At 31.3% G+C, this 57,671-nt stretch carries 39 protein-coding genes and 2 pseudogenes (2 of these 41 only partly in view); 11 read left to right on the top strand and 30 right to left on the bottom strand.

Annotated features, from left to right (window positions below; genetic code table 11):
- The 4 genes and pseudogenes from Q0820_RS06420 to Q0820_RS16970 form a co-directional block, all read right to left on the bottom strand.
- A protein-coding gene (locus Q0820_RS06420) for a hybrid sensor histidine kinase/response regulator transcription factor (protein WP_298486197.1) crosses the window boundary here: on the bottom strand, nucleotides 1-2,441 show its 5' portion. It extends 1,627 nt beyond the left edge of the window; the window shows 2,441 of its 4,068 coding nt (coding positions 1-2,441); it begins with the start codon at nucleotides 2,439-2,441; its stop codon lies off the left edge, out of view.
- Nucleotides 2,442-2,813: 372 nt separating this feature from the next.
- Nucleotides 2,814-4,700: a glycosyl hydrolase 53 family protein gene (locus tag Q0820_RS06425; protein WP_298486199.1), complete on the bottom strand. Its 1,887-nt coding sequence runs from the start codon at nucleotides 4,698-4,700 to the stop codon at nucleotides 2,814-2,816.
- Between the two features lie 404 nt (nucleotides 4,701-5,104).
- Entirely contained in the window at nucleotides 5,105-5,491 is a 387-nt protein-coding gene (locus tag Q0820_RS06430) for a glycosyl hydrolase 53 family protein (RefSeq protein ID WP_366941650.1), read from the bottom strand.
- A 113-nt stretch (nucleotides 5,492-5,604) separates the two neighbouring features.
- Nucleotides 5,605-5,832, bottom strand: a pseudogene (locus Q0820_RS16970) (glycosyl hydrolase 53 family protein); the annotation flags it as partial.
- 1,028 nt (nucleotides 5,833-6,860) lie between these two features.
- On the opposite strand from Q0820_RS16970, the gene Q0820_RS06435 reads away from it, so the two are divergent.
- Entirely contained in the window at nucleotides 6,861-8,033 is a 1,173-nt protein-coding gene (locus tag Q0820_RS06435; protein WP_298486200.1) for a site-specific integrase, read from the top strand.
- Between the two features lie 210 nt (nucleotides 8,034-8,243).
- Here the strand turns inward: Q0820_RS06435 and Q0820_RS06440 are convergent, their stop codons facing one another.
- The 18 genes from Q0820_RS06440 to Q0820_RS06525 all read right to left on the bottom strand — a co-directional run bounded on the left by Q0820_RS06440 (nucleotide 8,244) and on the right by Q0820_RS06525 (nucleotide 38,761).
- On the bottom strand, nucleotides 8,244-10,169 hold the full coding sequence (locus Q0820_RS06440; protein WP_298486202.1) for a trehalase family glycosidase: 1,926 nt from the start codon (nucleotides 10,167-10,169) through the stop codon (nucleotides 8,244-8,246).
- A 67-nt stretch (nucleotides 10,170-10,236) separates the two neighbouring features.
- Nucleotides 10,237-11,919 (bottom strand): glycerol-3-phosphate dehydrogenase/oxidase, encoded by a 1,683-nt coding sequence (locus Q0820_RS06445; RefSeq protein WP_298486204.1) that lies wholly within the window; start codon nucleotides 11,917-11,919, stop codon nucleotides 10,237-10,239.
- A 10-nt stretch (nucleotides 11,920-11,929) separates the two neighbouring features.
- Nucleotides 11,930-13,411: a glycerol kinase GlpK gene (gene glpK, locus Q0820_RS06450; protein ID WP_298486205.1), complete on the bottom strand. Its 1,482-nt coding sequence runs from the start codon at nucleotides 13,409-13,411 to the stop codon at nucleotides 11,930-11,932.
- 17 nt (nucleotides 13,412-13,428) lie between these two features.
- Nucleotides 13,429-15,084 carry a solute:sodium symporter family transporter gene (locus tag Q0820_RS06455; protein WP_298486207.1) on the bottom strand — a complete coding sequence of 552 codons (1,656 nt, stop codon included), beginning with the start codon at nucleotides 15,082-15,084 and terminating at the stop codon, nucleotides 13,429-13,431.
- Nucleotides 15,085-15,092: 8 nt separating this feature from the next.
- Complete coding sequence (locus tag Q0820_RS06460) at nucleotides 15,093-16,859, bottom strand: glycoside hydrolase family 36 protein (protein ID WP_298486209.1); 1,767 nt, start codon at nucleotides 16,857-16,859, stop codon at nucleotides 15,093-15,095.
- A 21-nt stretch (nucleotides 16,860-16,880) separates the two neighbouring features.
- Nucleotides 16,881-17,156, bottom strand: a complete 276-nt coding sequence (locus tag Q0820_RS06465; protein ID WP_298486212.1) for a GntR family transcriptional regulator — start codon at nucleotides 17,154-17,156, stop codon at nucleotides 16,881-16,883.
- Nucleotides 17,157-18,112: 956 nt separating this feature from the next.
- Nucleotides 18,113-19,537, bottom strand: a complete 1,425-nt coding sequence (gene xylE / locus Q0820_RS06470; RefSeq protein WP_298486214.1) for a D-xylose transporter XylE — start codon at nucleotides 19,535-19,537, stop codon at nucleotides 18,113-18,115.
- A gap of 25 nt (nucleotides 19,538-19,562) precedes the next feature.
- The gene (gene xylA / locus Q0820_RS06475) at nucleotides 19,563-20,879 is read right to left on the bottom strand and encodes a xylose isomerase (protein WP_298486709.1); all 1,317 of its coding nucleotides are present in this window, start codon (nucleotides 20,877-20,879) and stop codon (nucleotides 19,563-19,565) included.
- Nucleotides 20,880-21,016: 137 nt separating this feature from the next.
- Nucleotides 21,017-22,504 (bottom strand): FGGY family carbohydrate kinase, encoded by a 1,488-nt coding sequence (locus Q0820_RS06480; RefSeq protein WP_298486216.1) that lies wholly within the window; start codon nucleotides 22,502-22,504, stop codon nucleotides 21,017-21,019.
- On the bottom strand, nucleotides 22,504-22,719 hold the full coding sequence (locus tag Q0820_RS06485; protein WP_298486218.1) for a hypothetical protein: 216 nt from the start codon (nucleotides 22,717-22,719) through the stop codon (nucleotides 22,504-22,506). The genes Q0820_RS06480 and Q0820_RS06485 overlap by 1 nt, the downstream gene beginning before the upstream one ends.
- 56 nt (nucleotides 22,720-22,775) lie before the next feature.
- A complete protein-coding gene (locus tag Q0820_RS06490; RefSeq protein WP_298486220.1) occupies nucleotides 22,776-23,684 on the bottom strand; it encodes a hypothetical protein in 909 nt (302 codons plus the stop codon).
- A gap of 3 nt (nucleotides 23,685-23,687) precedes the next feature.
- Nucleotides 23,688-25,031: a vanadium-dependent haloperoxidase gene (locus tag Q0820_RS06495; RefSeq protein WP_298486222.1), complete on the bottom strand. Its 1,344-nt coding sequence runs from the start codon at nucleotides 25,029-25,031 to the stop codon at nucleotides 23,688-23,690.
- A complete protein-coding gene (locus Q0820_RS06500) occupies nucleotides 25,003-28,245 on the bottom strand; it encodes a VCBS repeat-containing protein (protein WP_298486224.1) in 3,243 nt (1,080 codons plus the stop codon). The genes Q0820_RS06495 and Q0820_RS06500 overlap by 29 nt, the downstream gene beginning before the upstream one ends.
- Nucleotides 28,238-31,579, bottom strand: coding sequence for a VCBS repeat-containing protein (locus Q0820_RS06505; protein WP_298486225.1), 3,342 nt, complete (start codon nucleotides 31,577-31,579; stop codon nucleotides 28,238-28,240). The genes Q0820_RS06500 and Q0820_RS06505 overlap by 8 nt, the downstream gene beginning before the upstream one ends.
- A 123-nt stretch (nucleotides 31,580-31,702) precedes the next feature.
- A complete protein-coding gene (locus Q0820_RS06510) occupies nucleotides 31,703-33,220 on the bottom strand; it encodes a RagB/SusD family nutrient uptake outer membrane protein (RefSeq protein WP_298486227.1) in 1,518 nt (505 codons plus the stop codon).
- A gap of 11 nt (nucleotides 33,221-33,231) precedes the next feature.
- Nucleotides 33,232-36,618, bottom strand: coding sequence for a TonB-dependent receptor (locus tag Q0820_RS06515; RefSeq protein ID WP_298486228.1), 3,387 nt, complete (start codon nucleotides 36,616-36,618; stop codon nucleotides 33,232-33,234).
- Between the two features lie 196 nt (nucleotides 36,619-36,814).
- Nucleotides 36,815-37,984 carry a FecR family protein gene (locus Q0820_RS06520; RefSeq protein WP_298486230.1) on the bottom strand — a complete coding sequence of 390 codons (1,170 nt, stop codon included), beginning with the start codon at nucleotides 37,982-37,984 and terminating at the stop codon, nucleotides 36,815-36,817.
- A gap of 183 nt (nucleotides 37,985-38,167) precedes the next feature.
- On the bottom strand, nucleotides 38,168-38,761 hold the full coding sequence (locus Q0820_RS06525) for an RNA polymerase sigma factor (protein ID WP_298486232.1): 594 nt from the start codon (nucleotides 38,759-38,761) through the stop codon (nucleotides 38,168-38,170).
- Nucleotides 38,762-38,954: 193 nt separating this feature from the next.
- On the opposite strand from Q0820_RS06525, the pseudogene Q0820_RS06530 reads away from it, so the two are divergent.
- The 8 genes and pseudogenes from Q0820_RS06530 to Q0820_RS06560 form a co-directional block, all read left to right on the top strand.
- Nucleotides 38,955-39,247: pseudogene (locus Q0820_RS06530) on the top strand (IS3 family transposase); the annotation flags it as partial.
- 18 nt (nucleotides 39,248-39,265) lie between these two features.
- Entirely contained in the window at nucleotides 39,266-39,367 is a 102-nt protein-coding gene (locus tag Q0820_RS16975) for a hypothetical protein (protein WP_366941651.1), read from the top strand.
- 4 nt (nucleotides 39,368-39,371) lie between these two features.
- A complete protein-coding gene (locus Q0820_RS06535) occupies nucleotides 39,372-39,671 on the top strand; it encodes a hypothetical protein (RefSeq protein ID WP_298486234.1) in 300 nt (99 codons plus the stop codon).
- A 500-nt stretch (nucleotides 39,672-40,171) separates the two neighbouring features.
- A complete protein-coding gene (locus Q0820_RS06540; RefSeq protein ID WP_298486235.1) occupies nucleotides 40,172-41,101 on the top strand; it encodes a type IIL restriction-modification enzyme MmeI in 930 nt (309 codons plus the stop codon).
- A gap of 219 nt (nucleotides 41,102-41,320) precedes the next feature.
- Nucleotides 41,321-43,045 (top strand): hypothetical protein, encoded by a 1,725-nt coding sequence (locus Q0820_RS06545; protein WP_298486237.1) that lies wholly within the window; start codon nucleotides 41,321-41,323, stop codon nucleotides 43,043-43,045.
- Nucleotides 43,046-43,356: 311 nt separating this feature from the next.
- The gene (locus Q0820_RS06550) at nucleotides 43,357-44,529 is read left to right on the top strand and encodes a Fic family protein (RefSeq protein ID WP_298486239.1); all 1,173 of its coding nucleotides are present in this window, start codon (nucleotides 43,357-43,359) and stop codon (nucleotides 44,527-44,529) included.
- An 85-nt stretch (nucleotides 44,530-44,614) separates the two neighbouring features.
- Nucleotides 44,615-44,863 carry a hypothetical protein gene (locus Q0820_RS06555; RefSeq protein WP_298486241.1) on the top strand — a complete coding sequence of 83 codons (249 nt, stop codon included), beginning with the start codon at nucleotides 44,615-44,617 and terminating at the stop codon, nucleotides 44,861-44,863.
- Nucleotides 44,864-44,937: 74 nt separating this feature from the next.
- A complete protein-coding gene (locus Q0820_RS06560) occupies nucleotides 44,938-45,213 on the top strand; it encodes a hypothetical protein (RefSeq protein ID WP_298486243.1) in 276 nt (91 codons plus the stop codon).
- A gap of 29 nt (nucleotides 45,214-45,242) precedes the next feature.
- Here Q0820_RS06560 and Q0820_RS06565 read toward each other — a convergent pair whose 3' ends face one another.
- Both Q0820_RS06565 and Q0820_RS06570 read right to left on the bottom strand, forming a co-directional pair.
- Nucleotides 45,243-45,395 (bottom strand): hypothetical protein, encoded by a 153-nt coding sequence (locus Q0820_RS06565; RefSeq protein ID WP_298486245.1) that lies wholly within the window; start codon nucleotides 45,393-45,395, stop codon nucleotides 45,243-45,245.
- 124 nt (nucleotides 45,396-45,519) lie between these two features.
- On the bottom strand, nucleotides 45,520-45,867 hold the full coding sequence (locus Q0820_RS06570) for a hypothetical protein (RefSeq protein ID WP_298486246.1): 348 nt from the start codon (nucleotides 45,865-45,867) through the stop codon (nucleotides 45,520-45,522).
- Nucleotides 45,868-45,988: 121 nt separating this feature from the next.
- Here Q0820_RS06570 and Q0820_RS06575 point away from each other — a divergent pair, with 121 nt between their 5' ends.
- Nucleotides 45,989-46,717 carry a hypothetical protein gene (locus tag Q0820_RS06575; protein ID WP_298486248.1) on the top strand — a complete coding sequence of 243 codons (729 nt, stop codon included), beginning with the start codon at nucleotides 45,989-45,991 and terminating at the stop codon, nucleotides 46,715-46,717.
- A 12-nt stretch (nucleotides 46,718-46,729) separates the two neighbouring features.
- Here Q0820_RS06575 and Q0820_RS06580 read toward each other — a convergent pair whose 3' ends face one another.
- The 6 genes from Q0820_RS06580 to Q0820_RS06605 all read right to left on the bottom strand — a co-directional run bounded on the left by Q0820_RS06580 (nucleotide 46,730) and on the right by Q0820_RS06605 (nucleotide 56,507).
- Complete coding sequence (locus Q0820_RS06580) at nucleotides 46,730-47,368, bottom strand: hypothetical protein (protein WP_298486250.1); 639 nt, start codon at nucleotides 47,366-47,368, stop codon at nucleotides 46,730-46,732.
- 443 nt (nucleotides 47,369-47,811) lie between these two features.
- Entirely contained in the window at nucleotides 47,812-49,449 is a 1,638-nt protein-coding gene (locus Q0820_RS06585; protein WP_298486251.1) for a sulfatase, read from the bottom strand.
- A 127-nt stretch (nucleotides 49,450-49,576) separates the two neighbouring features.
- Nucleotides 49,577-51,055 (bottom strand): RagB/SusD family nutrient uptake outer membrane protein, encoded by a 1,479-nt coding sequence (locus tag Q0820_RS06590; RefSeq protein WP_298486253.1) that lies wholly within the window; start codon nucleotides 51,053-51,055, stop codon nucleotides 49,577-49,579.
- A gap of 24 nt (nucleotides 51,056-51,079) precedes the next feature.
- Nucleotides 51,080-54,499 carry a TonB-dependent receptor gene (locus Q0820_RS06595; RefSeq protein WP_298486255.1) on the bottom strand — a complete coding sequence of 1,140 codons (3,420 nt, stop codon included), beginning with the start codon at nucleotides 54,497-54,499 and terminating at the stop codon, nucleotides 51,080-51,082.
- 155 nt (nucleotides 54,500-54,654) lie between these two features.
- Complete coding sequence (locus Q0820_RS06600) at nucleotides 54,655-55,779, bottom strand: FecR family protein (RefSeq protein WP_298486257.1); 1,125 nt, start codon at nucleotides 55,777-55,779, stop codon at nucleotides 54,655-54,657.
- Between the two features lie 161 nt (nucleotides 55,780-55,940).
- On the bottom strand, nucleotides 55,941-56,507 hold the full coding sequence (locus tag Q0820_RS06605) for an RNA polymerase sigma-70 factor (RefSeq protein ID WP_298486259.1): 567 nt from the start codon (nucleotides 56,505-56,507) through the stop codon (nucleotides 55,941-55,943).
- A gap of 204 nt (nucleotides 56,508-56,711) precedes the next feature.
- Here Q0820_RS06605 and Q0820_RS06610 point away from each other — a divergent pair, with 204 nt between their 5' ends.
- Nucleotides 56,712-57,671: the 5' portion of a D-2-hydroxyacid dehydrogenase gene (locus tag Q0820_RS06610; RefSeq protein ID WP_298486261.1), read on the top strand. The gene runs 6 nt beyond the window's last position; only the first 960 of its 966 coding nucleotides appear in the window; it begins with the start codon at nucleotides 56,712-56,714; its stop codon lies beyond the right edge, outside the window.

Here is a 57,671-nt window from a genome sequence, read left to right on the forward strand (position 1 = left end):
TCCCAGGCTATTGTATACCTTCTAAATAAATATAAAATTAAGATTCCGATTAATAGGTATAATGCTATTGCCCACCACTCTAACCATAATGGTTTTAAAATTTTTAATTTTACTGCAGTATAAATAGTACCCCAAGTGCTTCCAATTTCTTTACTTTTTACTTTAAAAGTGTAATCTCCATGAGGTAAATTTGTGTATGTTATAGTTCTATCTTTATTAATGTTTCTCCAATTTTTATCAAAACCTTCCATTTGAATATAGTATTCGCATTTAGAAGAAAAAGGGAATTGTAGTGCTGCAAACTCAAAAGTTATAACATTTAAATTGTGTTTTAATGTTATACTTTTTGTTAACGTAATATTTTTTGTTAGCACTTCATTGTTACCAATTGGTAGATTTTTATTAAAAAGTTTGAAATTTGTAATTTTTACTTGAGGTTGGTTACTTGTTTTTTTAATATTATTTGGGTTAAAGCGTAAAACACCATCTGAACGACCAAAATATAGTAAACCATCTTCATCTTTAAATACAGATGTTATATGATATACACCTTCGAAATTAGTGAAGTTCGTGAATTTTTGAGTTTTATAACTATACTTATAAATACCAATTTTAGAACTAAACCAAATGTCTCCACTATTATCTTCTATAATTGCTACTTGAGATTGGTTACTTAGTTCTTTATTAGCATCAAAACGACTAAATGTTTTTGTTTTAGAATTAAAGCGATTAATACCTCCTTCTGAACTTCCTAACCAAATATTTCCTTTAGAATCTTTAAATAAACTTAAAATATTATTACTACTTATAGAGTTTAAATCATTATCTATTTTTTTAAAATGAGTTGCTTTCTTGGTTTCTGTATTAAAAAGAGTAATCCCTCCACCATATGTAGCTAACCATAAATATTCACCATCTTTTAGCATTGAAACAATATTATCACTACTTATAGATGTTTTGTCGTTTTTGTTTTCGCGATACGTAGTAAACTCATTAGTAATTGTATCTAAATAATTAAGGCCACCTCCCCAGGATGCAATCCACAAATTATTTTTATCATCTTCTATAATAGTCCGTATATCGTTAAAACTTATAGATTTAGGATTTTTGGGTTCGTGTTTGTATTGTTTATATGTTTTTGTTTTTGGATTAAATTTAACCAGCCCATTTGCATAGGTTCCCAGCCATAAGATTCCATTTTTACTTTCATGAATATATTGTATATAATCAGCTCCTATAGCATTATTAAAATCTTTATTATATTGTTGCGTAGTATTTGTTTTGGTATTAAAAACAGTTAAACCTTTGCCATCTAGCCCCAGATATAAGTTGTTTTTGTTTTTATAGATAGATAATACAGGTATTGGGTTTAGGCCTTTTATATCGCTAGGAATTAACTCAAAATTATTTTTTTTGGTTAAAATATTAATCCCATTCCATCCTGTGCTTATCCATATATTCTCTTTTTCATCTTCCATGATATCGTATATAGCATTTCCTGATAAAGAAGATTTTAATTGAGGTTTATATTCAAATGTTTGTATTTTAGGATTAGAACCGTTAGGGTCTTCTATTTTTATAGCTCCATAGCCATCTGTTCCAATCCAAATATTTTCTCGGCTATCTTTATGTAGCGATCGAACGATTTTTAGGTCACCATTAAATTTTATAGTATTATTAAAGAAGTTGTCAAATTTTAAGCTTTTTAAATTTAGCTTTAATAACCCATTACCACTTGTACCAACTAATAAGGTATTTTTATTCAGTTGAGAAATAGTATGTATAAAATCACTAAAAATATTGGATACAGACTCTATGTGCTTAAATTTTTTAGTTTTATTAGAAAATTTATTTAGCCCACCTCCAAAAGTACCTACCCATAAATCTCCATGGCTATCTTCATAAATACTAGTTACGTTGTTCTGATTAGAGACATTTTTGTGGTTGTTTTGAAGGTGATAGGTTGTAAATGTATTTAAAGCTTCATTAAAAAGACATAATCCTTCTTCTGTTCCTATCCATAAATTCCCTTTTGAATCTTCAAAAAGAGTATATAATTGATTTGAAGATAATGAAGCTGAATCTGTAGGGCTATTTTTATAGGTAATAAAATCGTCTTTTAAGTTGTCATATAAATTTAAACCGCCACCTTGAGTTGCTATCCATATTCTTCCTTTAAGGTCTAATAATATATCGCTAATATTATTTGAGCTTATATTACTATTTTGATTATTATAAATTTTAAACTTACTACCATCATAACGGTTTAATCCGTTTTGTGTTCCTATCCATACAAAGCCATTTTTCTCTTTAATTGTACCAGTAATTCTATTACTAGAAAGCCCATTTGACTGGTCTATTTTGTCAAAAATAGCTTGGCTCTGGCAATATATATTAATTGAAGATACTATAGCCAATAGAAACAAAATAAATCGCACCATAAATGTTTTATTAAATTTTAAATATTAAGATTACTTTTTTAAGTAATTCAAATAAACAAATACTTATAAAAATTAGGGCTGGTAAAATCTATTTCTATGCATAAAGTATCGCACTAGTTTTAATTATACTAGCAGAAGATAAAATTTGGTTATAGGCAATATGATAAGTTAAATTAATAGAATTACTTTAAAATAACCCCTTACTAAGTTAAGAAATATTAATAATTAAGTAGTGTATTTGAAAATTATTTAAAATATTTCGTAATTAAAATGTTCATTCTTTAGATAAATTAAATTGGGCAAAAAAATTAAAAATCCCTACACATAGAGAATGTTAAGTAGGGATTATTATAAAGTTTTAAATTAAAGCTTTTATTGTACTATTAATTTTTTAGATGCTTTTTCCTGTCCAGTATCAATAATTACAATATAAATACCTTTTTGTAGTGCAGAAATATCAATATCTAAAGTAGCTGCATTTGGATAATAGGTGTTGTATTGCTTGCCTGTAATGTCTTGAATAGTGATATTTTTAATGATTTTGCTTGCTTTAGATTGTACCGTTATACTATTTTTTGCAGGATTAGGAGCAATTGCAAAATCTTGACTAAATTCTGAAGCTGCCTGTATTATATTACTGCCATTTGCTTTAAATGCACTCCAAGATTGGGATGTGTAGCAACCTCCATACCAGTTTTTTACGATTTGCTTACCAGCACCGTTCCAAACTTTTATTTGTCTAATTGCTTGGCCATTGGTACAATTTGACCCTGAAAGTTGTTCTGCATTATTTGGGTTATAGCCATTCATATATCTATACTTATAGGTTACTCCTTGTCTTAACGATGTTGTTGCTGTCCATACTTGGTTTGCACTATCCCATGTCATTTTTACTCTTTCATTATGCCAATTTCCATAATCTATAACATCATTACCATCAAAATCAACAGCAAGATGTGGCGTTTGGCCAGCTGGTAAAGAAGCTATATTAAGTCTAAAGACAACATCTCTAAAACCAAGAACATTATAGTTTTTTTTTAAGTTCATGAATGAAATACCTCCATTTTTTACCACAGAATGTTGGTTGTTCAAACTAAAAAAGGTGTGATGCTCTTGATCTGACCCATAACCAAAACTAGATTTAACGCATTCATTTTTTCCTTTAGCAGGAGAAACCCAAGCAGGCTCCCATGATATTACTCCCAAACCTCCAGCATTATAAGTCTGATTAGTTAATCGCTCCATAAAAACCTTTTGCTTCCATGGTTTTGGTATCAAATCTTTGAACTTTTCATATGAGGTTGAGGAACTCATACGGTTTTGTTTATCAGTATCTTTATCATTATTTGGATCATATCTTGTATAGGCAGCAGTATAAGGGTGAGAAGTCTCTACAATTATTGGACGTACTCTGTGCTTACCAATAATATTTTTTAGTATTCTACCAACTACTTCTGTAGACATATTATGTCCATCTCTATCAATTATTGGTAAAGCAGGGTAATATGATAACCCTATAAGTCCAAAATCATTTAGTCCTCCAGGTCTTCCAACGTTCATTTTATCTAGCCACCACCATGCATTTCCAGGGCCAGCTACATGTACCATTATGTTATCTTTAGCAAAGCCTCTATTTCTAGCTGCATTGATACCAATTTGAAGCAGCTCTTTCATTCTATTATATCTCTCAGGATCATTGAGATTATTACAGTTGTTATCAGCTGTTGGGCATATAAACCCTGCGTTTGTTTCATTACCTATAGCTATATAATCTATTTTTCCTTTTCCTATTTGATTAATAGATTGAACTGTATAAGACCATACACGATCACGCAACTTTTTATAAACAGTATTATATGTATAGCTGCTCCATGGTCTAGGAGTTTTTTGTTCTTTTGGATCTGCCCATGTATCAGAGTAATGTATTGTTAATAGCGTTTTAACCCATGGACTATTTTTTTTAGCATTTTCAAAAGTTTTTTTTACATCAGCAATATTAGAGTAAGTTCCAGAAACTAGGTTTGAATTTCCTACCCAAAGTCTTGCCCTTACTACATTACATCCGTACTGTTTAAAAATTTCATAAACATCTTTTGTGGGTGAGTTTTCGCCAGGCTCTAATTGGTATTTAATGCCACATTCATTAGGATTTTGAAGTTCGTTTGCAAATGATAAATCTGCACCTTTAAGAAATTGCTGCGCCTGTACAAGTTGAGTGCATAAAAAAATAAAAAAGCATATAGTTGAAAAAAATCTCATAGTTCTTTAATTATTTAATGGTTATTAAAATTAAATATCTGATTGTTTATGTATCAGAAATGTAAATGTCATATTATAAATTGTTTTTTAAGGGGTATATTTCGTTTCAATTAAGGGGTGTTCTTTTTAGTGAAGGAAGACTTTTTAATTTTATAATAAACGCAACATACGGGCGCCCAGTTTTAAAGTTAAAAAAGGATAAATTTTTTTGCTATGGCTATTAGATTCTATATTAGATTTTAAGTATAAGTTTAATATAGTAACCAGTTAGGTATTGCAATAGTATTGTTTTATACTTTTTATAGTTTAATTTACTTTAAAGTGGTACTATTTAAAATTATTGTAGAAGTAGTTTGGAATAATTAGGTAATGAAAAATATAATATTCCATAAATCATATCTGAATTAGAATCTTGTCTGTAAAGTTATAATAAAAGTAGAATGCTTTTTGGGTTTTGGATATAAAAATACTCTTATATATTGGATGTCAGGTAATGCAGGGTAGTAAGGTAAACCTATTAAGCCAAAATTATTTAGACCTCCAGGTCTTCCAACACCCATTTTGTCTAACCACCACCATGCATTTCCTGGGCCAGCCACATGTACTATAACGGTAAGTTCAGCAAAACCTTTATTTCTAGCAGCATTAATACCAGTTTGTATTAGCTGTTTCATTCTGTCGTATCTAGCAACTTCACCAATCGCTTGGCAGTTATCATTAGCTGTAGGACATATAAACCCTCCATTAGTTTCGTTTCCAATAGCTATATAATCTATTCTTCCTTTACCTATTGATCAATAACATTTTCTGTATAACTAGTAATAGAATTTGTTAACTGTGTAGAAATTGCTTCATTTGTTATGCAAGCCCATACTGTTAGTGTTTTTTACTCTCCTGGATTTGCTCATGTATCAGAATAGTGTATTGTTAGAAGTATTCTTACCCATGAACTATTACTTTTTGCTCGTATAAAAGTGTTTTTCACATCTTCTACAGTAGAGAAATTACCAGAAACTTCGTTATGGTTTACATGCCAAAGTATTGCTCTTATGACATTGCATCCATAATCTTTAAAAATTTTATATACATCGGTAGGAGTTGTATCAGTAGTTTCTTTTTTATAAGTGATGGCACATTCATCAACATTTTAAAGTTCATTTGCAAATGATAAATCTGCCCCTTTAAGAAATTGCTGTGACTGTGTAAGTTGAATACCAAAAAAAGAAAAACACAAATGATTTTATTAATTTTCATGATTATGGTAATTTAATTGTCAAAGAATTTATTATTTACATATTAATAATTTGAATTTATAATTATTAATATTATTACTAAGGGATATTCTTTATTTAAAAAAGGAGGATATTAATGGTTTATAAAAATTTTTGGCTTTTCTATTAGAAACAAAAAAATATATTTAGGTTTTAAACTAAAGAAAAGAAATCTTCATTATTATTATTTTTAAGTTGTGTTTCGGATAAGGTATAGCAGACTATATAACATATAATAAAAAGGAAAATAACCGAAAAAATAAAGAATAAAATAGAAAATAAACTAGCACATAATGGCATATAAAATGGTGTCTATATAATATAATGAATGTAGATTTTCATGAAAAACTAACGTAACAATAATCGAAATGGTTAGTTTACGAATATTTAAAGTATTATAGACAGGATTTAGACGCCCTATCTATTGATATTATTTAAGTTTTATCTTGATAATCTATCGATTTGACTTAAAAAGAAGGCTAAATACTTTTATAATTCAATTACTAAATTCTCTAGAAACAATCCAAAATTGACAAAAATATCAAGGTATTATTACCTAGGTGCGTAATTCGGTGCTTATCCTAACCGAAATAAAATTAAAACACTGATAATCAATATGTTAAAAATAAAGTTCTAGTTCCTCTTTCTCCGCAGAGAATTTACTAAATTCTTCTAAAAGCTCGTAAACATTATGTTTATGGGCTTTTTACATTTTCTACGATATCAAACAAAATCAAATAATATCAAATAAAAGGTGCGGTATTCGGTGCGTGTTTTTTTAATTAAAATTACGCACCGAATTAACCATAAGGTACTGTTAAACAATACTTAACGTGTATTTTGTATTATTATATTTTATATTTTTAAGGAGATATATAACCACGCACCGATGCAAAATACATTCTCCACCTTATTTTACCCAAGAGGTAATGATGTTGATAAAAACGGTAAAACTCCTATTTACCTTAGAATTACTGTTAATGGAAAGCGGAGTGAGTTTAGCATCAAAAGAAAAGTTCTACTTACTAAATGGAATTCTGCCGCTGGGAAAATGAATGGTGCTACTGCTGAAGTTCGTGAATTGAATAGATATTTGGACTTTATTAAAAACAAAGTCAATAAAATTCAGGAAAAACTTATTGAAAATGAAGATTTAGTAACCGCGGATATTATTAAAAGTCTTTACCTTGGAAAAGAAATAAAACATAAAATGCTACTTGAGATATTTCAAGTTCATAATAATAAGATTGAAAAATTAGTTGGTAGAGACTTTGCTCCTGGAACTATTGAAAGATATAAAACTGCTAAGAAACACGTTGAAGATTATATACAACTAGATTATGGACTAAAAGATATTCCTGTTAAGAATGTTGACCATAAATTTATTAGTGGTTTTGAATATTACTTAAAAAAGGAAAGAAAATGTGCTCATAATACTGCCTTTAAATATGTAACCAATTTTAAGAAGATAATTAGAATTGCCTTTGCAAATGACTGGATTAATAAAGATCCTTTTTTGAATTGGAAAGCAAAATTAAAAATTGTAGACCGTGAGTTTTTAACAAAAGAAGAGATTCAGAGAATTATAGAAAAAGAGTTTAGAATTCCACGATTAGACCAAGTAAAGGATATCTTTATTTTTTGCTGCTTTACAGGGTTAGCTTATGCAGATGTAAAGAAACTTTCTAAAAATGATATTGTAATTGGTATAAACGGAGAGCCTTGGATAAAAACCAATAGAGTAAAAACTAATACTCGAAGTAATATTCCTGTCCTTCCAATGGCTCAAGCGATATTAGATAAGTATCAAGAGCTTCCAGATATTCTAACAGGTGAGCTTCTACTTCCTGTGTTAAGCAATCAAAAAACAAACTCCTATTTAAAGGAAATTGCAGATGCTTGTGAAATAAGCAAGAACTTAACCTTTCATTTAGCTCGTCACACCTTTGCAACCACAATCACCTTATCCAATGGTGTTCCAATTGAATCTTTCAATAGCCATTTCTTTAGCTTCTTCTTTATAGCCATAATCAACCAATCCTTATTATATGCTATTTTTTAGTCTTAATTTTATTTTTATATTTTTAAGATATCGCGTAACCTGATTTATTTATAAACATCATTTAAAAGAAATTCCTGATGTTCTTTTTCACAATGCTCTTTTACAGCCCATCTTAAGCACATTTCCGACACAAATAACATCATTAATCTTTTTGTGCCATTACTTTAAGATTGCTTATTTATTCTATTCTTGTTTGTGCCTTGTCCCTGATTAATTAATTCCTTGTATTGGTAGTTCTGGTGCCAGTACATGCCCTTTCTCTATAAGCCCTATATAACTTAGTAAAGCACCCCAATGATAATATTTATCACTGTTTTCTATGTCATCTCCCTGTCCTGTTTCTGAATTGTAGTTTTCATAAATATGATTTTCTCCAATCCATGATTTTAACAACAATGTTTCTGATTTTTCCACAATATCTTTTCTTGCCTTTGGCAGATCGTAGTTTCTAATTCCCAAATAAACGAGAAAATTCATTGGAGCCCATATTCTGCCTCTCCAATAATTATTGTCCTTAAAAGCAGTATCATTTCTTGCGATAGAAGGTAAAATATACTCTCCCCAAAATTCTTGCGGATTGTAAAAATGCTCCGCCATCATGCGATTTGCCTGAAGATCATCTGGTACTTTAGCTAAAAGAGGATAAAATAAGGTAGGGCTAAGTCTATAGCTAAATTCACCTGTGGCCAAATCTTTATTGAGGTACAGACCAAATTCATTGTTCCATAATGTTTTTAGTTTATTTCTATATTTTGATTCTCGCACCTTTAATTCTTCTGCAATATCAGACTTTCCTAATTCTTCTGCTATTTCGGACAAACTTTGACAATCCAAAATGTAAAGACTCATTAGACCAACATCTGCCAATTGCATGATATGGTTTTCCGAATCGAAACTTGCATCATCGTACATCGGAGAATTGTCAAGACCTGACTCCCATAATGCTGCCTGTTTTTTACCATTTTTTTGGGTCAACCATTCTGGATTATCCCCGGGGTCATATGGATTCGAACCCCAGCAAAGATATCCATCAACATCTCTGTTTTTTTCCCACCATCGATTCCAACTGAGCAATTCATTGAATACTTCATGCAATAGCCATTTTTGCTTATGCTGTTTATAAATCTGTTTTATAACATAAGATCCAACAGGTGGTTGTGAACGATCCTTGCTCTTAGTAAAACCACAACTCCAATTTGGAATAAAACCGCCTTCGGTAATGTCTTTAGTAATTGCAAGGGCATTAGAATAAGCTAGGTCCTTATTATCTAAAGAAAGCATATAGGCGGCAAAATAGGTGTCCCAATCAAATAATACCCATCCACCCCATTCTGTATTCCATATACGGCTTACAGGCGTAATAACCCTGTCATTAGTTGGTTCATAAATCTGGTCCCATGCCAAGACTGACTGCATGGAATTATATAATTCTGAAGATTCACCATAGTTTGTTTTCATCTCTGCAAAAGCTACCCTTGATTCATTCAATATCTTTTCGATTTCTTCAACACTTTTGTCCTTATCAGTAGAAATTGCAATAGGTTGATCCAAAGATGTTAAAATGGTATCAGAATTAGCTTCCCATTGATGACCCACTATATAAGCTGTAATCGTTTTTGAAGGAGTTTGTGCCGTAATATTGTTATCGATACTAACTACACCTTCTTTTTCCCATAACATCTTTGGATTGATAATCAATGAATCGCCATCAGCAGATTTTATGGGAGTTACCAATACATAGAGCATGTCATTTTTTGTCGCACTTTGAACTTGAACGGTAATATCCCGCCATTCCAATTTCAACGAGGTATAGGAGCCATCATACGCGTGGAAACCAGGAATAACACGCTCAATACTATCTCCCCTTCTTCCTATCAATGCCTCTTTCAAAATATCGCCGGACTTGTTGTCTTTTAACTGTAAGTCAATGGCAAAACTTTCGGGAAGCAATACGTGCGACAAAACACTTCTGGTATTCCAAGTGTTCCATCCCTTTGCAAGCTTGTTGGTCAAATCAATCATTTCATTACCTGTAGGCTCATTATGTACTTCAGATAGTTGTTTAGGAGAATCTCCACAATTAAAAAACGGAAAAAACAAACCTATCATTAAAATTTTTATCATCCTTTTGTTCATAGTATTTACTTTTATTAATGACTTCTATCTATTGCTTTTCATAATATGATTATACGTATTCACAGCATTATAGGGACATAAACTCTTCTTTATAATATGTGGAAGCATCTTGTAAAAGCAACACTAGTTTTTCTTTTTCCGAAGAGATACGGTTATCATTCCAATTTAAATAATTTATAAAATCATTTAAAACAATCACAAAATACTTTTTTACACTTGGAATATCGAAATACAATCGACCAGTACGACGTACAAAGAAATCGGTTAGGCTATTTGTCATTTCATAATAAATACCATACCAAAGTTCTGCTCTAATTAATCGTTCTAAGGCATCTTTATTATCGAATGATTTTGATTTATCGATAATGATATCAGACTGTTTACCATAAGTTGTGCACAAATACCAAGCATGATACGTATTTGAAATGCCTAATTCTAGAAGTTTTAATTCTAATTCATTTTGATAAATTTCTACGTTATGTGAATTTTCAAGTGAAGGAGTAACCAAAGAAATTTTTTCGGTTTTAGACTTTTTTAAGTCTTTTTTGTACTTGCTCTTCATGGTTTTTAAAACCGCTTCAATGACACGATCAGCCATTCTGCGATACCCTGTAAGCTTTCCTCCTGCAATAGAAATTAATCCGCTTTCAGAAATAAATAATTCATCTTTTCTAGATAATTCTGAAGGATCTTTATCTTCCTCATGTATTAATGGCCTTAACCCTGCCCAGTTAGATTCAATATCATTTATGGATAAATTAACGTCTGGAAATGTAGCATTTATTGCATTTAATAAATATTCAGCATCATTTTTTGTAGCAACAACACGTTCTAAATTTCCAGAATAATTGGTGTCTGTTGTTCCCACGTAAGTAGCCCGCCCTCTTGGAATAGCAAAAATCATTCTACCATCAGGGACATCAAAATAAAGTGGTTGTTTCACTGGTAATTTTTCATAAGGAAAAACAATATGGACCCCTTTGGTAAGGTGTAAATATTTGTTGTTCATTGAATGATCTTTGGTGCGCAATTTATCTACCCAAGGACCAGCTGCAGACACATAACTTCTTGCTTTTATTTTAAAAGTGTTTCCTGTATTATTATCAGTACAATTCAGACTTTTAATTTTAGAATCATCATTATAATTATACGATTCCATCTCACAATAATTAATTATAGTTGCTCCAAAAGAGACTGCTTTTTTTATTATTTCAATGGTTAATCTAGCATCGTCTGTTCTATATTCTGCGTATAGTCCACCCCCTAAAACAATGTCCTGATTAAGCAAAGACTCCTTAGATAAGGTTTCTTCTTTATTTAACATTTTGCGTCTGTCATTTCCTTTTACATCTGCTAAAAAATCGTACACTTTTAATCCAATGGATGTCATCATTTTTCCATAAGTACCACCTTTAACCAAGGGTAATAGCATTTTTTCGGGAATAACTAAATGGGGTGCTAGTTTATGCACAATGGCTCGTTCAGAACCAGATTCTCTAACTAAACCTATTTCAAATTGTTTAAGGTAACGTAACCCTCCATGGATTAATTTAGTGGATTTATTACTAGTGCCAGAAGCGAAATCATTCTTTTCTACAAGACAAACTTTCAAACCACGAGAAGCTGCATCCAAAGCTATTCCTGCTCCTGTAACACCTCCACCTATAATTGCTAAATCAAATTTTGTAGTCTGTAATTTTTCTATTTGTACTGCCCTATTTAAAACTGAAAATTCTATGCTTTTTTCCATCGTCAACATCTTACTTACTTTTTGTTCGTTTTACAGCTTTTTTCCAGCCTTTATAATTCTTTTTTCGTGTTTTTTTATTCATTTTTGGACTAAAAATCATATCTATTTCTCGTATTTGAGCAATATCGTTTTTGGTCCAAATACCTGCTTTAATACCTGCTAATAATGCGGCTCCAAAAGCGGTAACTTCTATCATTTTTGGTCTATCAACGTCAACACTCAATAAATCTGACTGAAACTGCATCAGATAGTTGTTTGCTGTAGCACCGCCATCAACTTTTAGAGTTACTATTTTACTTTTACTATCTTTTTGCATAGCCCCAATAACATCTTTTGTTTGGTATGCTAAAGCGTTTACGGTTGCTTTAATAAGTTCTTCTCTTCCAGTATCTAAAGTCATACCATATACACTACCTTTTGCTTTTTCGTCCCAATGTGGTGCGCCTAAACCTGCAAAAGCGGGAACTACATATACCTTTTTTAATGGTGGAATACTATTGCAAATGGCTTCTGTGTCGCTAGCTTTATCAATAATTTTCATACGGTCTCTTAACCATTGAATGGAAGCACCTCCAGCAAAAATACTACCCTCTAAAGCATAATTTACAGGTTCAGAATCCAAACTACAGGTTAATGTTGTAAGCAATCCTTTTTTTGATTTCACTTGTTTTTTTCCGGTATTTAAAAGAATGAAACAACCTGTGCCGAAAGTACTTTTTGCAATACCTTCTTTAAATCCACCTTGCCCAAATAAAGATGCTTGTTGATCGCCTGCAACACCATAAATTGGAATTGAAATTCCTTTATAATCAATGGCTCCAAAATCTGATGATGAGGTTTGAACTTTTGGTAATAATGATTGTGGAATATTTAATTCTTCAAGAAGCTTTTTATCCCAATCTAATTTTTTAATATTATAAATCATAGTACGCGATGCATTGGTATGGTCGGTAACATGCTTTTTCCCGTTTGTAAATTTATAAATGAGCCAAGAATCAATAGTACCAAACAATAATTGACCAGATTCTGCTTTTTGTTGTGCCCCTTCAACGTGATCTAAAATCCATTTTAGTTTGGTGCATGAGAAATAAGAATCTATAACTAACCCTGTATTTTTTTTTATATAGTTTGAATATCCTTTTTCTTCTAAATCTTTACAGATATCAGTAGTTCTTTTGTCTAACCAAACAATCGCTTTATGAATGGGCTCTCCTGTTTCTTTATCCCAAACAACAGTTGTTTCACGCTGATTAGTAATACCAACAGCCCCAATATCTTTTGGATTAATTCCTGATTCTGTAACTGCTTGATTAAAGGTTTCAAGTTGGTCGTTATATATTTCTAAAGCATCGTGTTCTACCCAACCAGATTGCGGGTAGTATTGCTTTAGTTCTTTCTGAGCGATTGAAACAATCGTTCCTTTTTTATCAAAAACAATGGTTCTAGTACTTGTAGTACCTTGGTCAAATGCTATAACATATTTCTTACTCATATTCTGCAATCTTCAATTTAAAAAATAAAGTAAGTACTTAATACTAAAATTGTAATGGCTAAACCAACTACTTTAGCATATTTCCAAGGCGTAATTTCTATTTGTTCAGTAATTTTAGGCGTGTAGATCTTTTTACTAGGGAATAGTTTCCCCATAAATAACATAAAGGCTACGTTAATAACAAAAAGAATTCCCATAATATGTAAAAAATGAGGATATGCTTTTGCTTTTATAATACCTAACTCTTTTGCATCTGTTATGCCATTTATTGCTGCTTCTGCTAGCGCTAATTCTATGAAATTAGGGCTTAATACAAACTGACTAATTAAGTACATTAACACACCTGCTGTTAATACAATTTTAGCTCCTAAAGCAGGTACTTTTTTAGTCGTCATACCAACAGCAACAACAGCCAAAATAGGCACACTTAGACTACCTAAAGACTCTTGAATATATGAAAATAAACCGTCTGGTGCATTTGCTATAAAAGGAGCTATACTCATGGAAATCAATGCTAATAAAATACCGAATGTTTTTCCCGCTTTTACCATTTTTAATTCGGATGCATTTTTATTAAAATATTGACGGTATAAATCGATACCAAATAGTGTAGAACTACTATTTAATAAACTATTGAAAGAACTTAATACTGCGCCAAATAATACAGCTGCAAAAAATCCTAAAAAGGCTCCAGGTAATACTTTTTTAACTAAAGCGGGGTATGCTTGGTCTGCATTTGCTAAATCGTTTCCGAATACATGCCATGCAATAATACCTGGTAATACAACAATAATAGGAATTAGGAATTTTACAAATCCTGCAAGTATCATTCCTTTTTGTCCGTCAGCTAAACTTTTAGCGCCAAAAACACGTTGTAAAATAGATTGATTGGTTCCCCAATAATACATTTGAGCAATCATCATTCCTGTAAAAATAGTACTGAATGGAATAAATGAATCTATTTCTCCTTTAGCATTAAATTTGTCTGGGTTTTCAGTCCATAATTCACTCAAACCATCTGAAACACTACCGTCTCCAATAAGCATTAAACCAAAAATAGGGATTAGAAGACCTCCAATTAAAAGTCCTATGGCATTTACTAAATCAGATACAGCTACAGCTTTTAGACCCCCAAAAATGGCATAAATAGATCCAATTGTTCCAATAGATAAAACACAAATCCAGATAACTGTTGATTGCGATACACCTAAAGTTTCAGGTAAATCAAACATGGTGCTAAATGCTAAAGAGCCTGAATATAAAATGGTTGGTAATAATATCACGCCAAAAGCTACTAGAAATAATATAGATAAAATTGATTTGGTTTGTGCATCAAAACGCGCCTGTACAAATTCTGGTATGGTAGTAATTCCAGAACGCATGTATTTTGGCAATAAATAAATAGCTGTAACTATCATGGAGATAGCAGCTAAAGTTTCCCAGGCCATTACCAAAACACCTTGCGCAAAAGATTGTCCATTTAGCCCTACAATTTGTTCTGCAGAGAGGTTTGTTAAGAGCAAAGAACCTGCAATGGTTACATAACCTAAGCTTCTTCCACCTAGATAATAACCATCAGCTGATTTCTCATCAGTTTTTCTTGTGGCGTACCAAGCAATAAAAGCTACCAATAACGTAAACCCCAGAAATGAAACAATTGATAGTGTATCCATATCGTTATTTATTTTTTAGTTAGTTGGGCTAAACCGCAGGCAGGAATATTTATTTCTATGATACCTCGGTTGAACATAATGTATTTTTGATTAATCAACTCACCTTTACAATTAAAGATGCTACAATCATAGTTTCCTAAATCAGTATTTATTTTTAGAATAACGCTTTCTGATAATTTTGCATTTAAAACGTTAATATTTTCAATAGCTTCATCAAGCTGAACCACATGATCGTCATGTAAACCAACAAGTAGTTTTTTATTGTTACGTACTTTTTGAATTGGATAATTAGCCAACGGTCTATATGGTGTAAAGTGTCCTTTTGTTATGAGTTCTTTGTTTGTATTCCAATATTCAGTATAAAATTTAACCATTTTAAGGTGTTCTTTAGGAATATCTTTAAGTACTACTGAAATTTGAGGAACTCCAAAAAGCGTATTTACCATTTGTAAAGCAGCTACTTCTAGTTTTTCATCATTGTGCCATGTAATCATATCTGAATGCACAGCGGTATTGCCTGCTAACATTCTAATATCTGCAATTCTAACACGATTCATATTGGCATCTCCAGGGCAATCAAAAGCTCTAAACATGTTGCCATATTTTCGCATTGCTGGACCTACATATTTTTGTCTAAATTCTATAAAAACTTCAGAATTAATGTTTTTTAAAGTTGTGATAACATCTGTTAATAATTTATCAACTGCTGCGTTTATCGAAATAAAATCCATTGCATCATTTACTGGAGGTGTATCAACATACAACCTGAAATCATCTATGAAATCTAGTTTAAAACCATCTAAATCCCAATCAACTAATGCGTTTTTGTAAATATTGATAAGGTATTCTCTAACTTCAGGATAACGTGGATCAAAGACAGGTGCCCAACGATGATTCTCAGTTAAAAACTTATCTTTAAAACGTTTGTATGCTTTCGATTTTTTTCCGCAGAAAGGCACCGAATACCAAAATCCAATTTTCAAACCAGTAGCATGAATATCTTCCACAAAGGCTTTAGTCTTGTTTAAACGTTCTGGTTCCCAATCTCCTGTATAATCATAACCTCTATTACCATCTTTAGTTTGCCAACCATCATCAACAATGATTGCTTTATAACCTAAACTATAGGCTGTTTTACATTCTTCAATTAGAACATTTTCATTTAAATTTTGATGAAAGTTATACCAAGTCGAATAGAGCGGAACCAAAGCAATATCTGGAACAGCTGTTGGTTTTAAATTCTCAAAACTTTCCCACCATTTGGATACATCCTTTAAGGTCTCTGAAAAATGTATATTTCTATAATCCAACCTGATTTGAGCTTTAAAATCTTTAATCTTAGATTGAGGTTCTGTAAAGAATGTTACAAAGCAATAAAAACAATCGTCTTCTTCACGAATTTCTGCATTTAATTCAAGTTTTTCAATAGCATTGGAACAAGCAAAGGTTAATTTATTAGTGTCATCATGACCAAACAAACTAATTACTGGAGCATCTATAGATACCCTTGATTCCATTTGTTCAAGTTCCCAATCTGCTTCAATACGTTTTGCAAAATCTGTAGTAGGTTTCCAAACTCCTTTAATGTTATGTGCAGGAATTTTCCATTTTAGCGTTATTGGTTTTAAGCATATTTTTTCATGGTTCTTTATTACAAAATCATAAATTACAATACCCTCTTTGTCATAAACTTTAAGTACCGATGATTTTACATATTTTTCTGCTCCTTCAACTTCAATATTATTGAAAAGTGTTTTAGTAATATTTGTTATCATTTAATTCTTTATAATTTTATACTATTCTGATAGCACTTTATCCTTGTTATTTATAATGAAATAACCTTTATTCTTTACAGACTCTACTAACCCCATATCTTCTAATTTTCTGTATCCTTTTAAAATAGTATCACTAGAATAGCCTAATTTCTTTACCATAATATTTAGTGAAGGAAGCTGATTACCTACTTTAAGCTCATCTTTAGCTATAGATTCATTAATCCCCTTAATAATATGTTCATACTTGAACAGTCTATTATCACTTTGAAAACTAATAATTACTTCTATAATATTCATTATCCAAATTTTTAGATTGTTTCGCTTTTTTTATTGAAAAATAATTATGAATTAGAATTGAATATATCTTATTACATCTTAAAATTTTCTTTACTGAAATTGAATTGTGTTGCAAAAATTAAAAGCTTTTTTGTTCCGCATCAAAACAGAAATGAACATTATCCTCTGATACAAGACCAAAATTATTTTTCCTTAATAATAGTAAAATCCGATGTTTTTTTAACTTCTATCATCCAGGGTTAATGCTCTAGATAGAGTCTTTTCTATTGGCTTAGCTATTTCTGTGTTATTCTATACTAGTAATACTCTTGAGATACTTTGGAATACCATTGAGTTTATGATTTTTTTATCACACTAAAAATTTAGGCAACACAAGAACGTCTTACGCTCCAATAGATCCAAGGCTTTTAATAAATTACACTTATAGTAAAAAATATTACTTTTTAGTGGTTATTTTATATAAAAAGATTGACTTGAATCACATTGCTATATAGAAACTTATTTATTAATATTTTAAAGTAGCTTTATTCCTAAGCAATACAAACCCTAATTGTTAGTGAACTTGAAGATGAGCTTAAAGAAAACAATCAAGGTAAAAAATATGAATATAAAATAAATACCAATGTATCATATGGGCTCAAAAAAACAGAGTGGTTATACTATTTCTTGATAAGCAACCTAAAGATGTAGATATGGTTGAGCAACTCAAAAACTTATTTAAATAGCATCTATTAAATGCGTACACTGCTCCTTAATTTGTTCTTCCGACACCTTTCGTTGAGGCCACCAATAAGATGGAGGTATTTAATAACATCTGTTCGACTTGAGATTGCAGCTATTACTACTTACTCCGTTTGATTAAGAGATTTAGCTTGTTCTGAAGCAAAACCAGAACCAGTTATTCCCACCCGTATTTTAATTTGTTTTTTATATCAATTAATGATTAACAGCTTAATTCATTTGTTTTTTATCCAAAGGTTTTCCATTTCCTCTAAAGTTTTTCCTTTTGTTTCTGGCACGAATTTCCATACAAACCACATGGCCAATAATGACATCACCCCATAAACCCAATAGGCAAAACCATGATTAAATTGCTCTGTTAGATATGAATTATCATCCATCATTGGGAATGTTAAAGACACCAAGTAATTAGAAATCCATTGTGCTGCTACGGCAACAGCCATGGCTTTACCTCTAATTTTATTAGGAAATATTTCTGACAATAACACCCAAGTAACTGGTCCCCAACTCAAAGCAAAACTTGCCACATACAGCATCATACATCCCAAAGCTAAATAGCCTGTAGCCCCTGTAAGGAATACAAACCCAAGCGCCAACATTGCTATTGCCATTCCCAAAGCTCCTATTAACATTAGTGGTTTTCTTCCATATTTATCTACAGTTTTAACTGCGAGAATGGTAAATAAGAAGTTGACTATACCCACTATAATGGTTAACAATAAAGCACCATCTGTATTTGGGTCTATCGATTTGAAAATTTCCGGGGCATAATATAATACTACATTTATTCCAACAAATTGCTGAAAAACGGACAAAGCAATACCAATAAGTATGATACCCCATCCATAGGACAATAATTTTCCTGAAGCTTGATCAACAGAATTTTCTATTTCGGCTAAAATCCTCTTCCCTTCTGTTTCTCCATTTACTTTAATGAGGACATCCAATGCTTTTTCTGGTTTATTTTTTAGCATTAAAGAACGTGGTGTATCTGGCACAAAAAATAATAACCCTAAAAATAATCCTGCCGGAATGACTTCTGAAGCAAACATCCATCTCCAACCTACTTCATTTAGCCATGCATCTGAACCTCCTGTTCTAGAAATAAAATAATTAACAAAATAAACGACCATAAAACCGCCAACTATAGCTAACTGATTAAAAGAAACCAACTTACCCCTACTATCTGCAGGCGCTATTTCTGCAATATAAAGTGGGGATAACATAGAAGCTAACCCAACACCTATACCACCAATAATCCTATAGCATATAAAAATTGTAGAAAATGTATGATCTAACTCACCAATTGGTTTGATAAACATTTCTGGCATTGCGGAACCTAAAGCAGAAATTAAAAATAAAATAGCCGCTAGTACAAGCCCTTTTTTTCGGCCCAATTTTTTGCTTACAAGTCCTCCAAAAATACCACCAATGATGCATCCGATTAAAGCACTGGCTACTAAAAATCCTTTGAAGGCATTTGCTGCTGCTTCCGATAAACCTTTAGGGGTTACAAAAAAACTATCTAATGAACCTACGGTTCCAGAAATAACACCTGTATCATATCCGAACAATAGCCCACCAAGCGTTGCCACTAATGTAAGTTTAATTAAGTATTTTGAATTGGTTGATGTTTGCATAATGCTTATTTAGTTTAATTCGTTTTTATATGTACTGATTTATAATATTCTCAAACAACTCTTGTTTACCGCTTTTTAGTTGCAATTCACCATTTTCTTGAGCAATCTTATACAAATCTTGTAAGCCTAATTTTCCATTTTCAAAGTCTTTTCCTTTGCCAGCATCGAAGGAACTATAGCGCGCTGTTCGTAGCTTTTCATAAGGTGAGGACGTGATAATCTTATCTGCAATCAATATCGCCCTTGCAAAGGTATCTGCACCACCAATATGTGCGTGGAATACATCTTCTATATCTGTAGAGTTTCTTCTAATTTTAGCATCAAAATTGACACCACCTCCTTGTAAGCCACCTGCTTTTAGAAACACTAACATCGCCTCTGTAGTTTCTTGAATATTATTAGGGAACTGATCGGTGTCCCATCCGTTTTGATAGTCGCCTCTATTAGCATCTAAACTTCCCAACATACCCGCTTTTGCAGCAGTTTCAATTTCATGTTGAAACGTGTGCTGTGCTAAGGTTGCATGGTTGACTTCAATATTTATTTTAAAATCTTTATCTAATCCGTATTCTTTTAAGAAACCGATAGCTGTTGCGGTATCAAAATCGTATTGGTGTTTTGAGGGTTCCATAGGTTTAGGCTCGATAAAGAAATTTCCTTTAAAACCTTGCGCTCTTGCATAATCTCTAGCCATCCCTAAAAATTGCCCCATGTGGTCTAATTCGCGACCCATATCGGTATTTAATAACGACATATAACCTTCACGACCACCCCAGAACACATAATTTTCTCCGTCTAATTTTATAGTAGCATCTAAGGCTAATTTAATTTGACCTCCTGCTCTGGCTACGACATCAAAATCTGGATTGGTAGCAGCCCCATTCATATACCGTGGGTTTGAAAAACAGTTTGCTGTTCCCCATAATAATTTAACGCCACTTTCTGCTTGTTTACCTTTTACGTAATCGGTAATTGTAGCTAGTCTTTGTTCTGATTCTGCAAAGGTTGCGCCTTCTTGAATTAAATCGAAATCGTGAAAACAGAAATAATCAAAGCCCATTTTTGAAATAAATTCAAAAGCGGCATCTGCTTTATCTTTGGCTGCTTGAATTGGGTCTGAAGCTTGATCCCATGCAAAGCTTTGAGTTCCTGGCCCAAAAGGATCTGATCCTTGCCCACAGAAGGTATGCCAATACGCAATTGAAAATTTAAACCATTCGTTCATGGTTTTTCCTGCTACAACCTGATCTGGGTTGTAGTATTTAAATGCTAAAGGGTTGTCTGATTCCTTACCTTCAAATTTAATGTTGTCTATTCCTTTAAAATATTCTTTACTTGCCATAATTTTATTGTTTATGCGGTTGTTCATTTTTAGTACGATACTCTGTCTCCGTTAGGGATTGTAGTGGAAAGCCCACAGAGAGGTACGACCGAGGACTCGTAACGGATAGCCCGACCCTTGCCGTAACGCCCTAAATGTTAGTTGTTTAATATGAGTTCTAATTCTTTTTTCCAGTTTTTATATGCTTCTAAATAAGGTTGCTTGTCTTTAAAAGGCATGAATGTCATGACGTGATCATTGTCCATAATGGTTTTTCCGAACGCTTTAAAATCGCTATTATGTAAATTCGCAGCTCTTGCTGCACCAATGGCTCCTGTAGTGTTGTAGATTTCTATTTCTTGTTCTATTAAAGTGGCTACGGTATTTGCAAAAATTTCTGAACGGAATAAATTATCGTTTCCGGCACGAATGACGCTTGGTTTTATACCGTCGGATTTTAAAATTTCCATTCCATAAACGAATGAAAATGCGATGCCTTCTAGTGCTGCTCTGCACATATGCCCTTTGTGATGGTTGTTTAAATTCATGTTGACAATACGTGTGCCTATTTCTGTATTGTTTAGCATACGTTCTGCGCCATTTCCGAACGGAATCAAACAAACGCCATTAGAACCTATCGGAATTTCTGATGCTAAAGTATTCATCTCTTCATAAGAGCTTACTGCCAGATTATTTAAAAGCCAACGGTACTGAATACCTGCTCCATTTATACACAATAGTTTACCGATTCTTGCTGCGGCCCCTTTTTGATAATTTACATGTGCAAAATTGTTTACGCGAGAGCTTTCTTTGGCAGATAAATTATCTGTTATTGCATACACAACTCCTGAGGTCCCTCCTGTTGCTGCTACTTCGCCAGGGTTAAATACATTTAATGACAAAGCATTATTTGGCTGGTCTCCAGCTCTGTAGTAAATAGGTGTTCCTGCTGCGATACCGCTTTCTGTTTCTCCTTTTTTATCTACTAAGGATTGGATACCAAAAGTATCTACAATGTCCGGAACTAGCGTTTTGTGAACGCCGTAATGCTCCAAAAGAAAATCGGCTACGCTATCATTTTTAAAATCCCAAAAAATGCCTTCGGATAAGCCTGAAATGGTTGTGTTTATTTTGTTAGAAAATTTATATGCGATAAAATCTCCTGGGAGCATGAACTTGTAAATTTTAGTATAGGTATCTGGTTCATTTTCTTTTACCCATTTCAGTTTTGAAGCAGTAAAATTTGCTGGTGAGTTTAATAGGTTTTGTGAGCATTTTTCTTCTCCAATTCCTTTAAAAGCATCATTCCCAATTTCTACAGCTCTACTATCGCACCAAATAATACTTTTACGAAGCGGGTTTCCATCTTTATCTACAATGACCAATCCATGCATTTGGTACGATATACCAATACCTTTTATTTGGTTTCTTGTTACATTATGTTGCTTTTTTAAGCGGGTTATAGCGTTACAACTATACTTCCACCAATCGTTTGGTTTTTGTTCTGCCCAACCGTTTTTTTGAGCATACATGCTCATTTCTTCTTTGGGTTCTTGAACAACACCAATGCTCTTACCCGATTCGATTTCTACTAATGCTACTTTTATAGAAGAACTTCCTATGTCTAATCCTAGATGATAATTCATTATAATGAGTCTCTTAATACTAATTTGGTTGGTACGTAAAATTGTAATTTTTCATCTCCTCTAACAAAATCCGCGGCTTTAGCACCTAATTGATTAAAGTCTGTTGAAATAACTGAAATTCCTTTGTAAATAAACTGCTTCATAGGAGTTTCGTTATAAGATAACAAACCAACATCTGTTCCTGGTTCTAGATTTTTGATACGACATTGCTCCAAAAATTTTCCAAACTTTCGATTACTTACACTTATATAACCCTTATTATTCTAAATATTCAAATCTTTTGGGTTGGTAAATATATTTCCGCTTCCCATTCAAGATAATCGCCTCCGGAATGAGGGGAATTCAAAAAAACTTCCATAGGTAAAAAATCTACCTTTATATTATTCCTTTCAGCATAATCTATTAATGCATACCAACCTCTATCGGAAATACTATAGTTTCCATTAAATACCAACTTCAATGCTTCTTTCTCATTCGTACTTTTAAACTTTATAAAATCTGATTTAGGAAAATTATCTTCTTTTGATATTGGAAAACAAAAATTAAAAGTGATTCTATCTTCCTTTAAATTCCAATCTGTGATTTCCAAAAAAGGATCTCCATTAAGTAGAAGTTCATTATTTTTAATATATTCCATAACAACACTTGTATGCTTCATCATTGTTTTTGCTTTTTTATGAAGTTTACAACTTACTGTTGTGTAAAGAACATTTTTCTTAGTAAATATGGTTTTTTCTATTGATGAAACTTTATATTCTTCTTTATGAATTTTTAACCCTTCTCTAATATTTTTAGCGATAAGAATACTTCGATTAACAAACGCGGTTTTAAAAAAAGGAATTCTTAGTTTTTGAAATAAACTATTCTCTTTATCCTTAAAAAAAGCAGTTACTTTAGTTATAGTATCCGTTTTTTTTTGAATACGCCAATCTATTTCAACAATGGAGTCAAAAACCTCTAGATCATGAGACACTTCTAAAAAAGGTTTTTTAGAACGTATTGATACCATTTTTTTAGATTTTGGTTCCCAATTGTTCCAGTTAACCAAAGTATTGTAAACCACTCCTGAAGGATGATTTGTTTCAAAAGTTACTTTATAATCATAATCCATTATAAAAAAATACCACAGAAGTGTTATGAATAATACAGATAATAAGCTAAATAAGAATACTTTCTTCATTTCTTAATGTTTCATGTTTATTTTTTCTATTACAAATGCCCCTAGTTTTCTTCCTTGCTTAAGTCCTTCGTCTATTGCTGCTCTGTAATGAATACCCCCATATAACCTACTTATTGCAGCTTCATCGGCTGCATTATTAAACGATGTAAAAATTCTAAGTGGCAGCCCGTAAGCAGTTTCTGTGTCGTCTATAAAAATAAAATTGTCTCCAAAAATAGAGGTCAAAATAGTTGATGCTGACCCTGAAACAACCGAGTGACCGCTAGTATATTCTGGAAATGGTGGCGTTTGTAAAATAGGCATCCATTTTTCATCAATAAATTGATTTATTAGTGTCTCTGGTCGTATAAGGTTACTTCTATATTTTTCGTCCCAACAACTTATAAAAGCTTCAAAAATTCCTATAGATGTTTTTGTATAGGTATAAACTGCTTCTTCAAAATTAAAGTCATTTTTTTTGCATGCAATTTTAGTAATACCTATCCAATGTGCGCCAGGGGTTATCTTTTTTGTTGCGAACATTAGATGACCTCTAGTAACAGAAACATACGGATTGCAATCCCAAAACTGTGCAATTTCAATCTCTTCACTATCATCACCACGTTTGGTAATATCTTGATTTACAGTATAAACTTCTATAAGTTCTTTATAAAAATCGGAATCTTTTTTCATCGAAAATTTTGGTGGTGGTATTGGTTTAAATTGTGAAGCAGAATCTAAAACCATATTTCTGATTTTTTTCCAATGAGGTTCAATCCCATCCATATATGCAGGAGGTGTTGGTTGCCACCGAGAAGGATCCTCTGTTTCTATAGTATACTTAGGCATGGTTCTAGTTTGGCTATAATTATCTTTATTCATCCATTCTTTAATATGATTTGCTACTTTTAGTCCATAAGTTTCAGATGCTTTAAACTCTACCTTATTCTGATCTATCCATAAATCATATATGCTATCTCTAAATTGTATTACTTTATCTTCCGAGAAGACCAGCTCCTTGCTTAATTCCATATGAGCGACTAATGCTGATACATTTAAATTAACAGCTTCATCATCAGCTTTAGGGATTGCCTTTAAATCCTTTAATTGGCCAGCTAAAGGTTTGTAAGCTGTGCTGTTTTGAGAAAGTATTTCAAAAGCTGCAATATTAGGATACACATAAATTCTGCTTGCTACTGGTGGCGAAAAAATATCATGTACCATTATTTGGGTCACCATATCAATCGTACTATAAAAATCATTGGAAGTAACTATTATAGGGTCTTTTTTAGAAGTACACCCTTGTAATACAATACATCCAAAAATGGCAATAAAGACATTATTTAATTTGATATATTTGAACATCATCATTATTAATTAAAGCGATTAAGTATCTATTGTTATTGATTGTTATTGTTCTTAATTGAGAAACGGCCTTATTGAAAAAATCTAGCCCAACAACGCTCCCTAACTTTATATTATTTTGGTCTAAAATAAGTGCCCCTGAAAAACCATCAAACCGACCATGATAAGGCTTAATGCCAAAATAATTTCCTGCACATAAAACAGTTTCGTTTTCGCCGATTTTCATTTTAGTAAAACAATTAATTGGAGCTACTTGCAATTGATTTTGAAACGCTTCAAAAACAAATTGACCATTTTCATTTTTCAATATACCAGAAGCTAAAGTGTGTACTTTAAAAACTTTTGCTTTGCTTAGAATCGCATCATCAAAAACTTTATTAATTGGTAATCCAGCAAAACTTTTATATGTGGTAAACTTCTTTTTAGTAAGACTTATAAGTTGCGAACTTAATTCATCTAAGTTTTCTATAGGGTAGTATTTTTCTTTTTTCTCAATAGCAATAATAGTTTCTGTTTTGCCATTATTATCAAAATCTGAATAATACATTAATAAGGGATAATCTTGAGTTGCAGTAAACTTAGTATTTGTACCCCAATTTCCAAGAAGATAATCTAAATCACCATCTTTATCGATATCAAACGGTATTATAGCACGCCATAAACCGTTTAGTGGTTTGGAAAGATAATTTTCTGATACATCAACAAAATCGCCATTGTTATTTTGTAAAAATATAGGAGACATCCATTCTCCAACAAGTATTAAATCTGGTTTTTTATCGCTATTAAAATCTGTAACGGAAACATCTCTTACCATGCCTATATTTCCTAAGGTTCTTTTTACAAAAACGTCCTTTTTGTTTTCTAATATGTAGCTTTCAGGAATATTACCAAAATCATTTGGCAAAGTTGCATTGCCGATGAATACATCTTGGTCACCGTCTAAATCAAAATCAAAATGTTTTACAATAGCTGTGTCTTCGTAACCTTCGGGTATCTCAAATTCTTTGATACCATCACTAGTAATGCTAAATAAATTATTTTGAAGTGCCGCAGATTTGCCAAAAAACTCACCTCCTCCTGAACCAATAAACAAATCATTTTTGTTATCGTTGTCAAAATCTGCGATGGTTGCACTGCCTTCCTCTTTTGTAGCCTTATTTTTAAAAATTGAATCCTCTAATTTTATAAATCCAGATTCGCTTTGAAGATAGATCTCAGATTTGGTATGCTTTCCATTGCCAAAAAAAACATCTTCTTTCCCATCATTATTTAAGTCGCCAACAGCAACAGCTGGACCTCTATCTGAAATTTGATAGGGGATAAGTTTATGCCGGTTTGAGTCGATGTAGTTGTTCTCTGAATGTGTATACTGAATACCTAAATTATCTTTAATTTTATAAAATATGCTATCGTTTTTTGAATGTAAAAAGGTATAACTCAACTCTTTTTCTTTCGTATTAACGGACACTATTAAAGTTTGATTAACAGGGATCTCTTTTAATATTTGAAATGTTTTGTTGGGCCAAATAACCTTAATAGAATCTATTTTTTGTATGGTATCTAATCCAAAATGTATTAGGGGTTGGGAAGAGGATTGAAAACCTCTTTGAGTAAATAATTCTTTATATTGAATGTTATTATTTTGATATAAAATGACCTTAGTTCCTATACCAAAGGAATTTTTTTGAAAGTAATTAAATTTTAATTGGATATAATTTTTTGTTGCATTTGTATTATTAATGTAAATACTTGCAGGAGCATTTATATTATTAGTTACAACATCTAAATCACCATCGTTATCTAAATCAGCATATGCAGAACCATTAGAATAGGTAGCGTTCTGTTTCACCCATGTATCGCTTGTGTTTTCAAATTTTAAATCTTCATTGCCTTGAAAAAAGATATTTTTCAACTTTCCATCTGGCATATAACTTAAAGCCTTTTTATCAATCAAATTAGTAGTTTCTATTTTTTTCTTAACTTGACTATTGGAAATGTATTTTATATAATCTAAATCGTTTGGCCTTTTTGGAATACCATTGGCAATAAAGACATCTTGTTTTGTGTCTTGGTTATAATCTGCAATTAAGGCACTCCAACTCCAATCTGTAGCAGCAATACTACTTAGGAAAGCTGTTTCCGTAAAATGACTTGCTTCTTGGTTGATTTGAACCATATTTCTAGCATACTGATGCTGATAACCATATTGCTTAGTGCGTAAATTTTGAATTTGAATATTACCATCTCCAACAGAAGATTTTAATACTTTTTCTTCTTCTGGCAACATATCTAAAGTGATTAAATCGGTAAAGCCATCGTTATTAATATCGGCGGCATCATTACCCATTGAAAATTTACTAGTATGTCCAAAATGCATTTTTAGACTTTCAATGAAAGTACCATCTCCATTATTTAAATAATAATAGTCATCTTCATGAAAGTCATTACTCACATAAATATCTGGATACCCATCATTATTAAAATCAGAAATCGCCAGGCCAAGTCCATAGCCGCTTGCGCTGCCATAAATACCCGCAATTTCACTTACATCAATAAATTTGTTATTATCATTTCTAAAGAGCTTATCTCCACTTTGGTAATTTCTCTTGTTTCTAAAATTAGCTTTACCAAATGACTCCTCAGTATGTATAGCATGATTAAGTAGATACATATCTAAATCGCCATCTAAATCATAATCAAAAAAAGAAGCAGATGAACTATAATTATCGATGTCTAAACCATACGCAAGTGCCTGTTCTGTAAATGTTAGATCACCATTGTTGATAAACAATTCATTTTGACCTACAAGGCCATTGGTTCCTGTTACGGCGCAAATATAAATATCTAATAAACCATCGCCATTAACATCTGCCATAGCTACGCCAGTATTCCAGTCGCTAGAACTATCTACATTAGCTGTAGCTGTTATGTCTTCAAATTTTAGATTTCCTTTATTTAGATATAACTTGTTTTGCTGTTGGTTAGATGTGAAATAGATATCTGGAAGTTTATCGTTATTAATATCTCCTATTGCCACGCCTCCACCATTATAATAATAAAGATAGTCTAGGATATTCTGCCCTAATGTATCTTTTAAAGTATTATTAAAATGAATTCCTGAATCTTTAGCTTGTAAAATAGTAAATAGCTTTTTGGGCTTTTTAGTACAACTAGCCAAGAGCAAAAGGATGATAATATGTAACGTATATTTAATCATTGTTTATCTGGAATATTTTAGGCTTTTCATTATTAATACCTACTAATATGAATGTTTTATCTCTGCTTTTTAAAGTTGAAATATTTTTAACTTCCCCTTGTACAAAAAAACCTGATTTTGAATAGTTAACCCAACTAAATTCTCCTTTTCCATCTCCTAAAAGTAAACTTCCATCATTTGCATCTAATCGTGCATATTGCGGTTTAAAACTGTATTCATTTCCTCCTAACAAAATATCTAAATTTCCATCCGTATTTACATCTAAGACGGAAATGGCATTGACACTTGAAAATTGAACTTGATTGGGTAATGGTATCATCTTAAAATCTCCTTCTTTTGTGTTTAGCAAAACAACGGACTGAGATATGGTCACTTCTCTAATTATAGATTGTGCAATAACTTCTTCAGAAAAAAGCTCTTGAATAGATTTCGTAGCATAATCTGAGAACTTTAAATTTTTCTTTTTTAAAGATACTATTTGAGACGTAAGTTCATTTTTAGTTAGTACAGGAATATCTCTTGAGTCTACAGTTTCTGTAACAATTTGCTCTATAGTTCCATTGTTATCAAAGTCATTAATGTATATTTTAATAGGTTTTTCTTGCGTAGGTTTATAGGGGATGTTTAAACCACTATTTCCTACTATTAAATCTGATAGCCCATCATTATTTAGATCGGCAACCTCAATAGTATTCCACCAGCCTTGTATAGTACTTAAATTAGAGTCATAATGAATTAATTGCTTCCCTGTATTTTTGAATATTGTTGGAGTTCCCCAATCCGTTACAATAATTAAATCCTTTTTTCCATCACCATTAAAATCGTGCCATTTTGCATCTGTAACCATTCCTATATTTTTAAAAGCATAGGCTTTACTATTGGTAATATTTTTAAAATTACCTTTCCCATCATTTTCCAACAATTGATGTTCTGCATTAATACCATACACTGCTGGCATACTTCTACTACCAACAAATACATCTACATCACCATCATCATCAAAATCAAAAGGTGCTATAATAGAAGTATTATTAAACGTTGAAGGAATTGGTTCTTGGCTTTTCGAGAATGTCCCGCTACCATCGTTTATATATAATCTTGTTTTATACTGTTTCTCATCTTCTATTTCGTTACCACCTGAACCGATCATAATATCAATATCTCCATCATTGTCAGCATCAAAAAATGCCGATGCTGTATCTTCTAAATTACTGTCTTGACTAAAATTTTGGTTTTTATTAAGTTTAAATTCGCCTAAGGTTGTTTGAAAGTAAAGTTTTGCAACCTGCCCTTTAGCACCACCTATAAAAACATCTTCAAGCCCATCATTATTAATGTCACTAACAGCTATTGTTGGCCCTTCTTTTGAAGTCATTTGTTGTATTAGGCCTTCATAATTAAAATCTACATGATTATTTTCTTTATGAAGGTCGAAAGAACATGGTAATTCTGAAAAATAAGGAGCTTGTTTCTTAGAAAGAAAAGATTTTTTTAATGCATCTTCTTGCTTAAGAATATATTGTTTGTTAGGTGTGATTTCTTTTATAGTTTGCGATGTATCATCTGGCCATAAAACAGTAAGTGAGTCAATTTTTTTGTTGCCAATTCCAATGGTTTGCATATAGTCCATAGAGGATTGGAAACCTCTTGAAGGAATAACTTCTTGTAGAATAATTTCATTATTTGTATAAAGTTTGATGGTACTTCCTACACCAAAAGTATTAGTATTATGACCTTCCAACTTTATCTTTATATACTTGTTTTTCTTAAGTAAGTTAGTATTATTTCTATATATTAAAGCAGGTTGATTTACATTGTTGATTACTAAATCTAAATCCCCATCATTATCTAAATCTCCATAAGCAGCACCGTTAGAAAACGTTAGTTTATCCAACCCCCAAGAAGATGTTTCGTTACTGAATATAAGGTTTCCGGAGTTTTTGAATGCGTAGTTACTTATAGCTGTACTTGGCATTTTGTTTATAATGGTCTCAACTTCCTCCTTTTTACCCGTTATTACCATATTTTGAATAATCTCATTGGCAAAAAAATTCATAAAATCTTGATTGGTTAAATCGTGATAGATGCCATTAGAAACAAATATGTCTTTGTATCCATCATTATCCATATCAAACATTACTGCTCCCCAACTCCAATCTGTTTTTGAAACACCACTAAAACTTGCAATTTCATTGAACTTATTAGTACTACTATTAAGCTGTAATGTGTTTTGCATGTATTGATGATAAAAGTCTAAATTTTGCTTTCTTTGATAGACATCATAGTTTTCAAACTGCGTGGTTTCTTTTAAACGTTTACTTTTTTCTGGAAGCATATCGGTAACATAAACATCTGGTCTCCCATCATTATTAATGTCTGCCATATCGGCTCCCATTGAAGATTGGCTAGTGTGTTTCGTCCACACTTTAATAGATTCTTTATAAGTGCCATCTTGATTGTTAATATAGAGGTAGTCTCGTTCATAAAAATCATTCGAGACATAAATATCTGGGTAATTATCATTATTAATGTCTCCAACTGTTACGCCAAGACCAAAACCGATTAAACTACCAAAAATTCCAGCTTCTTCACTCACATCCACAAATTTTCCATTGTCATTACGCAAAAGCTTATCCCCGCCGCCCTTAAGTAATTCTGGCACATCCCAATCTTCATCACGCAATTCTCTTTTGTTAGAATAATTTAAGGAGTTAACTGGAATAAAACTATTGTTGAGTATATAAGCATCTAAATCGCCGTCCTTATCATAATCAAAAAAAGCGGTATGTGTAGTTAATCCAGTTTCAGCTAGATTATATTCTTCAGCTTTTTCAGTAAAAGTTAAATCTCCATTATTAATGAATAATTCATTTTTTAAATTATCTCCTTTAACGTTTCCGGCGTTACAGACGTATATGTCTAATAAACCATCGCTATTGATATCTACCATAACAACTCCTGTAGACCAAGTGTTTTCACCTTCAATATGTGCAGATTCTGAAATGTCTTGAAATTTTAAATTTCCTTCGTTAAGAAATAATTTATTAGAACCTTGATTTGCTGTAAAATAAATATCTGGTAAGCCATCGTTATTGATATCACCTATGGCAACACCACCACCATTATAAAAATTTCGATAGGTAAAAATATTGAAGTCTTTTTCATTTTCTATTGCATTAATAAACGCTATACCTGTAGTATTAGGTTCTAAATTTGTAAATAATAAATCTAATTTATTTTTATGTGTGTCTTTTTTACAAGAAAAAAAAGACACACATAAAAATAAGAAAATAATATTTTTACAAATCATTATAAGTTGCTGTTTAGTAATCATATAAAAAATAATTTATCATCAGATACAATTAAAATTCGCATTCATAAATTAAAGAAAAAAAAGGGGCCTAGACCCCTTTTTCTCACTCTGAAAACAGAGATTTAAACTAACTCAAAAAAAATATTAGTATCCTGGGTTCTGTATTAAGTTAGGATTAGTACTTAATGCTGTAGCTGGTATTGGATATATCAATTTTGTTCTATCCGATGTGCTAGATTTTTGTTGTACTGGATCTAAAAAAGTTCCAAAACGAATCTGGTCATTACGTCTCCATCCTTCCCAATACAACTCTCTAGAACGTTCGTCTAAAATATCATCTAATGAAGTTCCTGTATAAACAGCATCAACACCCCTTGCAACTCTTAAAGTAGTTAATGGCCCTGAAGGATCGTTGCCCATTCTTGCCATGGCTTCGGCTTTCATTAAATACACATCTGCAAGTCTAAAAAACACATAATCATTTGCTGGCCTATCAATATTACTTAAATCAGGGGAGTATTTTACTGCGCGAATTCCTTGCGAACTGGATGAATTTGCTAGGCTAAAATCTCTAGTAAAATTCATTGGGTTATTTTGATTATCAATAAGCATATTACCATTTTGATCAAATTGCTGTCCAATTAAAAAACCAACCTTTAATCCAGTAACATCAGTAAGACCTGAGTAGTCACTACCTATTCTTGGATCTGCACTATCAAATTTATCATATAAATCTGTTAAAGCAACAAAACCATTCCAACCGCCAGGGTTATGATTTTCATTTAAGGTCATATAATACATTCTCCTCATAGCACCTCCAGTGTTATTGTCATTTTCCGAAACAAATATATTTTCGGTGGCTATAGCTGTATTATTTGGTGCAAAACTATCAAAGTAATTGGTTTGCAATGTAAAAGATCCACTATCTATAATAATATCGCAGTAGTCAATTACTTTCTGCATATCTGAACTATCAAAAGTAAATGGTCCTGCCTGCGGTGTCCCATCTTCATCTGTAGCTTTATAAACGGCTTTGTTTACATATAACTTGGCTAATAATGCTGCCGCAGCGTATTGCGTTGCCGTATTATTTGCAGAAGAATTTGGCAAATCACTAAATACCTCTTCTAATTGATCAATAGCTAAATCTATTGCTTCAGTCCTCTTTAGAACAATAGGAATTTCTCCATAACTTGAACCTGGTTCTCTATAGGGTACCTGTCCCCAAATATCCAGGTTATAGAACATATAAAAGCTAGAATAAAATGTAGCTGCAGCTTTTTGATCAGCTGTGGGTTCATTGGATAACGCATCAATTGCAGCAAATAATCCCCCTAAATTTTGACTCCAAGCTCCAGAAATTTTAGAATGTGAGGAATTCCACTCATGTAAATGAAGTGCTCTCCATTGACCACCATCATCCCAACCAGCACCTCTAGTAGGCCCTGCCATTTCATCTGTAGAGTGTTGTAGCAAAGTAAATTGAAAACTGTCTGAATTTTGGAATGACTGAAGTTGATTGTATGCAGCTGATAATTGCCCTGTAACTACAGCTTGACTACTTAGACCACTTTCTTCAAAAAGACCGTCTAAATCTTCCTCTAAATCGGTACACGAAAAGAGAAATAATGTACTAATTGTATAAACTATATATTTTTTCATAATCTTTTTTTTTAGAAGTTTAAATTTAATCCGAATGAGAATGAACGCGCTCTTGGGTATCCTGAATATTCAATACCGAAAGAAGGCACCCCATTTACTTGCTTATTTGCATTTACTTCAGGATCAAGACCACTATAAGGTGTTATAATAAATAAGTTTTGACCTGTCACAAAAAAACGAGCGTTCGTTAAATAGTTCCCAAGCTTTCCTAATTTTTCAGTATCTAATGTAAACCCAATAGTTGCATTTGAAAGCCTAAAGAAATCTCCAGACTCTAAGAATCTTGTGGAAACAATAGGGCTTGATCCAGGATCTTCTCCATTATTTACAACACTAGAAACAACATTTCCTCCACTATTAAAAGCACTTGCACTAAATAAAGCATTGGCCGTATTATTATATATTTGATGACCATAGGCTCCGTAACCATTTAGAGATAAGTCCCAATTTTTATAATTTGCTCTCATTGTCAACCCAATATTAATATCTGGATTTGGATCCCCAACAAATGCTCTATCACTCCCTCCGCCAGGTTGATCAAAATTGGTGTTTACTATACCATCTCCATTGGTATCTGCATAAATAGGTGTTCCACTAGCATCAAATCCTTCAAATACAGGAAGATAAAATGCATATAATGGTTGACCATCAAACAATAATTGTAAGGTCTCACCTGAAAGTCCCTGACCATTTGCAGCTCCTGTAGTTGTTCCAAAATCAACGAAAGCTTCTTTACCATTAATTTCATTCGTTAGGAAAGAAACATTCCCTCCAAATTCTAAAGAAAAATCCTCATTGTCTACAACTTTATAATTCAATCCAACTTCAACACCTGAATTAATAATTTCATCACTAAAATTTGCCCAAGAAAAAGATCCAACGGGACCAGGTTGTTGAACTGGTAATCTAAATAATAAGTCATCCGTATTCTTTGTAAAATAATCTACATTACCTGAAAGTCTGCCATCATTAATTCCAAAATCTAAACCAAAGTTTAATTGTGTAGTGGTTTCCCATTTTAAATCGGGGTTTCCAATATTTAAACGTGTAACACCGCCACCATCTAAAGGTGCAAATACTTCTCTTGCCGCTCCTGCATTAAACTGTTGATTACCTGTTTGTCCCCATCCAGCTCTAAGCTTCAGATTACTAAATGCTTCTGGTAAAAATTCTTCTTCATGAATTTTCCACGCTGCAGCAAAAGCTGAAAAAGTACCATATTTATTGTTGGCACCAAATCTACTAGAGCCATCAGATCTTATGGTTGCCGTTAGAATGTATTTGTTTTTGAGGTTAAATATTCCACGGGCAAAAAATGACTGTAATGAAATAGGTACAAATCCTACTTGATTAGATGGCACAGTACCATTTTGATTTAAAGAGGAAGGAGGAAGATAAGAAACAGATGAATAATCGGTTCTTTGAATTGATCCTGCTGCATAAATATTATTCAAATAAAATGTTTGATCATCAAAATCGAAATCCCGTAACGTAAGAGATTCTCCGCCCCCAGTATATTCTTCATAAGAGTGCCCAACAACTGCATTTATTTTTAAATTATCATTAACTGCCTTATCAAAACTCAACGTATTAGAAAACGATTGATTTGTAAATCTATTATTTTGAATATTGGCATATCCTCTATTTAAACTAGTTGTTGAATTAAAAAGCCTTGAAATAGCGAGACCTCTATTTGTATTTGTTCTATCAAAACCATACGTAAATTGATACTTTAAGTCATCTGTAAAATTAATAGATGCTTTAACATTTCCAAATAATTTTGTGGTCTCTGTATCATCATTGAAATAGTCTAACAATGCTAATGGATTTCTCTCATTCTCTGATAACTGAACATATGCTCCATCTGGATTGGTAAAAGACTGCGTTGGATTCCATCTTAATGAAGACAATAATAAATCTCCTTCTGTTCCACTAGTTTCAGATAAAGCTGTTGCCTCACTTTCAATTTGTGAAGCTGTTAAATTAGCAGATATCTCTACAACATCGTCAAAAAACTTTTGAGATACACTGGTATTCAATGTATATTTATCTAAACCTGTGTTTTTTATAACACCTTCTTGATTAAGAAGTCCTAAAGACACTCTATACTTACCTTTTTCTGCCCCACCTGAATACGATAAATTATGTTCTTTAGTAATAGCAGTTCGTTTAATTTCATCAAAAGCATTTACACCTGAACCAATATCATTAGTTGGATTAGCAGTAGCAAATTCTGAGGCACTTAAAAGATTATACTCATTGGCTACCTTTGAAACCGTAGTTGTATAAGAATAGTTAAGCTTACCTTCTCCTCTTTTACCTGATTTAGTTGTAATTATTATTACACCATTTGCTGCACGTGAACCGTATATGGCAGTTGAAGAAGCATCTTTAAGTATTGAGATAGACTCAATATCATTAGAATTAATAAAATTCAAAGGGTTTTTTGCACTACTTTGTCCAAGTAAACTACCTGTACTAGTGCCTGGCGAGTTACTACCATCATTAAATGGTACGCCATCAATAACATATAGCGGATTGTTACCAGACCTTACAGAAGAAGAACCTCTAATTCTTATGGTTGCACCTGATCCCGGCTCTCCACTAGCAGTAGTAACCTGAACACCTGCTGATCTACCTTGTAGTAATTGATCTGGCGATGTTACAACACCCTTATTAAAATCTTTTGTTGACACTACATCAACTGCTCCTGTAGCATCTTTTTTTGAAGAAGTACCGTAACCAATAACAACAACTTCATCAAGACTTGCTGCATCTTCTATAAGAGACACTGTTAAATTTGTTTGCCCATTAACAGAAACATCTTTAGTTAAAAAACCCAAATAAGAGATCGTTAAAACAGCATTCTCATCTGCAACTGAAATTTTAAAATCACCATCAAAATCCGTCTGGCTACCATTATTTGTTCCCTTTTCTAAAATATTTGCTCCTGGCAAAGGTTCTCCATTACTATCTGTAATTTTTCCTGAAATTTCATGCCTTTGTTGGTTTACAATGACACTACTTTTAGGTTTCTCTTTTATAAGAACTGCATTACTATCTGTTACCACAATATTAAAATTTCCTTGTGATAAACTACGTTTTAGTAAGTCATTTGCACCTATTACACCTTTCTTAACATGTACTTTGGAGAAATCATCGAATAAACCATCTTCATAAAAAAATTTATAATCTGTCTGATTTTTGATTAGTTTAAACACCTCATCTACCGTTAGCGTTTTATTTTCCTTTATTTCTATTTTGGAATTTTGAGATAAAATGTTATTAGGAGTAAAAGCAAAAATGCTTGTGACGAATAAGAAAATAAATGTCCTCATAATAATCATTAAGAGTCGTTTTCTATGTGAAAAACGAGTATTAGTTAATTTAATTTCCATAAATTTGAGTGTTATTTAGTTAGTTATTTAGTTAATTAATTAAAAAATAATTCTAGGGGGTAAAGTCTTATACTTTTGTCGGTTAAACTTTATCCTCTTTTTTTGTGATAATTGTTTTATTGCATAGGCTAAAAATTTTAGGTATTATTAATATTTTATTAAACTATATAAGAGACTAATAATTTTATCTCATTTTTTATTTTAACAATATTTTTTTGTCCTTTATTTCATAATTATTTATGGTACTAGATTTCATTATCAACAAAATTTCTTCAATACTTTGTTTTTTATCTAGAATACCATTGAATTTTACGGATTTTAATTCAGGGTTTTCAAAAACTATATCAACATCATACCACCTTGATATTACTTTCATTATGTCTTTTAATGATTCTCCTTCAAAACTAAAAATTCCTTTTTTCCACGAAATCTCAGCTTTAACATTAATTTCAGCAACTGTGATTCTATTATTTTCCGTGTTTAATTTTGATTGCTGATTTAAAATTAAGTTTTGTTTTGAAACACCATTTCCTATTGAGACTTTACCTTCTACCAGAGTGGTTAAAATGTTTGTCTCATCTTTATAGGCTTTGATATTAAATTCTGTACCTATGACTTCAACTTCTTGAAATTGATTTAAAACTTTAAACTTAGAACCTTTATGATTTGAACTAGGAGATACATCGAAATAAGCTTCTCCATAAACAAGTTCTACTTTACGATCAAAACCTTCTATAAATGATACTGGATATTTTAGCTTAGATTCAGAATTCAGCCATATTTGAGTACCATCAGATAAGACAATATAAAATTGACCTCCTCTTGGGATAGTCAGATAATTATATGCAATCTCAGATGAGTTAGAGTTTCTGTTTTTATAAATTATTTGTTCCCCATTACTATTTGCATTTTTTGCTTGGTATTTATTGTCTTTTCCTAACGTTACAACTGAACCATCTTCTAGGGTTAATACTGCTTTATTCGTGCCAGCCTCAATACTGCTGCTTGGTAGCACGGGAGTAGAATTTACTACAGGATCAATAGATTTTGAATTATTAAAACTGTTATTAAAGAAATAGCTTGCAGCAAAAACTCCAATGATTACAGCTGCAGCTGCATAGCTCCAATTATAGATTTTCTTTTTTTGTGATTTATGTTCTTGTGCTTTTGTGATTTTTAATATGTTTTCATGCATTCTATTTGCAACCGTTTCTTCCATGTCAGGAAAATCCTTTAGCAGTTTAGATACTTCCTCAATGGTTGGAACATCAGATAAATCTTTTGAATTTTTAAAATACACTATAATTTGCCGTAACTCATGCTCCGAACACTCACGCTTTATATATTTTTCAAATAGTTCTTTCATTTCAGTTAACTTTTATTATTTACATGAGGGGTATCTTCTCTAATTATACTCTTGAGATGTTCTAGAGTACCATTGAATATTTGTTTTTTTTTAAATTAAAAATTTAATCTTTAAAAAAAACACTATAAACCCAATAGAAATAGCAGTTTAAGGTATTTATCTTGTATTTGTTGAAAAATTGATTTACACCCAGTCCTTAAGAAATAATAGCAAGACTAGAGCTATATCACGATTATGTAACAAAAAATTACGAAGGGTTTCTAATGCCATACTCATTTGATTGCGCACGGTATTTGGAGAGAGACCTAGTTCTTTAGCTATTTCTTCATAGCTTTTTCCATCGTTTCGAGACATTTCGAAAATTATTCGCCTTCTAGGAGTTAGTAAATTTAATGCGTCTTGTTTTATTTTTTCTAATTCTGTCTCGCGAATATAAACATCTGTTGTGTTAGCATATTTTTGACTCTTATAAAAAATTTCTTCTCTTAACTTTCGATTATTAGCTGCCTTTTTAAGAAAGGAAATAGTTTTGTTCCGGGTAATTGTAAACAGATAAGATTTAATAGATAATTCAGGATTTAAAGTTTTCCTCTTTTGCCATACTATTAGAAACACATCTTGAACGATTTCTTCTGCATAAGTTTTAGAAAATAGCATACTTAAACTAAACCTATACAAATCGTTTCGATACGTATCAAATAATTTACGAAAGGCTTTTTCATTTCCTTCTATAATCTGTTCAATTAAGAGTTTTTCGATATGTATGCCTTTATCCATTACTATTTTCTTAGTAGATATCTAAATTATTAATTAAATAATTTTTATTGCCTTAAATTAAGATATTATTAATATAAGGTATTATTAACAAATAATGCTCAATATTAAGCAATTTTTATTAATTTTTAATAAATGAAATGAATAAACTCTATTAAGAGGTGTTTAAAAGCTGTTTCAGAAGAAAACGAGATTTAAAAAAGGTGGTGAGCATCTTCTGTCTGAGCGACAAGAAAAATTTAGGTTTATAAAATATCATAAATTTAAGTTTTCAGTCGAGAAGATGTGTCTAGTATTAAAAGTAAGTACCAGTGGTTATTACATTTAGTTAAAAGCTAAAACATCAAAACTTTGGCTATGTAATCAGAAGCTATCGGAACTCATTACTACTATTTTTAAAGATAGTTCTGAAAGTTATGGAGGACCAAGAATAAAAACGGCACTACAAAAATTAGGTATTATATTTCTAAACCTAGAGTAGCTAGGTTAGATTAAACCTACATTAAAATTTCTGGTAAAGAACGATTCTTATATAGAGCTCTTTACAAACAAGAAAATACTATAGACTTCCTATTAACAAAAGAAAGAAATCAATTTTACAGAAAATGAAAATTTGGAAGCATGGGTAATTTATATGCTTGAAATGATAGATTTTACTGCAAATAAAGGCTTAAAGCGTTTAAAGAATGTAACAGCAATTATGAAGATTATTACTGAAGAGGTAAAAGCAACAAAACCCAGGGTATACTCTAAAGAACTTATAGAAATCTTATTTAGATTGCCATATACAAAACGTCAATTTTTAATTGATGCAGTATTAGGTACTCCGAAAACTGTTGGTAATTATCTCATGGAATTAGAGTATGCAGGTTTTTTAATTTCTGAAAAAGTAGGTGCCAAAAAATATACTTAAACCATCATTTAATGGCCGTTTCAGAGAAAGATTAATATATCTATTTCACGAGGCAAAATGACACTGAATTTGTAGAATATAATGAAGTTTGATGTCAGTCACAGGTTGAGAGAAGAATTACAACAATTGAATATTTACAATCTGTTATCAAGGTGCGTAATTCGGTGCTTAATCTGATAATAAAACATATAAATAACTAATAATCAACACATTAAAAACAGAGTTCTAGTTCCTCTTTCTCCGCACAAAAAAACCTTAACTATCTATTATAGATATTGTTAAGGTTTTTTGTTTTTAATAATTGTACGATTTTTGTACGGTAAAGTGAATTTAAAAAAGTTCTTATTCGTTTTATTTTTTTACTTCAAGTACCTAATAAGTTAATATAAGTATTGTCTATATCACTCTAAATAATTGTACATAATAGTGACTCTCTGCTTAACATTCTGATGTGAAACTTAAAAAATTTACTAAATTTAACACTATTTTTAATACATTTTATGCAGCCTATTTTTACTCAAAATTTTCTCTCTCATTATTTAAATGAGTTTAAATTATCCAACGTTCCAAATATAAAATATATAAGAAGTGTTATTTCGAATTTAACTAAAGAACTTAAATCAGGAAAACTTGAAAGTCTTAAAGAAGAAGAATTTAAATCCCGTTTTTTAAATGAAGTTTTTGGTGATGTCTTAGGGTATAATTATGGTAATTCGAGCTTTTGGACTCTTAGAGAAGAGGTTAAGACAAAAATTGATGGCTCTAAGCCCGATGGGGCATTAGGTTTTTTTTCTATAGATAAAACTAAAGACGATGTTAGAGCCGTAATAGAAATTAAAAATGCACTTACTAAACTTGATGAGAAGCAAAAAAGAACAGATTCTAAATCTCCAATAAGTCAGGCTTTCGAGTATTCGAGTAAAATGGGAGAAAATTGTAGATGGGTAATTGTTTCTAACTTTAAAGAAATCCGATTTTACTCATCTAAATTCCAAGGTAAATATCAATGTTATAATCTAAACGAATTGTCAAATGAAGAAAATCTAAAAGAGATTTTATTTCTTTTTCATAAAGATAAATTTATAAAAAAACATTCAAAATCAAGTACCGATAATCTCTATAAAACAAATTCTTTAAACTTAAAAGAGAACGAAAAACCTAAACATATAGTTGATGAAATTTATTCTTCGCTATATAGGTTTAAAGGCTTAAATTATGTCGACCCAATTTATATAGCAAACATCAAACCTTTCAATATTTTAGATGAATACGTATGGCACTTTGAAAATGGAAACTTGGTAACCATAAACCCTAAAATATTTAAATTATTTAACGAACTAGATTTCGAGAAAGGTTTAATAAAAATTTCCAAAAAACTTAAGCAAGAACTTAAAGAGAGTAAAGTAATTGAGTATGAAGATAAACTATAATGGTGTATTAGATTTTTAAATCATTCTCAAATAAATGAAATTAGCTGTGTTGAGGACTATAACAAAGTTATTCTTAAGAAATCTAGGACTTTAGGTTTTTCTCACAAATATCATTTTACTCCGTCTGCAAAAGATGGATTTACAAAAAGTATTAATATCTTAAAGTACACAACTTGCGATTGTATTGCTTGTAATTTTAAGAATTTTAGATTCAAACACTTGTTAGGTAAATTAAAAGTAGCACAGTATAATGAAGATTATCAAACATTGGAATATGCTTATGGTAATTATCTTGTATCCACAAATAACTTTAAAAGTTCATATAATATTTATAAAAAAATTAGTGATAAAACTAAATTCAAAGAAGGTCAAGAAATAGAATATTTTTTAGCAAAATTAAACATGAAGTATCTTCATAATTTAGTTATGGAAGATGAAAGTTTGGCAGATAGTTTTGAAATCAAGCAAGAAGCAAGAAACATTGACCTTAATAAGATACTTTACGAAGAAATTGAATATAGTATAAGCGACGATGTTAGAAACTATTTGTTAAAAATTAAAGATGAAAAATTATTAATTTCCACTAAATCAAAAGTTGACGAACTAGTAAACAAAATAATTGATTTAAAAATTTATTGCGAAAACCAAACCACAGAATTTCAAAGTACAGATTACATACAGGAGCTAGCAAATTGCTATAACAAACTTCAAATTCACCTTAATAAAAACTGGATTATTTATAATGTTTATCATGAATTTAGGTTACTCTCAGCACAAGTTTTTAAAGGCTTTATCAAAAGTTATTTAACTAAAGAATATGGATTAACTTCTTTTAATTCATATTTTTTAACTCAGTTTATTTTATGTGTTAATTATCAAGAATTTCAAAAAATACTATCTGAAGTCGAGACTATAAAATTAGATGAAGCTTCTGAGCATGAAATAGTCGAAAGAATTTCTAATTTATTTGAATCATACACAGAAAGAGGGATATTTCCTCACCCATATAAAAACAAACTACTTGAAGAATCTTTAATTGATTTCCAATTTAAAGACTATTATAAAACTATAATAACAAATACATTTACTTTATTATCAAAAATTGAAATTACTTCAAATTCATTTAATTCACTTTCTAATATAATAATAGATTTTATAAGTATTGAAGATGTTCTACCTTGGTACAGCATAAAAGAATTTTCAAAATATCTTTATAAAAAAGGAAACAGATTCTCATCAGAAAATTTGAATAAAGTATTAAAAATAGCAATTGAAAGGGATTTACCTGATAACAATAAATATGATGATTTAATTAGAGTTATTTCTAAAACTATACATAAGTTTCATCCTGATGACAAAATAAAAAACAAGCAGCTAATAAAAAGAGCAATAGGCAATGTTAGTTTAACCTATAAATGGAAAAACATATCACATTTATTATTGATTACCGATGAAGCTTGTAGTAAAATTTTAAATAAAGAACTAGAGGAAGTACTAGATGAAAACTGGGAGTTCAGTCTTTATGACCACTTAATCAGAAAAAAATTATATAATTATAAAAACAAAGAGTACTTCAAGAAATATGTTTCAGAAATAATTAATCAAAAAGAAATAGGATTTACAGGAAAATTCAAAAATGGCAAGCCTATTTTTAAAGGCTTCATGTTCTATAACTTTGTTATCCTACTAAACATTTTAAATTTTGATAGAGAGGAAAATATTTTAAACGAATTTACAAATATCTCTGAATTTGAAAAGTGGTTATTGCGTCCAAAAAAATACGACTACAGTAATTTTGATACGAAATGGATAATTGCATCACAAAACGCATATATTCTGAATAATCTAAGAGGCATAGATGATTTAACAAAAGTGATAGAAGCCGAATTAAAAAATAAATTCAATCCCGTTATCGCTAAAACATTTTACAATAATTTACTCTAAAGGTTTATTATATATGTATAGATATAAAATTCAATTCTTAACTCTTAAAAAGGAAATTGGTTATATTATAAAATCTTCCAATAGAAATGAAGTAGAAGAAGTTGCTAGAGAATTAACAAGCATTTACGATTGATACAGAGCGTTTAGAATATCTTTTTAAGGAATATGAAAAAATGATTACCAAAAACACCTTATTAGAAAAACCTAAAAAGGCACGTAAAAGAGAAAGCTTAATATTTTTACAATAACGAAAGTGCTATTGTATATTTTACACATATTTTACAATAACTCATGTTTTAATGTATTTTTTTTTGTTTTTTTACAATAACAAAAACCGTATTGCAAATTTAAACCAACTTATGAAAAACTTTAAAGCAGGGAAATATATAAATCAAGGTTACTATAAAAGCTTTCAGCCAGAGCAGATTAATAAGCAATGGCTATTAGAAGATATGGAACTTCTTGAATTACTTTCAAAAGCAGATAGGCAGTTGGGAAGATTAGATATGTATAGTGAGCATATTCCAGATATAGATTTATTTATTAGCATGCACGTCTTAAAAGAGGCTACGCAGAGCAGCAAGATTGAAGGTACACAAACCAACATGGAAGAAGCTTTGTTAGATAAAGAAGATGTAAGTCAAGAAAAAAGAGATGATTGGGAAGAGGTTCAAAACTACATAACAGCAATGCAGCAAGCGATAAGCATGCTAGAAACAATACCATTTTCAAGTCGTTTAATAAAAGAGACCCATAAAATATTATTACAGGGCGTAAGAGGTGACCACAAATTGCCTGGTATTTTTCGTTCCAGTCAAAATTGGATTGGTGGTGCATCAATAGCAGATGCAGTATTTATACCGCCGGTATATACAAGTATAGATGAATTAATGAGTGATTTAGAAAAATTTACACATAATGAAACATTATATTTTCCTGATTTACTCAAAATAGGTATTATCCATTACCAATTTGAAACCATTCACCCATTCTTAGACGGTAATGGTAGAGTGGGTAGATTGCTAATAACATTATATCTAGTGAATAAGGAAATATTAAAAAAACCAATTCTCTATTTATCCGATTTTTTTGAGCGTAATAAAACATTGTATTATGATAATTTAATGCGTGTACGTACCCACGATGATATTAAACAATGGCTTAAGTTTTTCCTTGTAGGTGTTATTGAAACAGCTAAAAATGGTGTAAAAACCTTTGATGAAATATTAAAGTTAAAAGAACAAACAGAATTAGATATTCAAACGCTGGGCTCAAGAGCAAGTAATGCTCAAAAAGTCTTACATTATCTCTTAAAAAGACCAGTAATAGACGTTAATAAAATTATAAAAATAACAGAAGTATCTCCAAAAACAGCGTATAATTTAATTACTGATATGGAAGGGCTAAAGATACTTCAAGAAGTAACAGGTGGTAAACGTGGTCGCGTTTATGTTTTTAAACAATATCTAAATCTTTTTAATTAAAATAGCTTATGCCAGATATAGTACAAGTCAAATACCAACAAACAGGTAAAGGCAAAAGTACAACTTTCACAAAGTAGCTTCTGTATTGGCTAATTACGGATTTAATTCTATGCGTTTAAACGACGATTGGCAAGGTGCAGATTTTATTGCCGTGCATATTGATGGTGATGATATGCTTAAAGTACAATTAAAAGGGCGTTTCACTTTGGCAAAAAAATATATAGACAAAAATATTTATATAGCTTTTATAGAAAACGATAATGTAAAAATATATCTACACGATGATGCAATTAATAGGATGCCAGATAATATTAAAACTCAAAGTCTTGGATAAAGAATGGCTTATATACATTTAACAAAACACCTGTTAAGTATAATGATATTATTAGTGTATTAAACAGCTAAAATATGCACCAACTCACCAAAACAGATTTTAAGTATTATTTAGATTGTCCAGAATCTATATGGTTATTAAAAAATAAACCACAGGTATATCCTAAAGGTGAGTTTTTATTATTTGCAGAGAAATTAATTAAAGAGGGTTATGAGGTAGATGCCTATGCAAAACAATTATTTGCAAATGGGTTAGACTTACCAGAAAATGGTAGTCCTAAAAAAAATCCTTTAAAATTCTTACTAAAAAAGAAAACCCCAAAAACACAAGTAGTTTTTGGGATACTATAAAATTAAAATTTTAGAAATAACGCTACAATTTAAATAGGAAAATTAATGCTCCCTACTAATTCTTCTAAGCTTAGATGGCTATTTCTATTTTCAACAACATCGTGTTTTATATGGTTGTTTTTAAGAAATATAGAAATACGTTCTAACTCTTCTACATTGTTATTTATCTCTATTTTATTCATAATAGATAGCTTTTGTTAATGGTTATGGTATCTATAATGCATTTTATATTAAAATATTGTTGTTTCACAATTTTTTAAGAAAAAGCTAAATTACAAGAAGATTTATAACATAAAATATATACTCTTATTTACTATCCATTATTTTATTCTCTTCTAGGGTTGTTTTCATATTTAAAATAAAAAGGGTTCCTAGAATTAAATCCTCTAGTAATTCTAAAATAACATCATCCACTTTTATACAAATATCTATTAAACTATTGGTGGTCCATATTTTATTACATCGATCTCCATCACAAATTTCACACGTACAAGGCTCATGAGAATTTTTTACAATCTCTAAAAGATTATTAAGCTCATACTCCGACATGAATATACCTGTAGACCCAATTACTAATTGCACTCTACATTTTGCATTAGGCACATTATCCATACTAAAACTACTCCCATACTTATTCTTATATATTAATTCCATACGCACTATAAATTATTTATTTCTTAAAAACTTTATTAATTAGAATGATTCTTAATAACTTTACCGAAAGTATTTCTTATTTTTATTTATTCCAAATAAGAATAGCAAAAAATAACAAAGCATGATAACAACCTATACATCGCCTTCTGATGTTTTAAAACAAAACCGAATAACAGAACATATTTTTAATAGATTTAATATAAATGCACATAGTGTAGAAAAAATTACTGTGAACACGGCTCTTAAAGAAATAAATCCTAATTTTTTAGTTGACGTTCTAAACGTTTTTTGTTCTTATAAAAAACCAACGGTAGAGCAGTTTAACTCCTACTCTGTTCCTATTATTTTAGATTACTTAACACGTTCGCATACCTATTATTCCGAAAAAATAGTGCCAGAAATAGGACAAAGTATTACCCAATTACTACTTAATTACGACAAGGAACATCCGCTTTTAGAGATTCTATATAAATTTTATTTTAAGTATAAGGTAGATTTAGAAGCACATTTTAAAGAAGAAGAAAGTGGTATATTTTCTTATGGAAGCAATCTTTACAAAGCTGTATTTTTTAAGAAAAATAGTTCTTTTTTTATAGATTTTTTACAACAAAATTCGATTAAAGATTTTGTAGACACCCATACTAGCACTACGGAAGATTTAGCCAATATCACCAATATTTTAGCTAAATATTCTCCTCCAAAAACAAACGAAACCTCGTATAGAATTTTGTTAGAACAATTAAAAAACTTTGCGCAAGATTTAGAAATCCACGCATTTATAGAAGATAAAGTATTAATTAGCAAACTCTATGAACTAGAGCAACAAATAAAATTAGAGAGCAGTAATTAAAAAAATGAAAACTTAAGATACAAGTCTTTCTGACCTGTCAGGAAAAACAACTTCCCACTCCTGTAAAAAAATGTCCTTAATGTGTTTTGGTGTTATATTTTCTTTTTTACTTGACGTAAAATGGATAACCTCTAACGGGCTAGCACTCTCTTTTACACCATTAAGATTTATAGCTAATGTGTGTAGCAAGCGTTTACAAAATACATCATAACGGTTTGTAACTAGTTTGCCCACAAGTGTCTCCACCTCATTTATATGAGTAAGAATTAATTTTGTTAGTTCATTATGTTCCTTTGTGTACGTATAATTTATTTTGCAAGATCTACAACGAACTACTAAAAACTCTAGCTCTTTGTAATCCCAAAATTGCATTTTATTATTCTTACATTTTTTACAACAAGTAGTAGTTTCTCCAAATTCTTTTAAAATATGCTTTAAAGTTTTGTAGTTTGTTATGGTAGCTTCATTTTGCACCAACCATAAACGCAATTTTTTTCTTTGCTCCATTTGTTTTACTCCAAAATACCAAGAGAAAAATAATAGCGAAACAAAAGTAAAGGAAAGTAGTAATACCGGTCCCATATCTATTATAAAAAATAGTACAGACACTGGTTCTTTAAGATGTATATGCAAAAATGGTTGCGTACTCATGGGGGAGTTTTGATTTAACAACATAACAATGTAATAAAAAAAGTAATACCACAAACTGCATAAAAAAGTTTTTAGAAAAAAGAAAGCATTTTTTCTCTAGTCATTTTACTGCTAGCCTTGTCTTTTATTAAAGGAGTATTAATTTTAATATCTTAATAGTAATTCTCTAAAAAATGGTTTTATAATACTAACTTTAAATTTTAGTAACATACTCCACCCCTATTTAGCTTTAAATATGCATAATGGCATTAAATACAAAGAAATATTATTATAGAGATTTCTTGGTCATGCTCTAATCATTAAATACTACAAGAGAATAGAGCCCATTTATATGAAAAACTAAATTTTTTATCCGTTTTTCTTCTAATCTAAATGTTATTTTAAAAGAAAAAAACCAATGAAATAAATTCATTGGTTTTTTATTACAACACATGCTTACTAAATTAATTCCAATTTTCCTTGACTACTTTATCTATTTCAGGGTATTTAGAATCCTCCTCTTTTACTTCTTTTCTTAATTCTTTAAGTCTTGTTTTTAAGCCTGCGATAATTGTTGCATATTTTTTATCATCATATCTATTATCCATTTCATCAGGATCATTTTTAAGATCATAAAATTCCCATGCTACTGGTGTAACAAAATCGGACATAGATGCTGGGTTATGCGCCCATTCTCTAGCTTCATTATTTCTTACTTTATAATCTCTTCCGTAATAAAAAATAAGCTTATACTCTTTGGTTCTTATCCCAAAGTGAGCAGGGTTATTATGTTTATGTGCCATGTGCATCCAATAGCGATAATAAGTATCTTGTTTCCATCCCTTAGGTTCTTCTCCTGTTTCTAAAATTGACTTAAAGCTTGAACCTTGCATATATTCTGGAACTTGCCCTCCAGCCATATCTATCATAGTTGGTGCAAAATCTATATTATTTATCATTGCATTTGTACGTGATCCTGCTTTTATCTTTTTTGGATAGCGCACTAAAAATGGCATACGTTGCGATTGTTCATACATCCATCTTTTATCTATATAATCATGCTCTCCCAGCATAAAACCTTGATCACCGGTATAAATAATAATAGTATTATCCATAATACCCTCGGCCTCTAGATAATCAAAAATGCGTTTCACATTATCATCTACCCCTTTTACGCATCTAAGGTAACGCTTAAGGTATTCTTGGTATGCTAAGCTTTTATATTCTGGATCTGGAATATTTGGATCTATCTCCATATGCATACCCATGTTTCTAATTACATTTCTGTGCCCTATAGAGGAGCCAATAGTATCTAAAAGAGAATTATTTTCTCCTCTTGTTGCTACAGAGCCATTGTTTCCATTATACCACATACTAGATGGTTCTGGAATCTCTACATCTTCTAAATAATCTTTATATCTAGCTGCAAATTCAAAAAAATCATGCGGTGCTTTAAAATGATGCATTAAAAAGAATGGTTTGGACTTATCTCTTTTATTTTTTAACCACTCTAAAGAAATATCTGTAATAACGTCTGAAGAATGTCCTTTATATGTAGTTGCGTTAACCTCACGAACTAAATCTTCTTCAAAACGAATTTCTTTCTTGGTACCTCCTTCTCTACTGTATAGTGTTGGGTTATGATAATCTCCTTGCCCTGGTAATACATTATAATAATCAAAAGATTCTGGTGCGTGCTTTAAATGCCATTTACCAACCATTGCTGTTTCATAGCCTTGTTTCTTTATTTCAATTGGTAGGTATTGGTTTTTTGGGTCTAATTTTCCATTTAAGTCTACCACACCATTAACCTGACCAAACTGCCCTGTCATAATACTAGCTCTAGATGGCGTACAAATAGAATTAGTACAAAATGCATTCTCTAACAAAACACCTTCTTTAGCAATACGATCAATAGTAGGTGTAGGATTTAAAGGGGCCAACCTACCACCATATGCGCCAATTGCTTGCGATGTATGGTCATCTGACATAATGTAAAGAATATTAGGTTTTTCTTGTTTAGACTGTGCTTGGCAATAGGAAAATGCTACAGAAGCAAATAAAAAATAGGCCAATTGAATCTTAATTCTTCTCTGTTTCAAGGTTCTTCTTTTTAAGTTAAATTAATTGCGTTTTATAATATAAAAAATAAAAGCTGCCATATTTTGTATTTAATAAAATGACAGCTTTGTATAAACTAACTTATAAAAAACTAATCTGTTTCTAATTTTAATTATCTACTAGCGGATTAGAATCTACTTCAGATAATGGAATAGGAAACAAAATTTTATCGTCTGATGCATTTGTTTTTCCTCTAGCTATAGCGTCAGAAATAAGTCTGCCTTGACGAACTAAATCTTTACGTCTAAGACCTTCGGTTACAAATTCCCATCCACGCTCGTCTAACATAGCATCAATAAAAGCTTCTAAATTAGCAAAATCTGCTACATCATAGGTAGGAACTAAAGCTCTATCTCTAACCTCATTTAATAAATCTACCGCTTCTTGTGTTGGAGCTCCAGCCGCCATTGCAAGTGCTTCTGAGCGCATTAATAAAACATCTGCATAACGCATAAACACACAATCGTTAGGATAAAACTGGTCATTAACTACTGATGCATCTTCGGATGGTGTATACTTAAATGCTCTTGGATGAAATCTATTTCCTGGATTAGGACCATTCATTAAATCTACATAATTACCAGCTTTGTCTATATACTCATAACAAATCCATCCATTTGTAGCTGGACCAAATTCTCCTCTTGGATCCCAAGGAAGTGCTCTTTGGTCATTAGGATGATAAGTTGCAACAAAATCTCTTTGCAATTGTAATTGCGCTCCCCAGTTTCTAAAGTTTGTTTGGTATCCAGGAGGGTAATTATGAGCAGGAATCGCATTTTTTGATAAAAGTGTTTCATTTTCAAAAACAAAAATAAGTTCGCTATTCCCTTCATTTTCATGAGAAAACATTGTAGTTACATCTGCTAACAAACTATAATTACCATCTAAAATTACATCTTCTAAAACATCTGCAGCTGCTTGCCATTGTCTTGTGTTTAATAAAAAACGACCTAACATAGCTTGTGCTGCTCCTTTAGTTGCTTTACCATTAGCATCTTGCGTTTCTGGTAAGGCTGCAATAGCAGAACGGTATTCTGTTTCTATAAAAGTACGTATCTCTTCATCAGAAGCTTTTGGGTATTCAAAACTTAAATCTAAAGTACTGGTTACTAAAGGTACAGGTCCCCAAAGGTCATATAATTCTGAATAATTCCAAGCTCTAAGGAAAGTAGCTTCTGCTTTAAAGGCTGCAACTTTTTCTGCAGGTATTGTACTTACTCCGTCTATATAATCTAATAAAGAGTTACAGTTACGAATAGCTTCGTAAATTTCATTCCAAGTAGTAGTTAAATCTGCGTTTCCAGCATCTACAGTATACTCTTCAAAAGGTACTACTCTACCACGGTACCCTCCACCAGCTTCTACCTCATCATCACATGGGTAAGCTGCGAAAGTGTGCCATCTTTCTCTTATAACTGGACTTGAAGCTCCGTAAGCTGAAACCAAAATAGCTTCAATCCCTTCTTCTGTAGCAACAAAAGCATCTGCATCAAATTCTGTAAAGACTTTTTCTTCTAAGAAATCATTACATGATACTCCTAAAATAAGAAACACACATAAGCTTAATTTATATATTGTATTTTTCATGATTTTAAAATTTATCGTTAATAATTAAAGGGTAAATCTAGCGCCAATACGTACTGTTTTAGCAAGCGGATAATCGCCGTATGTTCCTCTTTGCGATCTAGCAGAACTATTTTGCCCTCCTGCAGAATTAGCATCTGGATCAAAACCATCAAAATTTGTGAATGTAAAAAAGTTTTCTAACGACACATAAAAATTAGCAGATTGCAAGCCTAGTGCTTTCATAGGAAAATCGTAGCCTAATGTTATATTCTTTATCCTAACAAAAGATGCATCTTGTACTGTCCATTTATTTACCTTACGACCATCTTGGTAATTACCTGGTTCTACCATAGATGGGTATTGCGCATTTATATTCTCTGGCGTCCATCTATTTAAATAATATTTAGCTAATTTATTACGGTCTGGATCTATTGGATAAAATGATTCTGCAATTAAATTATTAAAAGCCTCTATTCCTTGTACTCCTAAAACATATACATCTAGAGTTAGGTTTTTATATTTAAACCTATTATTAAATCCAAATGTATAATCTGCAAATGGTTTACCTAACACTACTCTATCACTTGGATCTATTTTATTATCTCCGTTTACATCTCTTACTATAGGGTATCCTAAACCTGCACGGGCACTACCATCTGTAATTAATGCATTTGCCGCATCTACTTGTTCTTGTGTACTATAAATACCATCTATTTGGTAGCCATAAAAAGCCGCCATTGGCTCCCCTTCTTTAACTACCCAAAAGTCTCCAGCAAAAGCAAATCCCCCTCCTCCTGTAACTTCACCACCAACAAAATCTGGCACTTCGGTAACTTCATTATCTAAGGTTGAGAACGTTAGGTCTGATTCCCAAGAGAAATTATCATTAGTTATATTTTTACTACTTATTGAAATATCAAAACCTTTGTTTCTTACATTTCCAAAGTTTTCTCTAAAACTGCTAAACCCTGTAGAAGTTGGCACTGGTCTTTGAAAAAGTTGGTCCGATGTATTTCTTACATAATACTCTATACTTCCTGATAACCTGTAATCTAATAATGCAAAATCTAGACCCAAGTTTATTTCTTTTGTAGTTTCCCAAAGAAGGTTATTATTAGGAATTCTACTAGGAACAGCTCCCGTAAGAACTTGCCCTCCTAAAACGGCATTAGACCCAGGAATAAATGTTGAAATAGTTTCAAAATTATTAATAGCCTGGTTTCCTATTTCTCCATACCCTATTCTTAATTTTAGATTATCAAACAGTTCTTGTTTTTTCATAAAAGGTTCGGAACCAATTTGCCAACCTAAAGAGGCAGATGGAAATACTGCAGTCTTATTTTTTTCTGAAAACTTGCTGGTACCATCTGCTCTAAAAGATGCAGTTAATAAGTACTTATCTTTATAGGCATATGTAGCTCTTCCTAAATAGGAACGCAAAGTAGGTTCAAACCTCTCAGTTTCTGTAGCGAATCTTTCTGGGTTAGCAGCTCCAAAAAAATCGGATCCATTAACATCAGATAAAAATCCTTCTGCAGTTGCTTCTATTTCTCTATTGATAAATTTTTCATAGGTTACCCCTCCTATTACTTTAAAGTTATGATTTTCTAGTTCTTTTTCATAAGAAAGAAGGTACTCTGCAATACCATAAGAATTATCATTGTTTCTTACCAACCCTAATCCTTTAGCACCAATACCTGCTTGTGTCCATCTATTCTCATAAGAATCAAATTTAGTACCGCTTATCCTACCTCCAAGATTAAGGTTCATTTTAAACCCATCAAACATCTCGTATTCAATTTTAGCGTTTCCTATAATTTCATTTCTTTCTCTATTTTGGTCAAAACCTTGCATTATTGCTTCTGGGTTTTCTACCTGAATAAAAGGGTTTAATTTATACCTTCCTTGTTCATCTAACTGGGCATCTAAGGTTGGATCAAATAATAAAGCCGCTGCTACAGAACCAGATATACTATTGGTTCCTAAAGGCATTAAATCTGTAAGTGTTCTATTGGCATTTAAATTAAAGTTTATTTTTAATCTATCTGTAGGCGTTACATTTACATTTATACGAGCGTTGTATCTATTTTCTCCCGTGTTTCTAAGTACCCCTTTTGCATCATAATAATTTAAAGACGCATAATAGGTTGCTTTTTCATTACCTCCAGAAAGAGAAAGCTGGTGATTTTGCATTACACCTCCTCTTAAAATTTGGTCTTGCCAATTAAAACCATTCCCAATGGAAGCTATTTGCTCATCGGTATATATTGGAGTGTAAGCTGGGTCTGTAGCATTTGCAGGGTCTGATTCAAAGTCTAATGCGTTTAGAGTTTCCATATACTGTTCTCCATTAAGCATATCTATACGTTTTGCAGCATTTTGTATACCAACATACGTGTTATAAGAAACTTTAAGGCCGCTTCTGCTACCCTGTTTTGTTGTAATTAAAACTACCCCGTTAGCTGCTCTAGAACCATAAATTGCTGATGCAGATGCATCTTTTAGTATTTGAATAGATTCTATATCATCTGGGCTTAAAGCATCTACATTACCATTTGGTAACCCATCTACAACGACTAAAACACCGTTTCCGCCATTAACTGAGTTTAGTCCACGAACTTTAATTTCTACCGCACCGCCTGGCGCACTACTAGATTGACTAATTTGTACACCTGAGGCTTTACCTTGTAATAATTGAAAAGCATTCGTATTAGCTCCTTTTGCAAAGTCTTTAGCGGTAACCTGTACAACAGAACCCGTAACATCTTTTACTCTTTGAGAACCATACCCTACTACTACAACTTCATCTAATGACTCTGAATCTTCTGCCATTGTAACCTTAACTGTAGTTTGGTTTGCAATTACAACTTCTTGGGTTACATACCCAATGTAAGAAATTACAAGGATTGGTTTTTCGGTAGAAGGCGTTATTGAGAAATTTCCATCAAAATCGGCCTGTGTACCATTACTTGTTCCTTTTTCAAGAATATTTGCACCCGGTAATGGAATACCATCTGTATCTACAATTACTCCCGAAATACTGCTCTGAATATTAGATACAACATTTTCTACAGCATTTTTAGTAGTAATAGGTAAGGTATTTTTTTCTGTCAAATAAATACGCTTCCTTATAATATTATACTTTGTTTTTGTTGTACTAAATACTTGATTTAAAATAGTATTTATAGGCTCTTTATTAGCTGCTATAGATATGGTTCTATTTAAATCTATATCTGATAATTTATATACGAAACGAAATTTAGTGCTGCTTTCTACTTCATCTAAAAATTGACTTACAGACACTTCATTTAAATTAAGTGTAACTTTTGTCTCTTGTGAATAGGTGTCATTTGCTTGCAGTGCGATGAATGACACAAAAAATAATAGGAGACTAAGTTTCATTTTAAGATCAAATTTTAATAACGGATAAAACCGCCCTTTTGGTTTAGAAGGTTGTTTTTTCATACTTTTGTAGTGTTAAAAATTGTGGTTATTCTTTTTGAGTTTAATCACATCATAACCGATCGGGAAATGTTGCACCATTTTCCGATTTTTTATTATGACATGTTTTTGTGTTAGTTACGTTACTTTACATAGGCAGTTTATTTTAAGTTAATTTTTTAATTGAGTATTATAGTATTCCCATCTATTACATAATCTAGATGATAGGTTATTTTTAATTCTTCTAAAACTTCTTTAATAGGTGGCTTACTTCCAAAGCTTGCATTAAACCTTTCATTAGACAGGCTTTTATTTTTATTTATAATCGTAACATCATATTGCCTTTCTAATTTTTTTAGAATATTATCAAAAATCATGTTTCTAAAAACAAGTTCCCCTTTCATCCAAGAAGTATAAATATCTGTAATAACTGCATTGGTTTTTATATCTTTATTTTGCTTACTAAAACTTGCCTTGTAACCAGGTGCTAAACGTTTTTCTATTTCCCCCTCTTTAGTTTCATTAGTATAAAGGCCAACAGAGCCTTCTACCAAAACAACTTCGGTTATATTATCTTCTGGATACGCATTTACGTTAAATACCGTTCCAAAAACTTTAACATTAAGATCATCTGCATTTACTATAAAAGGATTTTTTTCATCTTTAGCTACATCTAAAAGCACCTCACCTGTTACATAAACTAAGCGTTCTTTGCCTTCTATGAATTTTATTGGATATTTTAAAGAGGAACCAGCATTTAAATACACTTTTGTACCATCTGATAGTAACAACTCAAAAGTTCTGCCATAAGGAATAGTCAAAGTATTATATATTAATTTCTCAGTTTTAGTCTCTACATCAGTATATACTAATTGGTTTTTATTTTGCCTACCAACTACACTTCCTGAAGCATTAAAAAGAGGAGTATTATTTTCTTCGTCTAAGACTTTTATAGTACCATCTTCTAATTCTAATGTAATAACATCTTTAGGAGCCAATTCTAAATTATCACTTTGTTGAGTAGCATATTTACTACCAAAAAACAGTATCCCTAATGCAATCATTGCAACAGAGGCTACTTTCCATATTTTTGTGGTTGCTTTTGGTGGTTCTTCTAAATTTTTACTAATATCAGACCAAATTGTTTCTTTTAAACTATTCTTAGATTCTTCATCTTTAAAATAATTTTCATTTTTGTGTATCCTATATTCTTCTTCAAACTTTTCCAAAGCTATCTCCTCTTGCCTTGTTAATGAGCCATTTATAGACTTCTCCAGTAGCTTTCTAAATTCTTTTTCTTTCATAGTGATAGGTGTACACTAAGAAGACCCTCTTAGGGATGTTTTTTCCCATAAAAAAATTGAATTTAACATTTTTTTAACATTTAACGAGTTGGAAGAATAATTTAATATGTTAAAAAAACAACGCATATAATTATAAAAATGAAAAATAATGTAGCGCAATTTTACGAAAAAAGAAAAATGAGAAGGACAGTTAAATTACTTCTTATAGATTTTACTGCAACCGAAATTTGATTTTCAACAGATTTTTTAGAGATACCAAGTTCCATAGCTATTTCTTCATTAGAATAGTGTTTAAATCTACTTAATTCAAAAATTTGCTTACAGCGTTTTGGCAAACTATTCATAGCATGTTTAATAGTACTTATAGTCTCTTCTAAATCATGCTGCTTTTTAGATGCCGACTCTGAGAGTATATATGACTTTTCTATAAAATCTAAACGTACAGAAGAAAACTTCTTGTCCCTGAGGTATTTATAACAATTATTTCTTACTGCTGTATGTATGTAAGCTTCAAAACTTCGTATTTCTATAACCTCTCTTTTTTGCCATAATTTTATCCAAATTTCTTGGACAATATCTTTAGCTATAGCTTCATTTTCTACAATAGATGTAGCTTTAATATACATAACCTCCCAATACAGCTCATAAAGCTTACGAAAAGCTCTTTTATTGCTTTTTGTAAACTCTAGTACTAATAAATTGCTAGATAGGTTGGTTTTTGTTGGCATTCAGGTATTTGGTTTCGGTAGAATAAAACTACACTAAAATTATTAAATATTCAAAAATATGTTAATTAATAAAATTAAATATAAATTTTCAATCGAAATAATATTAAATAAACAATAAACAACAAAAATTTCCAAAAAAAGAAAGTACCAATCTGTTTTTATTCTACACTCCTCATCCTTTATCTTTATACACAAATAAAATATATGGAAATTGTAGTTTTAGATGGTTATACACTTAACCCTGGCGATTTAAGTTGGGATAGTATAAAAAAATTAGGGAATGTAACTGTTCATGAGCGCACTCCTGTAGATCCCAAAAGTGTTTTAAAAACTATTGGTAATGCCTCTATAATTTTCACTAATAAAACACCTTTGCCAAAAGAGGTTATTAATAATGCTCCCTGTCTAAAATATATTGGTGTTTTAGCTACAGGTTATAATGTAGTAGATATTACTGCTGCAATAAACAAAGGTGTTATAGTAACCAATGTACCTACATATAGCACTACTTCTGTAGCGCAAATGACTATGGCTTTATTATTAGAAATGTGCCATAATACTGGTTTACATTCTAACGCTGTACATGATGGTGAATGGACTAAAAATGGAAACTTTAGCTTTTGGAAAACTCCTTTGATAGAACTTGCCGGAAAAACTTTTGGGATTATTGGTTTTGGTACTATTGGACAAGCTACAGCAAAGTTAGCGCAAGCCTTTGGAATGCAAGTTATTACCTATAGTAGAACCAAAAAGCCAGAATTAGAAACCAGTACATGTAAATTTGTCTCATTGGATGTTCTATTAAAAGAGTCTGACTTTATTAGCCTTCACTGTCCTTTATTCCCAGAAAACCAAGGCATTATAAATACCAAAAACATTTCTAAAATGAAAGATGGTGTTAAAATTATTAATACTTCTAGAGGACAATTAGTGATAGAGGAAGATTTAAAATTAGCTTTAGAAAATGGTAAAGTTTCTGGTGTTGCTCTAGATGTTGTCTCTATAGAGCCTATAGAAAATACAAACCCTCTTTTAGGGGCTAAAAATTGTATAATTACACCACATATAGCATGGGCTCCTAAAGAATCTAGAGCTCGTTTATTACAAACTGCGATACATAATTTAGAAGCCTACCTGGATAACAAACCCGTTAATGTAATTAAA

Source organism: uncultured Maribacter sp., from assembly GCF_947495965.1.
Lineage (GTDB): Bacteria > Bacteroidota > Bacteroidia > Flavobacteriales > Flavobacteriaceae > Maribacter_B.

Bases quoted from the DNA above. Each gene is read 5' to 3' on its own strand.
- Q0820_RS06425 (WP_298486199.1), bottom strand. From the start codon at position 4,700: ATGAGATTTTTTTCAACTATATGCTTTTTTATTTTTTTATGCACTCAA.
- Q0820_RS06435 (WP_298486200.1), top strand. From the start codon at position 6,861: ATGCAAAATACATTCTCCACCTTATTTTACCCAAGAGGTAATGATGTT.
- Q0820_RS06440 (WP_298486202.1), bottom strand. From the start codon at position 10,169: ATGAACAAAAGGATGATAAAAATTTTAATGATAGGTTTGTTTTTTCCG.
- Q0820_RS06445 (WP_298486204.1), bottom strand. From the start codon at position 11,919: ATGGAAAAAAGCATAGAATTTTCAGTTTTAAATAGGGCAGTACAAATA.
- glpK (WP_298486205.1), bottom strand. From the start codon at position 13,411: ATGAGTAAGAAATATGTTATAGCATTTGACCAAGGTACTACAAGTACT.
- Q0820_RS06455 (WP_298486207.1), bottom strand. From the start codon at position 15,084: ATGGATACACTATCAATTGTTTCATTTCTGGGGTTTACGTTATTGGTA.
- Q0820_RS06460 (WP_298486209.1), bottom strand. From the start codon at position 16,859: ATGATAACAAATATTACTAAAACACTTTTCAATAATATTGAAGTTGAA.
- Q0820_RS06465 (WP_298486212.1), bottom strand. From the start codon at position 17,156: ATGAATATTATAGAAGTAATTATTAGTTTTCAAAGTGATAATAGACTG.
- xylE (WP_298486214.1), bottom strand. From the start codon at position 19,537: ATGCAAACATCAACCAATTCAAAATACTTAATTAAACTTACATTAGTG.
- xylA (WP_298486709.1), bottom strand. From the start codon at position 20,879: ATGGCAAGTAAAGAATATTTTAAAGGAATAGACAACATTAAATTTGAA.
- Q0820_RS06480 (WP_298486216.1), bottom strand. From the start codon at position 22,504: ATGAATTATCATCTAGGATTAGACATAGGAAGTTCTTCTATAAAAGTA.
- Q0820_RS06490 (WP_298486220.1), bottom strand. From the start codon at position 23,684: ATGAAGAAAGTATTCTTATTTAGCTTATTATCTGTATTATTCATAACA.
- Q0820_RS06495 (WP_298486222.1), bottom strand. From the start codon at position 25,031: ATGATGTTCAAATATATCAAATTAAATAATGTCTTTATTGCCATTTTT.
- Q0820_RS06500 (WP_298486224.1), bottom strand. From the start codon at position 28,245: ATGATTAAATATACGTTACATATTATCATCCTTTTGCTCTTGGCTAGT.
- Q0820_RS06505 (WP_298486225.1), bottom strand. From the start codon at position 31,579: ATGATTACTAAACAGCAACTTATAATGATTTGTAAAAATATTATTTTC.
- Q0820_RS06510 (WP_298486227.1), bottom strand. From the start codon at position 33,220: ATGAAAAAATATATAGTTTATACAATTAGTACATTATTTCTCTTTTCG.
- Q0820_RS06515 (WP_298486228.1), bottom strand. From the start codon at position 36,618: ATGGAAATTAAATTAACTAATACTCGTTTTTCACATAGAAAACGACTC.
- Q0820_RS06520 (WP_298486230.1), bottom strand. From the start codon at position 37,984: ATGAAAGAACTATTTGAAAAATATATAAAGCGTGAGTGTTCGGAGCAT.
- Q0820_RS06525 (WP_298486232.1), bottom strand. From the start codon at position 38,761: ATGGATAAAGGCATACATATCGAAAAACTCTTAATTGAACAGATTATA.
- Q0820_RS06540 (WP_298486235.1), top strand. From the start codon at position 40,172: ATGCAGCCTATTTTTACTCAAAATTTTCTCTCTCATTATTTAAATGAG.
- Q0820_RS06560 (WP_298486243.1), top strand. From the start codon at position 44,938: ATGCACCAACTCACCAAAACAGATTTTAAGTATTATTTAGATTGTCCA.
- Q0820_RS06565 (WP_298486245.1), bottom strand. From the start codon at position 45,395: ATGAATAAAATAGAGATAAATAACAATGTAGAAGAGTTAGAACGTATT.
- Q0820_RS06570 (WP_298486246.1), bottom strand. From the start codon at position 45,867: ATGGAATTAATATATAAGAATAAGTATGGGAGTAGTTTTAGTATGGAT.
- Q0820_RS06575 (WP_298486248.1), top strand. From the start codon at position 45,989: ATGATAACAACCTATACATCGCCTTCTGATGTTTTAAAACAAAACCGA.
- Q0820_RS06580 (WP_298486250.1), bottom strand. From the start codon at position 47,368: ATGAGTACGCAACCATTTTTGCATATACATCTTAAAGAACCAGTGTCT.
- Q0820_RS06590 (WP_298486253.1), bottom strand. From the start codon at position 51,055: ATGAAAAATACAATATATAAATTAAGCTTATGTGTGTTTCTTATTTTA.
- Q0820_RS06595 (WP_298486255.1), bottom strand. From the start codon at position 54,499: ATGAAAAAACAACCTTCTAAACCAAAAGGGCGGTTTTATCCGTTATTA.
- Q0820_RS06600 (WP_298486257.1), bottom strand. From the start codon at position 55,779: ATGAAAGAAAAAGAATTTAGAAAGCTACTGGAGAAGTCTATAAATGGC.
- Q0820_RS06605 (WP_298486259.1), bottom strand. From the start codon at position 56,507: ATGCCAACAAAAACCAACCTATCTAGCAATTTATTAGTACTAGAGTTT.